At 32.4% G+C, this 57,671-nt stretch carries 50 protein-coding genes, 2 tRNA genes and 1 rRNA gene (1 of these 53 running past the window's edge); 25 read left to right on the plus strand and 28 right to left on the minus strand.

All coding sequences use genetic code 11. The features are described 5' to 3' along the window. Nucleotides 1-42: 42 nt before the first annotated feature. From rrf to AC5ZCW_RS00025, 5 genes are all read left to right on the plus strand, one after another. Nucleotides 43-152: ribosomal RNA gene (gene rrf / locus AC5ZCW_RS00005) — 5S ribosomal RNA — on the plus strand. Nucleotides 153-224: 72 nt separating this feature from the next. Then, nucleotides 225-297 (plus strand) — tRNA-Phe (locus AC5ZCW_RS00010). Between the two features lie 6 nt (nucleotides 298-303). Beyond that, nucleotides 304-389, plus strand: a tRNA-Leu gene (locus tag AC5ZCW_RS00015). 106 nt (nucleotides 390-495) lie between these two features. Then, entirely contained in the window at nucleotides 496-948 is a 453-nt protein-coding gene (locus tag AC5ZCW_RS00020; RefSeq protein ID WP_496117039.1) for a DUF1569 domain-containing protein, read from the plus strand. Nucleotides 949-960: 12 nt separating this feature from the next. Beyond that, nucleotides 961-1,404 (plus strand): nuclear transport factor 2 family protein, encoded by a 444-nt coding sequence (locus AC5ZCW_RS00025; RefSeq protein ID WP_496117041.1) that lies wholly within the window; start codon nucleotides 961-963, stop codon nucleotides 1,402-1,404. A 1-nt stretch (nucleotide 1,405) separates the two neighbouring features. On the opposite strand, the gene AC5ZCW_RS00030 is transcribed toward AC5ZCW_RS00025, so the two are convergent. Beyond that, the gene (locus AC5ZCW_RS00030; protein WP_496117043.1) at nucleotides 1,406-2,050 is read right to left on the minus strand and encodes an endonuclease III domain-containing protein; all 645 of its coding nucleotides are present in this window, start codon (nucleotides 2,048-2,050) and stop codon (nucleotides 1,406-1,408) included. A 49-nt stretch (nucleotides 2,051-2,099) separates the two neighbouring features. After that, nucleotides 2,100-2,966 carry an alpha/beta hydrolase gene (locus tag AC5ZCW_RS00035; protein WP_496117045.1) on the minus strand — a complete coding sequence of 289 codons (867 nt, stop codon included), beginning with the start codon at nucleotides 2,964-2,966 and terminating at the stop codon, nucleotides 2,100-2,102. Between the two features lie 115 nt (nucleotides 2,967-3,081). Between AC5ZCW_RS00035 and AC5ZCW_RS00040 the strand changes: the two genes are divergently transcribed. The 6 genes from AC5ZCW_RS00040 (at nucleotide 3,082) to AC5ZCW_RS00065 (ending at nucleotide 12,727) form a co-directional block, all read left to right on the plus strand. After that, the gene (locus AC5ZCW_RS00040; protein ID WP_496117047.1) at nucleotides 3,082-4,509 is read left to right on the plus strand and encodes a glycogen synthase; all 1,428 of its coding nucleotides are present in this window, start codon (nucleotides 3,082-3,084) and stop codon (nucleotides 4,507-4,509) included. Continuing rightward, entirely contained in the window at nucleotides 4,499-5,779 is a 1,281-nt protein-coding gene (locus AC5ZCW_RS00045) for a glucose-1-phosphate adenylyltransferase (RefSeq protein WP_343544001.1), read from the plus strand. Before AC5ZCW_RS00040 ends, AC5ZCW_RS00045 begins: the two co-directional genes overlap by 11 nt. 92 nt (nucleotides 5,780-5,871) lie before the next feature. Then, nucleotides 5,872-7,776, plus strand: coding sequence for a 1,4-alpha-glucan branching protein GlgB (gene glgB / locus AC5ZCW_RS00050; protein WP_496117049.1), 1,905 nt, complete (start codon nucleotides 5,872-5,874; stop codon nucleotides 7,774-7,776). A gap of 202 nt (nucleotides 7,777-7,978) precedes the next feature. Further along, a complete protein-coding gene (locus AC5ZCW_RS00055) occupies nucleotides 7,979-10,378 on the plus strand; it encodes a glycoside hydrolase family 31 protein (RefSeq protein WP_496117051.1) in 2,400 nt (799 codons plus the stop codon). Between the two features lie 84 nt (nucleotides 10,379-10,462). Then, nucleotides 10,463-11,272 (plus strand): M48 family metallopeptidase, encoded by an 810-nt coding sequence (locus AC5ZCW_RS00060; protein WP_496117053.1) that lies wholly within the window; start codon nucleotides 10,463-10,465, stop codon nucleotides 11,270-11,272. Nucleotides 11,273-11,422: 150 nt separating this feature from the next. Then, on the plus strand, nucleotides 11,423-12,727 hold the full coding sequence (locus tag AC5ZCW_RS00065) for an MFS transporter (RefSeq protein WP_496117055.1): 1,305 nt from the start codon (nucleotides 11,423-11,425) through the stop codon (nucleotides 12,725-12,727). Nucleotides 12,728-12,819: 92 nt separating this feature from the next. Here AC5ZCW_RS00065 and AC5ZCW_RS00070 read toward each other — a convergent pair whose 3' ends face one another. From AC5ZCW_RS00070 to AC5ZCW_RS00085, 4 genes are read right to left on the minus strand one after another with little or no spacing between them, the layout of a single operon-like run. Further along, on the minus strand, nucleotides 12,820-13,539 hold the full coding sequence (locus AC5ZCW_RS00070) for a head GIN domain-containing protein (RefSeq protein ID WP_496117057.1): 720 nt from the start codon (nucleotides 13,537-13,539) through the stop codon (nucleotides 12,820-12,822). A gap of 20 nt (nucleotides 13,540-13,559) precedes the next feature. Further along, on the minus strand, nucleotides 13,560-14,618 hold the full coding sequence (locus tag AC5ZCW_RS00075) for a hypothetical protein (protein ID WP_496117059.1): 1,059 nt from the start codon (nucleotides 14,616-14,618) through the stop codon (nucleotides 13,560-13,562). Next, nucleotides 14,602-15,135, minus strand: a complete 534-nt coding sequence (locus tag AC5ZCW_RS00080) for an anti-sigma factor (protein WP_496117061.1) — start codon at nucleotides 15,133-15,135, stop codon at nucleotides 14,602-14,604. The genes AC5ZCW_RS00075 and AC5ZCW_RS00080 overlap by 17 nt, the downstream gene beginning before the upstream one ends. A 14-nt stretch (nucleotides 15,136-15,149) precedes the next feature. Then, nucleotides 15,150-15,704, minus strand: a complete 555-nt coding sequence (locus AC5ZCW_RS00085) for an RNA polymerase sigma factor (protein ID WP_281632712.1) — start codon at nucleotides 15,702-15,704, stop codon at nucleotides 15,150-15,152. Nucleotides 15,705-15,979: 275 nt separating this feature from the next. On the opposite strand from AC5ZCW_RS00085, the gene lon reads away from it, so the two are divergent. The 7 genes from lon to AC5ZCW_RS00120 all read left to right on the plus strand — a co-directional run bounded on the left by lon (nucleotide 15,980) and on the right by AC5ZCW_RS00120 (nucleotide 27,272). Further along, nucleotides 15,980-18,433, plus strand: coding sequence for an endopeptidase La (gene lon / locus AC5ZCW_RS00090; protein WP_496117063.1), 2,454 nt, complete (start codon nucleotides 15,980-15,982; stop codon nucleotides 18,431-18,433). A 143-nt stretch (nucleotides 18,434-18,576) separates the two neighbouring features. Then, nucleotides 18,577-19,596 carry a type IX secretion system protein PorQ gene (gene porQ / locus AC5ZCW_RS00095; protein ID WP_496117065.1) on the plus strand — a complete coding sequence of 340 codons (1,020 nt, stop codon included), beginning with the start codon at nucleotides 18,577-18,579 and terminating at the stop codon, nucleotides 19,594-19,596. Nucleotides 19,597-19,702: 106 nt separating this feature from the next. Next, the gene (locus AC5ZCW_RS00100) at nucleotides 19,703-20,308 is read left to right on the plus strand and encodes a murein L,D-transpeptidase catalytic domain-containing protein (RefSeq protein ID WP_496117067.1); all 606 of its coding nucleotides are present in this window, start codon (nucleotides 19,703-19,705) and stop codon (nucleotides 20,306-20,308) included. 43 nt (nucleotides 20,309-20,351) lie between these two features. Next, nucleotides 20,352-21,044: a (d)CMP kinase gene (gene cmk, locus AC5ZCW_RS00105; RefSeq protein WP_496117069.1), complete on the plus strand. Its 693-nt coding sequence runs from the start codon at nucleotides 20,352-20,354 to the stop codon at nucleotides 21,042-21,044. 70 nt (nucleotides 21,045-21,114) lie between these two features. Then, complete coding sequence (locus AC5ZCW_RS00110) at nucleotides 21,115-22,491, plus strand: nucleoside permease (protein WP_496117071.1); 1,377 nt, start codon at nucleotides 21,115-21,117, stop codon at nucleotides 22,489-22,491. Between the two features lie 432 nt (nucleotides 22,492-22,923). After that, entirely contained in the window at nucleotides 22,924-24,699 is a 1,776-nt protein-coding gene (rpsA, locus tag AC5ZCW_RS00115; RefSeq protein WP_111376332.1) for a 30S ribosomal protein S1, read from the plus strand. Nucleotides 24,700-24,821: 122 nt separating this feature from the next. Further along, a complete protein-coding gene (locus AC5ZCW_RS00120; protein WP_496117074.1) occupies nucleotides 24,822-27,272 on the plus strand; it encodes a DUF7619 domain-containing protein in 2,451 nt (816 codons plus the stop codon). 98 nt (nucleotides 27,273-27,370) lie between these two features. Here AC5ZCW_RS00120 and AC5ZCW_RS00125 read toward each other — a convergent pair whose 3' ends face one another. The 3 genes from AC5ZCW_RS00125 to AC5ZCW_RS00135 are packed head-to-tail and all read right to left on the minus strand — an operon-like array spanning nucleotide 27,371 to nucleotide 28,975. Further along, on the minus strand, nucleotides 27,371-27,898 hold the full coding sequence (locus tag AC5ZCW_RS00125) for an ExbD/TolR family protein (protein ID WP_496117076.1): 528 nt from the start codon (nucleotides 27,896-27,898) through the stop codon (nucleotides 27,371-27,373). Nucleotides 27,899-27,910: 12 nt separating this feature from the next. Continuing rightward, nucleotides 27,911-28,438, minus strand: a complete 528-nt coding sequence (locus AC5ZCW_RS00130; RefSeq protein ID WP_496117078.1) for an ExbD/TolR family protein — start codon at nucleotides 28,436-28,438, stop codon at nucleotides 27,911-27,913. Between the two features lie 12 nt (nucleotides 28,439-28,450). Further along, complete coding sequence (locus AC5ZCW_RS00135; RefSeq protein WP_496117080.1) at nucleotides 28,451-28,975, minus strand: ExbD/TolR family protein; 525 nt, start codon at nucleotides 28,973-28,975, stop codon at nucleotides 28,451-28,453. Between the two features lie 212 nt (nucleotides 28,976-29,187). On the opposite strand from AC5ZCW_RS00135, the gene AC5ZCW_RS00140 reads away from it, so the two are divergent. Beyond that, complete coding sequence (locus AC5ZCW_RS00140) at nucleotides 29,188-29,742, plus strand: fasciclin domain-containing protein (RefSeq protein WP_496117082.1); 555 nt, start codon at nucleotides 29,188-29,190, stop codon at nucleotides 29,740-29,742. 92 nt (nucleotides 29,743-29,834) lie between these two features. Here AC5ZCW_RS00140 and AC5ZCW_RS00145 read toward each other — a convergent pair whose 3' ends face one another. The 7 genes from AC5ZCW_RS00145 to AC5ZCW_RS00175 all read right to left on the minus strand — a co-directional run bounded on the left by AC5ZCW_RS00145 (nucleotide 29,835) and on the right by AC5ZCW_RS00175 (nucleotide 36,757). Then, on the minus strand, nucleotides 29,835-30,680 hold the full coding sequence (locus tag AC5ZCW_RS00145) for an EamA family transporter (RefSeq protein WP_496117084.1): 846 nt from the start codon (nucleotides 30,678-30,680) through the stop codon (nucleotides 29,835-29,837). 62 nt (nucleotides 30,681-30,742) lie between these two features. Continuing rightward, complete coding sequence (locus AC5ZCW_RS00150) at nucleotides 30,743-30,886, minus strand: SsrA-binding protein (RefSeq protein WP_111368963.1); 144 nt, start codon at nucleotides 30,884-30,886, stop codon at nucleotides 30,743-30,745. A gap of 230 nt (nucleotides 30,887-31,116) precedes the next feature. Further along, the gene (locus AC5ZCW_RS00155) at nucleotides 31,117-32,988 is read right to left on the minus strand and encodes a M56 family metallopeptidase (protein WP_496117086.1); all 1,872 of its coding nucleotides are present in this window, start codon (nucleotides 32,986-32,988) and stop codon (nucleotides 31,117-31,119) included. 10 nt (nucleotides 32,989-32,998) lie between these two features. Further along, nucleotides 32,999-33,367: a BlaI/MecI/CopY family transcriptional regulator gene (locus AC5ZCW_RS00160; protein WP_281632698.1), complete on the minus strand. Its 369-nt coding sequence runs from the start codon at nucleotides 33,365-33,367 to the stop codon at nucleotides 32,999-33,001. Between the two features lie 28 nt (nucleotides 33,368-33,395). Continuing rightward, nucleotides 33,396-34,997, minus strand: coding sequence for a M56 family metallopeptidase (locus AC5ZCW_RS00165; protein ID WP_496117088.1), 1,602 nt, complete (start codon nucleotides 34,995-34,997; stop codon nucleotides 33,396-33,398). A gap of 7 nt (nucleotides 34,998-35,004) precedes the next feature. After that, complete coding sequence (locus tag AC5ZCW_RS00170) at nucleotides 35,005-35,373, minus strand: BlaI/MecI/CopY family transcriptional regulator (protein WP_496117090.1); 369 nt, start codon at nucleotides 35,371-35,373, stop codon at nucleotides 35,005-35,007. 166 nt (nucleotides 35,374-35,539) lie between these two features. Next, on the minus strand, nucleotides 35,540-36,757 hold the full coding sequence (locus AC5ZCW_RS00175; protein WP_496117092.1) for an MDR family MFS transporter: 1,218 nt from the start codon (nucleotides 36,755-36,757) through the stop codon (nucleotides 35,540-35,542). Between the two features lie 99 nt (nucleotides 36,758-36,856). Here AC5ZCW_RS00175 and AC5ZCW_RS00180 point away from each other — a divergent pair, with 99 nt between their 5' ends. From AC5ZCW_RS00180 to AC5ZCW_RS00200, 5 genes are all read left to right on the plus strand, one after another. Further along, nucleotides 36,857-37,456, plus strand: coding sequence for a DUF1684 domain-containing protein (locus tag AC5ZCW_RS00180; protein WP_496117094.1), 600 nt, complete (start codon nucleotides 36,857-36,859; stop codon nucleotides 37,454-37,456). Continuing rightward, complete coding sequence (locus AC5ZCW_RS00185) at nucleotides 37,456-38,103, plus strand: TatD family hydrolase (RefSeq protein WP_496117096.1); 648 nt, start codon at nucleotides 37,456-37,458, stop codon at nucleotides 38,101-38,103. The genes AC5ZCW_RS00180 and AC5ZCW_RS00185 overlap by 1 nt, the downstream gene beginning before the upstream one ends. A 57-nt stretch (nucleotides 38,104-38,160) precedes the next feature. Further along, a complete protein-coding gene (locus AC5ZCW_RS00190; protein WP_111368980.1) occupies nucleotides 38,161-38,874 on the plus strand; it encodes a tRNA threonylcarbamoyladenosine dehydratase in 714 nt (237 codons plus the stop codon). A 190-nt stretch (nucleotides 38,875-39,064) separates the two neighbouring features. Continuing rightward, nucleotides 39,065-39,727 (plus strand): HAD family hydrolase, encoded by a 663-nt coding sequence (locus AC5ZCW_RS00195; RefSeq protein WP_496117098.1) that lies wholly within the window; start codon nucleotides 39,065-39,067, stop codon nucleotides 39,725-39,727. 69 nt (nucleotides 39,728-39,796) lie between these two features. After that, the gene (locus AC5ZCW_RS00200; protein ID WP_343544028.1) at nucleotides 39,797-40,639 is read left to right on the plus strand and encodes a DUF2911 domain-containing protein; all 843 of its coding nucleotides are present in this window, start codon (nucleotides 39,797-39,799) and stop codon (nucleotides 40,637-40,639) included. A 209-nt stretch (nucleotides 40,640-40,848) separates the two neighbouring features. Here AC5ZCW_RS00200 and AC5ZCW_RS00205 read toward each other — a convergent pair whose 3' ends face one another. From AC5ZCW_RS00205 to AC5ZCW_RS00260, 12 genes are all read right to left on the minus strand, one after another. Continuing rightward, a complete protein-coding gene (locus AC5ZCW_RS00205) occupies nucleotides 40,849-41,475 on the minus strand; it encodes an MCP four helix bundle domain-containing protein (RefSeq protein WP_496117100.1) in 627 nt (208 codons plus the stop codon). Between the two features lie 106 nt (nucleotides 41,476-41,581). Then, nucleotides 41,582-43,306, minus strand: coding sequence for a sodium:solute symporter family protein (locus AC5ZCW_RS00210; RefSeq protein WP_496117102.1), 1,725 nt, complete (start codon nucleotides 43,304-43,306; stop codon nucleotides 41,582-41,584). A 113-nt stretch (nucleotides 43,307-43,419) separates the two neighbouring features. Then, complete coding sequence (locus tag AC5ZCW_RS00215; protein WP_496117104.1) at nucleotides 43,420-45,951, minus strand: PIG-L family deacetylase; 2,532 nt, start codon at nucleotides 45,949-45,951, stop codon at nucleotides 43,420-43,422. Nucleotides 45,952-46,121: 170 nt separating this feature from the next. Further along, on the minus strand, nucleotides 46,122-47,747 hold the full coding sequence (locus tag AC5ZCW_RS00220; protein WP_496117106.1) for an LVIVD repeat-containing protein: 1,626 nt from the start codon (nucleotides 47,745-47,747) through the stop codon (nucleotides 46,122-46,124). Nucleotides 47,748-47,955: 208 nt separating this feature from the next. After that, nucleotides 47,956-48,459, minus strand: a complete 504-nt coding sequence (locus tag AC5ZCW_RS00225; RefSeq protein WP_343544031.1) for a hypothetical protein — start codon at nucleotides 48,457-48,459, stop codon at nucleotides 47,956-47,958. A gap of 189 nt (nucleotides 48,460-48,648) precedes the next feature. Next, nucleotides 48,649-50,481 (minus strand): hypothetical protein, encoded by a 1,833-nt coding sequence (locus tag AC5ZCW_RS00230; protein ID WP_496117108.1) that lies wholly within the window; start codon nucleotides 50,479-50,481, stop codon nucleotides 48,649-48,651. Between the two features lie 78 nt (nucleotides 50,482-50,559). After that, the gene (locus tag AC5ZCW_RS00235) at nucleotides 50,560-51,660 is read right to left on the minus strand and encodes an AI-2E family transporter (RefSeq protein WP_496117110.1); all 1,101 of its coding nucleotides are present in this window, start codon (nucleotides 51,658-51,660) and stop codon (nucleotides 50,560-50,562) included. Between the two features lie 103 nt (nucleotides 51,661-51,763). Continuing rightward, a complete protein-coding gene (locus AC5ZCW_RS00240; protein ID WP_343544034.1) occupies nucleotides 51,764-52,294 on the minus strand; it encodes a mechanosensitive ion channel domain-containing protein in 531 nt (176 codons plus the stop codon). A gap of 10 nt (nucleotides 52,295-52,304) precedes the next feature. Continuing rightward, entirely contained in the window at nucleotides 52,305-52,889 is a 585-nt protein-coding gene (locus AC5ZCW_RS00245) for a Maf-like protein (protein ID WP_496117112.1), read from the minus strand. Further along, the gene (locus tag AC5ZCW_RS00250; protein WP_281632680.1) at nucleotides 52,882-53,808 is read right to left on the minus strand and encodes a geranylgeranylglycerol-phosphate geranylgeranyltransferase; all 927 of its coding nucleotides are present in this window, start codon (nucleotides 53,806-53,808) and stop codon (nucleotides 52,882-52,884) included. Before AC5ZCW_RS00250 ends, AC5ZCW_RS00245 begins: the two co-directional genes overlap by 8 nt. Before the next feature lie 109 nt (nucleotides 53,809-53,917). After that, entirely contained in the window at nucleotides 53,918-54,445 is a 528-nt protein-coding gene (locus AC5ZCW_RS00255; RefSeq protein WP_496117114.1) for a KdsC family phosphatase, read from the minus strand. Further along, nucleotides 54,429-55,190 (minus strand): Rossmann-like and DUF2520 domain-containing protein, encoded by a 762-nt coding sequence (locus AC5ZCW_RS00260; RefSeq protein WP_496117116.1) that lies wholly within the window; start codon nucleotides 55,188-55,190, stop codon nucleotides 54,429-54,431. The genes AC5ZCW_RS00255 and AC5ZCW_RS00260 overlap by 17 nt, the downstream gene beginning before the upstream one ends. Before the next feature lie 287 nt (nucleotides 55,191-55,477). Here AC5ZCW_RS00260 and AC5ZCW_RS00265 point away from each other — a divergent pair, with 287 nt between their 5' ends. After that, nucleotides 55,478-57,671, plus strand: the 5' portion of a protein-coding gene (locus AC5ZCW_RS00265) for a cytochrome c biogenesis protein (RefSeq protein WP_496117118.1). 1,022 nt of this gene lie beyond the right edge of the window; only the first 2,194 of its 3,216 coding nucleotides appear in the window; it begins with the start codon at nucleotides 55,478-55,480; the stop codon falls past the right edge of the window.

The following is a 57,671-nucleotide window of genomic DNA, read 5'->3' on the forward strand; positions in this document are numbered from 1 at the left end:
TAATTAATAATTAAAAGATTGCCCAAAGCAATTGTAACTTCTTAAGGTGGTTATTGCGGCGGGGCTCACCTCTTCCCATCCCGAACAGAGAAGTTAAGCCCGCCTGCGCAGATGGTACTGCATTATTGTGGGAGAGTATGTCGTCGCCTTTCTTTTGAAAAACCCTGTTTACATTAACGGGGTTTTTTATTCTAACATTTGCTTATAGAAATATAAGTAAATAAGGTACCTTAGCTCAGATGGTAGAGCAATGGACTGAAAATCCATGTGTCCCTGGTTCGATCCCTGGAGGTACCACATATTGCTCGGATGGTGAAATTGGTAGACACGCTGGACTTAAAATCCAGTGAACAGCAATGTTCGTGCGGGTTCAAGTCCCGCTCTGAGTACTAAAACTTCAATTAGCTTTTGCTAATTGAAGTTTTTTTTTGGATTAAATTGAGATCAGACTCTAAATTTTATATTTTTACTTTATTATTATAATATTTATAAACTATGCAAAATGTTTTTCTTAAAGAAGATTGTGATCAATTTATAAATAGATTGAATCAGCTTAAATCTGATTCTAGGCCACTTTGGGGTAAAATGTCTGTTGATCAGATGTTGGCTCATTGTAATGTTACATATGAAATGGTTTATGATAATATTCACCCAAAGCCGAATGTTTTAATGAAGCTTCTTCTAAAACTATTGGCTAAAAGCAAAGTAGTAAGCGAATCGCCTTATCCAAGAAACCTTAGTACGGCTCCACAATTTATTATTAAAGGAGATCGTGATTTTGAACGGGAAAAAAGCAGATTAATTTCATATATTCTAAAAACTGAAGAATTAGGGGAAAAAGAGTTTGAAGGAAAAGAATCCCTTTCATTTGGTAAATTATCATCTAAAGAGTGGAATAATATGTTTGCAAAACATTTGGAACATCATTTTTCTCAATTTGATGTTTAATATTTTAGAACTATGAGAACTATGAAAATTTACGCTATTTTCTTACTTTTTCTTTTCGGATTGTCTTGTAATGCTCAAAAACAAGAAGTTCAAAAATGTATTGAGGCTTTTTTTGAAGGATTTCACCAGAGAGATTCAGTAAAGATAAAATTAGTTTGTGCAGATAAAATGATATTACAGTCGATTAGCGAAAATGCTGTTAACGGAAATAAACTTACTAATGAAAGCGCAAAAGAATTTTACAAATCAATTGTAACAATTCCAGAAAAATTAAAGTTCCAGGAAAAAATATTGAGTTATTCTATCCAAATTGATGGAGCTATGGCGCATGTTTGGACTCCATATGAATTTTATGTAAATGATAAACTTAGTCACACTGGAGTGAATGCTTTTACATTGTTTAAAGAAAAAGATTCTTGGAAGATTATTTATTTAATTGATACTAGAAGAAAATAATTTAGACTACTTCTGTTTGGTAATAGAGACAGATATCTGCTAAAAGACATTCAATACATTTTGGTTTTGGTCGGCAAGTTTCTCTTCCTAGAAAAGAAATTGCCATTCCTATTTCTGACCATATATTTTTTGGTAAAACCTGCATTAAATCTTTTTCCACTTTATTTCCGTCTTTGCTTTCTTTTATTATTCCAATTCTTGGGGCAACGCGTATAACGTGCAAATCTGCAATAATTCCTTCAGCTGGTTTATTTGTTTCTCTTAGTATAACATTAGCAGATTTTCTTCCTACACCTTTCAACGCTGTTAATCCAGACATCGTTAACGGAATATTTGCGTCTTCTTTAATAGTTTTTGCAATATCTAGAAGCCATTGTGCTTTTGTGGTATAATTTCGAACTTTAGTAATGTGAGATGTGAAAGTTTCTATATCGGTTTGTGATATACTTTTTAATGTTGGATATTTCTCAAATAAATTTGGTGCTATTTTATTTATATTAGCATCAGAATCTTGTGCAGAGAGAATAACCATAACAAGCAATTGATAGGTGTTTTTGTATTCTAACGGATGCTTCTTGCCTTTATATTTTTCTAAAATTGGATTCAATTTAGCTTCCCAATCTTCATCTTCACTAAATAAATTCATCTCGCTTTAAATTTAAAATATTGATAATTAGTCTTTTATAGGAATAAAATTAAGCATTTTTAATAAAATCTAAGATCTTTTTAATGACATTCTGATTTCCTAAAATTTTTCTATGCCCAAGTTCCTCAGTTAAAAATAAAGAACCGTTTTCAAGATTTTCATGGATATGTATTCCTGCTTTGACAGGAACTTCAGGATCATCTTTATCGTGCATAACTAAAACAGGAATTTTGACTTTTTGCGCAGCTTTATAAGCTGAAAAATCGTCCATTTTAACTTTATAAATATCTTCGAAATAATTTCTTAGATGATAGCTAATTTCTTTTTTTAACCCAAGCTTAAAAGTAAATTCATCCAAAATATCCTGAACAATATCACCACTTCCAATAACAATTGCTTTTTTAACTTGAAGTCCATCTTTAATTGAATTCAAAACCGACATTCCTCCCAAAGAATGTCCTATAGCAATTTCAAAGGGACCAAATTGTTTTTCGATTTCTAGAATAGATGCTATAAATTCAGACATTATAGTTGTTGAACCTTCTGATTTTCCATGTGCAGGAGCATCAAAACTAACAGTTGAATAGCCATATTTTAAAAGTTCATCAGCAATTTTAAAAAGCTGAGTTCCTCTTCCTGACCAGCCATGGACTAGTAATATCTTAGGTTGACCTTCTCCGTACAAATAAGTCACTACACTCTTACCGATGGCAGGAACATAAATTAACTTTTGCTCGCTTTTGGTATCCATTTCCAATTCACGTTTTGGAACTTTATGCTTTATAGGCGTTGTGAAGATTTTTGCTGCAAATTTTGTAACCAATTTTGTGGATATAAATGCGCAAATTTTCGCAGAAACTATGATAATCGTGGGAATTTTTAATGATTTAGTAGGATTGTTTGCCTTTTTTGCCATTTCAATAAAACTTATTTAAAAGAGGGATTTTGCTTGTTTTTTTGCTAAATTTAAAAAACATAAAAGTAGTATATAAATGATTGCTTCTTATTATAATCGTAAATTAATTTCTTAAATGGAAATATTTCATATTAGTGCAGAATGCTACCCTGTGGCAAAGGTAGGTGGTTTGGGTGATGTTGTAGGTGCGTTACCAAAATATCAGCAATCTGCTGGACATGATGTTAGGGTTGTAATTCCTTGTTACAATACTAAGTTTAAGCACGAGAATAATTTTGAATGTGTTCATTGGGGCACAGTTAAATTAGGAAACTTTAATTTTCCTTTTAGCGTTCTAAAGGAAACAACAAATAAATTAGGCTATGAATTGTATCTAATAGAAATTAATGAATTATTTGATCGACCAAATGTTTATGGTTATGAAGATGATATAGAAAGATTTTTGTCTTTTCAAATTGCTACATTAGATTGGATTATAGCTCGTAACAAAGTTCCGGATATTATTAATTGTCATGACCATCATACAGGTGTTATTCCGTTTTTATTGCAATTCGCTTACAAGTATGAAGTTTTAAAAAATGTAAAGACGGTTATAACAATTCATAATGGACTTTATCAAGGATGGTTTGGTTTTGATAAACTCTATTATCTGCCTGAATTTGATTTGAAACATATAGGATTTTTAGAATGGAGTAATTCTATAAATTCTCTTGCGGTAGCGATAAAATGTGCGGATGCAGTGACTACAGTTTCTCCAAGCTACTTAAATGAAATAAATATTTCTGCAAATGGATTAGAACCGCTGTTTAATTCTGTTCGAAATAAATCAAGAGGAATTTTAAATGGAATTGATATTGAAGTTTGGAATCCGTTGAAGGATCAAATGATAGCAGAAAATTATTCGATTGAAGATTTTGAACTAGGTAAGCGAAAAAATAAAGAAAAGCTGTGTGAAGAGTTTGATTTAGATTCTTCGAAACCATTATTTAGTTTTATTGGGCGATTGTTTGAAGAAAAAGGAGGCGATCTTCTTCCGCATGCTTCGGCTTTGGCTTTATCGGAACATTTCGAAGAAATTAATATTTTGATTTTAGGTTCAGGAAATTCTGAAATAGAAGCGCAATTGACTCAGCTTCGAAATGATTACAAAGGAAATTACAATGTATTTATTGGTTATAATGAAGAATTAGCACATCTGATTTACGCAGGTTCAGATTATATTTTAATGCCTTCAAGAGTTGAACCTTGTGGTTTGAATCAGATGTACGCGATGCGTTATGGAACAATTCCGATAGTGAGAAGAACAGGTGGATTGCGAGATACGGTTATTGATTTTGGAGACGAAGGAAACGGAGTTTGTCATGATCAAGCTTCTGTGGCTGATATATGCTATTCAATAAACCGTGCGGTTAGGTTGTATGAGGATAAAATAAATTTCAATAAAGTTTTAAAAAGAGGAATGACAGCAGATCATTCCTGGGAAAGTGTTTGCCAAGAATATATCGAAATATACAACTTAATAATTCAGCAAAATGAAATTTAAAAAGAAAAATGTAGTTGCCATTATTTTAGGAGGTGGACAAGGTTCACGTTTATTTCCATTAACAGAAACTAGATCAAAACCGGCGGTTCCGATTGGAGGAAAATATCGTTTAGTTGATATTCCAATTTCGAATTGTATCAATTCTGATATTTTTAAAATATTTGTTTTGACACAATTTAATTCTGCGTCTTTGAATGCTCATATCAAAAACACTTTCAATTTTAGCATTTTTAGCCAGTCTTTTGTTGATATTTTGGCAGCTGAACAAACCCCAGACAATCCAACTTGGTTTCAGGGAACAGCTGATGCCGTAAGACAATGTATGTCACATTTTTTGAAGCACGATTTTGATCACGCTTTAATTCTGTCAGGAGATCAATTATATCAAATGGATTTTAACGAAATGCTAGAAGCGCACATTGCAGCCGATGCAGAAATTTCTATAGCAACTTTACCTGTAAATGCTAAAGATGCTCCAGAATTTGGAATCCTTAAAACGGATCACGAAAATAATATTCATGCTTTTATAGAAAAACCGAATGCTTCATTGTTGCCAGAATGGGAATCTGAGGTAAGCGAACAAATGCAGGAAAAGGGAAAAAAATACCTGGCTTCAATGGGAATTTATATTTTCAATAAATCATTATTGGAAGAATTAATGGCAGATCAGGAAACTAAAGATTTCGGTAAAGAAATTATTCCACAATCTGTTGGAAAACATAAAATCTTAAGTTATCAATATGAAGGATATTGGACAGATATCGGAAATATTGAATCTTTTTTTGAGGCAAATATTGGTTTAACTGCAGATATTCCAGAATTTAACTTGTTTGATAACGAAAATAAAATTTTCACTCGACCAAGATTACTCCCACCTTCTAAATTTAGAAATTCGATTATCAATCAATCCTTAATTTCTGAAGGCTGTATTATTAATGCCAAAGAAATTAAAAGTTCTGTAATTGGAATTCGTTCTAGAATTGGTGAAGGTACCGTCTTAGAAAATTGCTACGTTATGGGGAACGATTTTTATCAGGATCTTGACGAGTTAAATCATGAAAGCAGTATTAATAAAATTCATGTTGGAATAGGTGAAAACTGCTTTATTAAAAATGCTTTAGTTGACAAAAATGTTCGTATTGGAAATAATGTACACATTAGTGGCGGTAAACATTTAGACAATTTTACGAATGAATTATACAGTATAAAAGATGGAATTGTTGTTGTCAAAAAAGGAGTAACATTATCTGATAATTTTAGAATTGAATAAATGTTATAAGTTTTAAAAAATCAAATTCCAAATACCAAATCCCATCTCGAGGCTTCGGGAGTATTTTTAAATAATTGCCTTAAAAACCAAACATGACAAAAGTAATCGCACATTCTCTATTTACCGACTTTGATATTGATTTATTTAAGGCTGGAAAACACTTTAAATTATATGAAAAATTAGGAGCTCATTTAATTGAAGTAAACGGAGTTAAAGGTGTTTATTTTGCAGTTTGGGCTCCAACGGCTCAATCTGTTTCTGTTGTTGGAGATTTTAATTATTGGACAGAAGGAGAACATCTCTTAAATGTCCGTTGGGATTCTTCTGGAATTTGGGAAGGTTTTATTCCTGATATTTCCAAAGGCGCATTGTATAAATATAAAATTCAGTCAAATATAAATGGTGTAACTACTGAAAAAGCAGATCCATTTGCGCTTTATTGTGAAAAACCGCCTCATACTGCTTCTGTAATTTGGGATCTGGATTATACATGGAAAGACCAAAATTGGATGCAAAATCGTCAGGATTATAATGCATTGGATAAACCATATTCGGTTTACGAAGTGCATTTAGGATCTTGGAAAAGAGCAGATCATAATCGCTTTTTGACTTATCTGGAACTTGCCGAAGATTTAGTTAAGTATGTAAAAGAGACAGGTTTTACACATGTTGAATTTATGCCTATTATGGAATATCCTTATGATCCTTCTTGGGGTTATCAATTAACAGGATATTTTGCGCCGACTTCACGCTTTGGTAAACCGCAAGATTTTATGGTTTTGGTGGATAAATTACATCAGGAGGGAATTGGAGTTATCCTTGATTGGGTGCCGTCACATTTTCCTGATGATGGACATGGCTTAGGTTATTTTGATGGATCGCATTTGTACGAACATCCAGATCGCAGAAAAGGGTATCATCCAGATTGGAAGAGTTTGGTTTTTAATTATGGAAGAAATGAAGTTCGTGCTTTTCTAATAAGCAATGCTGTTTTTTGGCTTCAAAATTATCATATCGATGGACTCAGAGTTGATGCTGTAGCTTCTATGCTTTATTTGGATTATTCTCGAAAAGAGGGCGAGTGGGAAGCTAATATTTTTGGCGGAAGAGAAAATTTGGATTCTATTAGCTTTCTTAAAGAGTTTAATGAAGTAATCTATTCTAATTTTAATGGAATTCAGACTATTGCGGAAGAAAGTACTTCTTTTCCGATGGTTTCAAGACCAACTTCTGTTGGCGGTTTAGGTTTTGGAATGAAATGGATGATGGGATGGATGCATGACACTTTAAAATACTTTCAAAAAGAAACGGTTTATAGAAAATACCATCAAAATGAATTGACTTTTTCGATGACATACGCGTTTACTGAAAATTTCATGCTTCCGTTTTCACATGACGAAGTGGTTTATGGCAAAAAATCTCTTATTTATAAAATGCCTGGTGACGAATGGCAACGTTTTGCAAACTTGAGATTATTGTATGGATATATGTTTACGCACTCCGGAACAAAATTACTGTTTATGGGAGCCGAATTTGGGCAGACTAGTGAATGGAACTTTGAACAAAGTTTGGACTGGCATTTGTTGCAATATGATTTCCATTCTGGAATAAAAAGGTTGATTACAGATTTGAATCAATTGTATAAATCGCAACCCGCATTGTACGAAAAACAATTTAGAGGAGATGGTTTTGAATGGATTAATTATTCCGATCATCAAAATGCTATTTTATCCTATATCCGAAAAGGGAATAATCCGGATGAGAATCTAATTGTTGTCTGTAATTTTACTGAAGTGCTAAGAGAAAACTATAGAATTGGTATTCCTAAAAAAGGCAAGTTGCAAGAAATCTTTAACAGTGATGCCACTATATATGGTGGAAGTGGTGTTGGAAATTCTAAATCATTGAAAGCTGAATCTATTTCTTATGATGGAAGAGATTTTTCTGCAGAATTAATATTACCGCCTTTAAGTGTCACAGTATATTCTTTAATTTAATAAATTCTAGAGTCATTTTTCTCTAATGAGATTTTGTCATTTTATCGTTTCAAAATTATCATATTGTTGATTTTTTGTTTTGTAATTTGAAAGGCAATCAGAAAAAACGTTTTCGTTAATAAACCTTTTATTCATAGGGTGTTACCAACTTTTTTTGTATGTTTGATAGTAAAGAAAAGTTATAAATTAATTCATTGGAGATATGATTACAAACACATCATTAGAATACAAAGGCGATTTATATCCATCAAAAATTGTCTCTTATGAACATGAAGGAGATTCAATTTTCTTTAATACGGATAACAAAGTAATTTTAAAAGTCACAATTCTTCGTGATAGTTTAATCCGATTTCGTTTTACGACAAAAGGTTATTTTAGTAACGATTTCTCGTATGCAATTGATAAAACACAGCTTCATGGCTATAATTTTTTGGAACTTACTGAAGAAGAAACATATTTCCAGATTAGAACTAGTAAAGTAAAATGTAAAATCCAAAAATCAGATCTTCGTCTTTCTATTTATGATTTAAACGATTTTCTAATTCTAGAAGACGAACTTGGTTTTCATTGGGAAGAAAGCTATGAATATGGCGGAAATATCGTAAAAATGAGTAAATTCTCTAAAGACGGAGAATGTTATTATGGTCTTGGAGATAAAGCGACTCAAATGAATCTTAAAGGCAAAAGAGTAGAAAATTTTGCTACAGACCAATATGCTTACCAGAAAGATCAGGATCCGCTTTACAAAGTTGTTCCATTCTATATTGGTCTTCATAATAAACAATCCTATGGTGTTTTCTTTGATAACACTTTTAGAACTTTCTTCGACTTTTGTCAAGAAAGAAGAAACGTTACGAGTTTTTGGGCAGAAGGTGGAGAGATGAATTATTATTTCATTTACGGGCCTCAAATGCAGGATGTTGTAACCACTTATACAGATTTAACAGGAAAACCAGAATTACCGCCACTTTGGGTTTTAGGATATCACCAGTGTAAATGGAGCTATTATCCTGAAAGTAAAGTGAAAGAAATAACCTCAAAATTTAGAGAACTTCAAATTCCATGTGATGCTATTTATCTGGACATTGATTATATGGAAGGGTTTCGATGTTTTACTTGGAATAAAAACTATTTTCCTGACCCGAAAAAAATGGTCGCTGAATTGGCCGAGGACGGTTTCAAAACAGTCGTAATTATTGATCCGGGAATTAAAATTGATAAAGATTATTGGGTTTATAAAGAAGCTTTAGAAAAAGATTATTTCTGTAAAAGGGCAGATGGACCTTATATGAAAGGAAAAGTTTGGCCAGGAGAATGTAATTTTCCTGATTATACAAATCCCGTAGTTAGAGAATGGTGGGCAGGGTTATTTAAAGAATTAGTTGCTGATATAGGAGTAAAAGGTGTTTGGAATGATATGAATGAACCTGCCGTAATGGAGGTTCCAAATAAAACATTTCCAATGGATGTTCGTCACTTTTATGATGGAAATCCGTGCAGTCATAGAAAAGCGCATAATATTTACGGAACACAAATGGCAAGGGCAACTTATCATGGAGTAAAACGATTTGCTTATCCAAAACGTCCGTTTGTAATTACAAGATCAGCTTATTCGGGTGCACAGCGTTATACATCTTCTTGGACAGGAGATAACGTTGCAACGTGGGAACATTTGTGGCTTGCTAATATTCAGGTGCAGAGAATGTCAATTTCAGGAATGGGATTCACAGGTTCTGATATCGGTGGTTTCGCAGAACAGCCAACAGGTGAATTATATGCACGCTGGATTCAATTAGGTGTTTTTCATCCATTTTGTAGAACGCATTCTTCTGGAGATCACGGAAATCAAGAACCTTGGGCATTTGACGAAGAAGTCATTAACATTACAAGAAAATTTGTGAGCCTTCGTTATCAATTATTACCTTATTTATATACAATGTTTTGGCAATATATAGAAGAAGGAATTCCGATGCTGAAACCATTGGTTTACTTTGATCAGGATGATACGCAAACGCATTATCGCAATGATGAATTTATCTTTGGAAATCAGATTTTAGTCTGTCCGATACTTGAACCTAATGCTGTAGGTAGACGTATGTATATTCCTAGAGGAGAATGGTATAGCTATTGGACAAATGAGCTTTTTGTTGGCGGAAGAGAAATTTGGATTGATACTAAATTTGATGAAATTCCGGTTTTCGTAAAAGCGGGAGCAATTATTCCAAAATATCCAGTTCAACAGTATGTGGGTCAATTAGATTTTGATGAACTAACACTTGATGTTTACTATAAAAATGGCAAAGAGCAGTCGGCAGTTTATGAAGATGCTCAAGATGGCTACGATTATAAAAAAGGACGTTATAGCTATTTATCTTTAAGAAATATTGGAAAAGAAAAAGAACTGATTATCCAGCTTCATAAAGAAGGGAAATATGACACTCCTTACAGTAAGTACAAAATTAATCTTATCGGTTTGCCGTTTAAAGTTTCTGAAATAGAAATAGACAACGAAAAAGTAGAATTTGATAAAATTAGTTTCCAACAAAATAATTTCTTACTAATTGATAAAGAGTTTAATGAGCTGCATATTATTGGCGAGTAATCAAATTTTGATATTTTTTTGAATTATTCTGTAAAACATTATATCTTTTTTAATCGTATTTTTGTTATAAAAATAGCGTGAATTATGAAAAAATATGTGTTTTTAGGTTTTTTTGGAGCATTTATGATAGCTTGTGCAACCAATCCAATTACTGGTAAACAAAATTTGAATTTTGTTTCGAATAGCGAATTATTTCCATCTTCGTTTCAGCAATATAGCCAGTTCTTAACAGAGAACAAAGTTATTACAGGAACAGCAGATGCAAAACTGGTAGAAACTGTAGGGTTTAAGATAAAGGCAGCTGCCGAAAAATATTTGAATTATTTAGGTCAGACGCAATACTTGAAAGATTATCGCTGGGAGTATAAATTGGTTGATAATAAAGAGGTAAATGCTTGGTGCCTTCCTGGAGGAAAAATTGTTGTTTATTCAGGAATTCTTCCCGTTACTCAAAATGAATCAGGTTTGGCAACCGTAATGGGGCACGAAGTTTCGCATGCTTTGGCAAATCACGGAGCGCAAAGAATGTCTGCAGCACAATTACAACAAATTGGTGGAGCAGCTTTAGGAGCAGCAACAAGCGGAAAATCTGAAGCGACACAGCAAATATTTGCACAGGCGTACGGAATTGGTTCTGAAGTTGGAGTAATGCTTCCATTTAGCAGAAGCAACGAAAGTGAAGCTGATAAAATTGGTTTAACTTTAATGGCAATTGCTGGTTACAATCCAGATGATGCTGTTGCTTTCTGGAGCAGAATGGCTGCTAAATCTGGAGGATCAGGTACACCAGAATTCATGAGCACACACCCGTCTGATGCTACAAGGATTGCTAATATTAAAGCATTAATTCCGGAGGCAAAAGCTATTGCTCTAAAGGTTGGAACGATAAAATAATATATAAAAAATATATTGTAAAGCTATTCTTAGGAGTAGCTTTTTTTATTTTAATACACTTCATGATTTAATAATGTATCATTTGAATAAATTCTATTTGTTTATCGCAAAAAATGGATAAATTCGTAGCCTATTAACAAAACCATTTCTATGAAAAACCTACAAAAAGGAGATAAGAAGCTTTTAAACGCTTGGGCATTTTATGACTGGGCAAATTCAGTTTATACTTTGACAATTGCATCGGCCGTATTTCCAATTTTTTACGAAGCTTTATTCAGTGATCGCGACCATTACATTGATGTTTTCGGAATGCATCTTAAAAACTCTGCTTTAATTAGTTTTATTACTGCAGCTGCGTTTTTGGTAGTTTCGTTCATTTCACCATTATTGTCTGGAATTGCCGATTATGTTGGAAATAAAAAATCCTTTATGAAATTTTTCTGCTATATGGGAGCCTTGTCCTGTATGGGGTTGTATTGGTTTGATCTTGAAAATATTTATGTCGGATTAGCATTTTATTTTCTAGGATTGTTAGGATACTGGGGAAGTTTGGTTTTTTATAATTCATACTTGCCAGATATTGCTTTTGAGGAACAACAGGACAGAATTAGCGCAAAAGGATATTCTTTAGGATATATAGGGAGTGTTCTTTTGTTGGGTATCAATTTATGGATGATAATGGGAGCTGAAAATGATACTGCAAGAATGGACGCTATGCGTTATTCTTTTGTGATGGTAGGAGTTTGGTGGATTTTATTTAGCCAATATACTTATTATTATTTGCCAAAAGGAAGTAAAGAAACAGGACAGAAACTAACAAAAGCTGTTGTGTTTAATGGTTTTAAAGAATTAAAAAAGGTTTGGGCATTATTACAAGAAAATATTCCTTTAAAGCGTTATTTAGGAGGTTTCTTTGTTTCTAGTATGGCAGTTCAAACTGTAATGCTTGTAGCAACCTATTTTGGAGCACAGGAAATTCAATGGTCTTCAAAAGAAGAAAGTACAATAGGTTTAATAATTTGTATTTTATTAATTCAAATAGTAGCTGTTTTTGGTGCTCTGCTTACTTCAAGAGCTTCAGCGAAATGGGGTAATGTTCCCACTTTGATTTTTATTAATGGTATTTGGGCTGTATTTTGTGCTTTGGCTTATTTCATAACATTACCAACACATTTTTATGTGATGGCTACTGTGGCAGGATTTGTAATGGGAGGAATTCAGGCATTATCACGTTCTACGTATTCAAAACTATTACCAGAAACAGAAGACACGGCATCATTCTTTAGTTTTTATGATGTAGCTGAAAAAATCGGAATCGTAATAGGGATGTGCGTTTATGGAATTATAGACCAGATTACCGGAAGCCCACGTGCAGCGATTGTTATTTTGGCAATTTTCTTTATTACGTCTATTTTCCTTTTAAGAAGAGTGCATACAAAAGACGTTTCAAATTAATGAAACGCCTTTTGTAATAACAAATATCACGAATTGCAATTGATTGTTTGATTGATGATTATTTTTGTAATTCGTGATATTTTTTTAGAAAATTAACCTTTTGTAATAGTTCCAGATCCAGAAACTTTTACATCTCTTTTCTCAGGATTTCCTATATATTTTATATTTCCAGAACCAGCAACTCTTGCAGTTATACTTTCAGCACAAGTTACTTTGCTGTTTCCTGAACCAGAAACATTTGCTTCTACAACTTTAGATTTTAAGTTCGAAGCGTCAATGTCACCAGAACCAGAAAGTTTGGTTGTAAGTTTATCGGCAGTTCCTTTTAAATTAATATTTCCAGACCCGCTTACATGTAATTCTAAGTTATTTGTGTCAACTGGCAAATTGAAATTTCCTGAACCAGATAATTTTACTGCAAGGTTATCATTTTTAATTACGTCTTTTGACTGAATATCGCCTGAACCAGATAAACTTAATTCAGATATTTTATCAAATGGGACTGTAACTTGAATTTTACCATTACTTGTACGGATTTGAGTACCTTTTTCAACATAAACTTTTAGAGAGTTGTCTTCAACTTCAACCTTGATAACAGCTAATAAGTTTTCTTCTCCCTTTAGAGTGATTTTTCCTTCTTTTCCAGATACCAAGTCCACATCAAAAGATCCTGCTATTTTAATGCCGTCATAATCTCCAGTAGTTCTGGTTTCTGTAACTACTTTTCCGTTTCCTTGAAGTTTGTTTTGTGCATCGACAATACCATTAAAAGAAAGTACTGCAAATGCTAATAGTAAGAATGATTTTTTCATTGTTTTTGATTTTTAGATGATTAATTTTTTGTTAGCGAAATATTTCCGTAGTTGGATGTGATGTTGATTTTGTTTTGGCCTTTCTTCTTGTAGAAACCAGCAATTCTTTTGCTATTGCTTTTGATTTCAGTAACAGAAAGTTCTAAAGAATTATCATGTTTGATGTTTGTATATCTTCCTGATATATCAAAATCAAAAGCATAATTTGGCACATAACCGATTGTAATATCTGTATATCCAGAGTTTATTGCAATATTTCCGGCCTTTTCTGATACTGTTCCAATATTGATTTTACTGTAATTGGTATCGTAACTAAAGTTGCTTGAAACTTCTCCGATAATAAATGTAAGATAATTTCCTGAACCGCTTAAAGAATTGATTTTTTGAAATTTAAATGTGCCATAACTACAATCAGCTTTAATGTTTTGACCGTCATTTAGATTGATATCTGTATAGTTTGCATTAATATTTAGGTTTCCAGAATCATTAATTTTAAGATTTGAATATCTAGCATCAATATTTCCTGCTTTTATATAATCTATACTTGAATTTTGGCAATATTGAATGGAAATTTGATTGCTAGACCCGTTTAGTTTTCCTAAAGTAACTTTTCCGTATTTGCAATCTATATCAGTCGAAGATTCGGCACTTGGAATCGAAATATTACCATATTTATTAGCCAGTTTTATCGTTCCGTTTTTAGGAATTTTAACAACATAGTTAATCTCAAAACTATTATTGCTTCCTTTGCTTTTTAGGCTAGAACTTCCTAACGATGTTACAGCTGTAACCATGCTTTTAAGGGCTGTAATATTTACATCTATACTGTTCAAGCGTTCGTTTACCCAATTTTCATTTGGGCCATTAACTTTTATAGTAATGTCAAGATCAATTTTATCTTCGTCCCAAGTTGTTACAGTAATGCTTCCGTATTTGTTATCGATATCGATTCCTGCATTTGAATTTACGATATACGTTTTTTTAATGTTTTTTTGTTTAGTTATAAAAGTGTCATCATTTGAAAACCCGAGAAAAGGAATCAAAAGAAGCAAGATTAGTAAGTTATAGTGTTTTTTCATTAGAGGTGTTTTTTAGTTTTTCGTTGTCTTCAATTCTTTTTAGAACGGTTTGTAAAAAAGAAATACGCGTTTGGAGATTGCTAATCATGGCATAAATAATTTGTTTATTTTCTCCATTTTTTTGCAGTTCATTTATGATTTTCTGATAATCAGCGTCAAAAGTTTTCATCTGTTTCATTGCATCATCAATAATCTGCTGATTTTCTGGCGAGTTTTTCTCTTTCAGTTTAACCAGTTCGTTGTCAATTAGAATGTTGAAAATAGAATCGGTGCGTTTAGTTTCTTTAGAAGCAAATTTGAATTCTTTTGGTTTTTCATTTTTATAAAAAAGAGATACTCCAAGCATCAATACAATCGAGGCGGCAATAGCAGTCACAAACCAATATCTTTTCTTAGGTTCCTTTTTGTTTAGTTTTTTAAGAAAATCCATTTGATGGTCAGTATTTAATTCCTGAACATCCCATTGGTTTTCAAATCTGTTGAATAATTCGTCTAAATTGTCTTTTTCATTTTTCATAATTCCAATTCATTTTATATTTCTTCCAATTTTTTTCTCAAACTATCTTTGGCTCTACTTAAGGTTGTTCTGCAATTTGCGTATGTGATGTTTAAAATTTCGCAGATTTCTTCCTGATCATAACCTTCTATATAAAAAAGTGTCAGCACCATTCTGTAATTATCTTTCATCTGTAGAATGGTATCCAAAACCTGTTTTACTTTTAGAGAGTTTAAGTCAATATTTTCAGAAACAATTCCATCATTTTCTTCGATTTTATAAAGCTGTTTGCTTAAGTCTTCTACTTGAAAAGAGTTGTTTTTTTTGTAAAAATCGATGCTATAATTGATGATTATTTTTTTTAACCATGCTCCAAAAGCCACTTCTTGTTTATAGTCATTGATTTTTGTAAAAGCTTTTAAGAAACCTTCTTGCATGACGTCTTGTGCAAAATGTTCGTCTTTTACAATACGAAAAGCCACATTATACATCGCCTTACAATAGCGATTGTATATTTCAAATTGCGCTTTCTGATTATTGTTTTTACAAAGCGCAATCAGTTCTTCGATATTTTGGTTGTTTGTATTCAAGTAGTGGCTTTTGGTTTTTAGTAATGACTTTACTTTTTTTTATTTGTTACACTTTTATAAAATTAATTTTATTTTTTTTTAATTTCATTAGACAGAAAGTGAAAATATAATTTTTTAGAACTGACTTCTTTTGCTTTTGGCATAATGATTGTCTATTTTTATGCCCTATCTTGTAATTGAAAAACGAAACCTGTTTTCAGTAAAACCTTCAATAAGCAATACTCCTTTTACAGATAGCATAACAATTTTAATGACAAAACGACTTATATTTTATTATGTCAAACCATAAAATACTTACTATTGACAATCTGTCACTTCAAGAATTTGACTCAGAGGCAGAATTAATTCCATTATTGACGCCAGAAGACGAGGAGGAAATGAATAATGAGGAACTGCCTATTTCGCTTCCAATTTTACCTTTACGAAATACTGTATTGTTTCCAGGAGTTGTAATTCCGATTTCTGCAGGAAGAGACAAGTCGATTAAACTAATTAATGATGCTAACGCTGGAGGAAAAATTATTGGTGTAGTATCTCAAATTAATGAAGAAGATGAAGATCCGTCAAAAGATGATATTCACAAAGTAGGGACTGTAGCACGTATTTTACGTGTTTTAAAAATGCCTGATGGAAATGTAACAGTTATTCTTCAAGGAAAAAAGCGCTTCGAGATTGACGAAGTTGTTTTAGAAGATCCGTACATGACAGCAACAATTAAAGAAGTTGCAGAAGAACGCCCAGACGAAAATGATACTGAGTTTACAGCTATTTTAGATTCAGTAAAAGAATTGGCGATTCAAATTATCAAAGAAAGTCCAAACATTCCTTCGGAAGCTACATTTGCGATTAAAAACATTGAAAGCCAATCATTTTTAATCAATTTTGTGTCTTCTAACATGAATTTATCAGTAAAAGAAAAACAAGGTCTTTTATCGATAAACGGATTAAAAGAGCGCGCTTTAGAAACTTTACGTTATATGAATGTTGAACTTCAAAAATTAGAATTGAAGAATGACATTCAATCAAAAGTCCGTTTTGATTTAGACCAGCAGCAAAGAGAATATTTCCTTCATCAGCAAATGAAAACCATTCAAGAAGAATTAGGTGGTGTTTCTCAGGAAGAGGAAATGGACGAAATGGGGCAGAAGGCGAAAACTAAAAAATGGGACGAAAAAACGCAGAAACATTTTGAAAAAGAATTGTCTAAAATGCGTCGCATGAACCCACAATCGCCTGATTTTGGTATTCAGCGTAATTATTTGGAGCTGTTTTTAGAGTTGCCTTGGGGTGAATATTCTAAAGATAAGTTCGATTTAAAACACGCGCAAAAAGTTTTAGATAAAGATCATTTCGGACTTGATGAAGTAAAGAAAAGAATGATTGAGCATTTGGCAGTTTTAAAATTGCGAAATGACATGAAATCGCCAATTATATGTTTAACTGGGCCTCCAGGAGTTGGTAAAACTTCTATTGGTCGTTCTGTGGCGGAAGCTTTAGGACGCGAATATGTTCGTATTTCTTTAGGAGGTTTACGTGATGAAGCTGAAATCCGCGGACATAGAAAAACCTATATTGGAGCAATGCCTGGACGTATTATTCAGAGTTTGAAAAAGGCAGGAACTTCAAATCCTGTATTTATTTTAGATGAGATTGATAAACTGTCAAATGGTAATAGCGGCGATCCGTCCTCAGCTTTATTAGAAGTTTTAGATCCAGAACAGAACAGTTCTTTTTATGATAATTTCCTTGAAATGGGATATGATTTATCTAAAGTGATGTTTATTGCGACTTCAAATAATATGGCCGCAATTCAACCAGCTTTGCGTGACAGAATGGAAGTAATTAAAATGTCAGGCTACACTATTGAAGAAAAGGTTGAAATTGCAAAAAGACATTTATTTCCAAAACAATTAGAAGCTCACGGTTTAACAGCAAAAGATTTGACTATTGGCAAAAAGCAATTAGAAAAAATCATTGAAGGTTACACAAGAGAATCTGGTGTTCGTAATTTAGAGACTAAAATTGCTCAGGTAATTCGTAATGCAGCAAAATCTGTTGCAATGGAAGAGGAGTACAACAAAAAAGTTACAGATGAAGATATTGTAGCGATTTTAGGAGTACCAAGATTAGAGCGTGATAAATACGAAAATAATGATGTTGCTGGCGTTGTAACTGGTTTAGCTTGGACAAGTGTTGGAGGAGATATTTTATTTATCGAATCTTTAATTTCTGAAGGTAAAGGAGCTTTAACTATTACAGGAAACCTTGGAACTGTAATGAAAGAATCTGCTACAATTGCTTTAGAATATATTAAAGCAAATGCTAAGAAATTAGGTATTAGTACAGAATTGTTTCAGAAATATAATATCCATTTACATGTTCCAGAAGGGGCAACTCCAAAGGATGGGCCAAGTGCCGGTATTGCAATGCTTACTTCTTTAGTTTCGCTTTTATCTCAGAAAAAAGTAAAGAAAAGCTTGGCAATGACAGGAGAAATCACTCTACGCGGAAAAGTACTTCCGGTTGGTGGTATTAAAGAAAAAATCTTAGCAGCCAAAAGAGCCGGAATTAAAGAAATCATTCTTTGCCACGAAAACAAAAGTGATATTGATGAAATTAAAGCAGAGTACTTAGAAGGTCTTTCTTTTCATTATGTAAAAGAAATGAGTGAAGTTTTAGCAATAGCTTTGACAGATCAAAAAGTTAAAAATGCGAAAGATTTGAAATAAAAATTTTAAATCATACTATATAAAATCCAAATTCCAATTTTAATGATTGGGATTTGGATTTTTTTTATTTCACATTATTTTAAGAGTGATATAATTTTATATTTGCAGTTGCGTTATGCCCATATTACGTACGCCCAAAACAAATGCTCACAAAAGTTGTTTTATTCTTTACTGTCTTAATTTGTTCGTTTTCTTTCGGACAGGTCGGTGGGCGTTACACTTATCAATTTTTAAATCTTACTACGTCGCCAAGGCAAGCGGCATTAGGAGGAGATATAATTACGATATATGACGATGATATAAATCAGGCCATGTCAAACCCCGCGTTAATAAACGCAGATATGGATAATCATTTAGCACTAAATTACGGAAGTTATTATGGTGAGGCCTCTTATGGTACTGCGTCGTATGCTTATACTTATGATCGCCATGTTCAGACTTTTTATGCCGGCGTTACTTATGTGAATTACGGTACATTTGAAGGTTATGACGAAAATGGTCAGGCTACTTCTAATTTTACAGGAAGCGAAGGCGCATTATCACTTGGGTATGCCTACAATGTTCCTTATACCGATTTTTACATTGGCGCAAGTGCCAAATTGATTACTTCGTCACTAGAAAGCTATAATTCGATAGGTGGTGCTGTTGACTTGGGTTTCTTGTATGTAAATGAAATGAATGATCTGAATTTTGCTCTTGTGTTTAGAAATATGGGAACGCAGTTTACGACTTATTCAGGAATCAAAGAAAATCTTCCTTTTGAAATCGTAGCCGGTATTTCACAAGAATTAGAGCATGTGCCCATTCGCTGGCATCTTTCGCTAGAAAATTTACAGCAATGGAATATTTCTTTTTCTAATCCCAATCGTGGAGAAACTAATATAGATGGAACAACAAGTCCAGAAAAGGTTTCTTTTGTAAACAATGCTTTAAGACACGTTGCATTTGGAGTGGAGCTTTTTCCTAAAAAAGCATTCAATTTTCGTATCGGGTATAACTTTAGAAGGGGAGAAGAATTAAGGGTAGAAGAACAACGTAATTTTTCTGGAGTTTCGTTGGGATTTGGTTTAAGAATGAATAAACTAAAATTTAACTATTCGTATTCTAGATATACTCTCGCGGCAAATACAAGTCTTTTTGGTTTAACCTTAAATTTTCAATAATTGCATAAAACTATTCTTTTTGGTTTTATGTATTGTAATTAGTTTTTTTTACAGAATCAAAAACTTTTTTTAATTAAGAGGAAAATAACTATATAGTAATCATTCAATGAAAAAAGTAATTATCATATCCCTTCTTGTTTTTACGATTCTATTTGTTTATTTTATAGTTTCTGATAAAAATAAAGTTGATTTATCGTCTTCTGAGTATAAAAGAATTGAAGCTCATGTTGCTGATATTAAAGAGCTAATTCGTAAGAATCCAAAATGCAATGATAAAATTGTTTTCTTGATAGATATGAAGATTCCTTCAGGGAAGAATCGTTTTTTTGTTTATAATTTAAATACAAATAAAATTATAGACAAAGGTTTGGTTGCGCATGGATCTGGTTCTGAAACAGGGAAAGAAGGAAAACTTCTCTTTAGCAATGTTCCAAATTCATTAAGCACTTCATTAGGAAGGTATTCTATCGGAAATCATTATTATGGAAAGTTTGGAAAGGCTTATAGATTGTATGGGTTAGACGAGACAAATAATAATGCTTTCAAACGGGATATTGTTTTTCATTATTATTATGATGTTCCGTATGAAGAGAAAGATGGCTACATTTGCAATAGTTATGGCTGCCCTATGGTTAATAAAAAATACTTTGAAAGAATAGCAAGATTAATTGATGGTTCTAAATCAGATATTTTAATGAGTATTTATTATTAAAAACATAAAGGTTTTAAAAGAATAAAAATTTAAAAATAAGAAATTGAAAAAAATTACCATTGCAATCGACGGATTTTCATCTACAGGAAAAAGCACTTTAGCAAAACAATTAGCAAAAGAACTGGAATATGTGTATGTAGATACAGGGGCAATGTACCGTGCGGTTGCCTTTTTTGCTATGCAGCATAATCTTATAGGAGCCGATTTCTTTAAAAAAGAAGCTTTGGTTGAAGCCTTGTCTGATATTACATTAGAATTTAAGTTTAATGCTGATTTGGGCTTTGCAGAAATGTATTTGAATGGTGAAAATGTCGAAAAGCAAATTAGAACTATCGAAGTTTCTAATTTTGTTAGCACTGTAGCGGCAGTTTCAGAAGTTCGTGCCAAGTTGGTAGAACAGCAGCAGGCAATGGGAACTAATAAATCTATTGTTATGGATGGTCGTGATATTGGCACCGTGGTTTTTCCTAATGCTGAACTTAAAATCTTTATGACTGCCAGCGCAGAAACACGTGCACAAAGACGTTTTGATGAATTACAGCAAAAAGGTGATAACGTTTCTTATGAAGAAGTCTTAAAAAATGTTGTAGATAGAGATTATATAGATACTCACCGTGCAGATTCTCCTTTAATAATTGCTGATGATGCAATTGAAATTGATAATTCTTACTTAAATAAAGAGGAACAATTTGCCGCTGTTTTAGAATTGGTAAATGATGTTGTTAAAACAATATAATTTTTTGTAGATATTATTTTTAATGGTAGTTTTACCGCTTCATTTTTTACTTTAAAGACAATTTCACTATATGGGAATTAAAAACAGGTTAATCTTTATGAGCTTTCTTCAATTTTTTGTTTGGGGAGCTTGGCTGATAACAATTGGAAATTATTGGTTTGGAACCAAAAATTGGGAAGGAACACAATTTGGTTTAGTATTTGGAACCATGGGAATTGCTTCTTTATTTATGCCTACATTAACCGGAATTATTGCCGACAGATGGGTAAACGCTGAAAAATTGTATGGAATCCTTCATATTTTATATGCAGCTGTTTTATTTGGAATTGCACAAGTTACAACGCCAGATACTTTTATTATTGTAATGCTTTTGGCAATGTGCTGTTATATGCCAACAATCGCATTAAGTAACTCAATATCTTATACTTCACTTAAATTAAATAACAAGAACATTGTAAAAGATTTTCCGCCAATACGTGTTTGGGGAACAATCGGTTTTATTGTAGCGATGTGGATTACAAATTTGAGTGGAAGTAAAGCTACAGAATATCAATTTTATATTGCTGGAGTTGGAGCTTTAATCTTAGGCTTTTACGCTTTTACATTGCCAAAATGTGAGCCTCAGCGTTTGATTAAAGAAAATGCAACATGGATTGAAACTTTCGGACTAGAATCTTTCAAATTGTTTGCCAACTACAAAATGGCTTTGTTTTTTGTTTTTTCTATGTTTTTAGGAGGAGCGCTTCAATTGACAAATGCTTATGGAGATGTATTTTTAGATGAATTTAAACATTTTCCAAAATACGCGGATTCTTTTGTAATTAGATATTCGACTATTATTATGTCGATTTCGCAGGTTTCTGAGACTTTGTTTATTCTAGCGATTCCGTTTTTCTTAAGACGTTTCGGAATCAAACAAGTGATGCTTATTAGTATGTTGGCGTGGGTTTTACGTTTCGGATTGTTTGCTTTTGGAGATCCTGTAAATGGTTTATGGATGATTATCCTTTCTTGTATCGTTTACGGAATGGCATTTGATTTCTTTAATATTTCGGGTTCTTTATTCGTAGAAAGCAATACCGATTCTAAAATTCGTTCTTCTGCGCAAGGTTTATTTATGATGATGACCAATGGAGTAGGAGCGGTTTTAGGAAGTTTGACTTCTGGTTGGGCAATTGATCGTTTTTTTACAAAATCATTTGCTAATACAGCAGAATTAGCTGGATTTTTACAAACAGATGCTTCAAACGAAAAGATGGTAGAATTTGTAAAAAGTCAAGGAAATTCAATTTCTGCAGACGGAATTTTTGCAAATCCAGTTTTAATGAAAGACTGGCATACGATCTGGTTGTCGTTTGCGGCTTATGCATTGGTTATTGCAATAGCATTTGCCATTTTGTTTAAACACAAACATGATCCGAAAGAAATTGAAAATTTGAGTCATTAAGATTGAAAAATAATCTTTGATAATTTTTTCGAATTTTGACAAAGATAGTTACACATAGTAAACCCGACAGGTTTTTAAAGCCTGTCGGGTTTCGCTTTTCAAGGTTCTAATGAAAACGAGACTTCCTAATCTAGCCCCGATAGAAGTGGAAATCCTTTTATAGCGGTCCCGATAGCTATCGGGAGGCATAAAAGATTGTAGCGGATAGCGGGACTAAACGTGATGAAAAAGCTAAATTGTTCTGCTTCTTAAACAATTGGCTGATAATCATATCGGTTTTGTTTTGTTAATTCAGAAAAATGTATTAATTTTGCAGTCCTTTTGGCAGAGAAGAGTTTCCATTAGGAATCAACCATTTATGTAAAACAACTTCTGTATTTTCTATCGCATAGAGAAACTCGAGAAAAACAGAATACAAATTTTTTTATCAGCATGTCTGAACAAACAAAATCACAAGAAGAGTTTTTAGCAAATTTTAACTGGCACAACTTCCAAGAAGGAATCGATGCAGTAGATGAAAAAAACTTACAAGAGTTTGAAGAACTAGTATCAAAAACTTTCATCGCTACAGATCAAGAAGAAGTAGTTGAAGGAGTTGTAGTTAGAATTACAGATAGAGACGTTATCGTTGATATCAATGCTAAATCTGAAGGTGTTATTTCTTTAAACGAATTTCGTTACAACCCAAACTTAAAAGTAGGTGACAAAGTAGAAGTATTAATCGACATCCGTGAGGATAAAACAGGTCAATTAGTATTATCTCACAGAAAAGCACGTACTATCAAATCTTGGGATAGAGTTATTGCAGCTAATGAAACTGGAGAAATCGTTAACGGTTTTGTTAAATGTAGAACTAAAGGAGGTATGATTGTTGACGTATTCGGTATCGAAGCGTTCTTACCTGGATCTCAAATTGACGTTAAGCCAATTAGAGACTATGATGTATATGTAAACAAAATGATGGAATTCAAAGTGGTAAAAATCAACCACGAATTCAAAAATGTTGTTGTATCTCATAAAGCACTTATCGAGGCTGATATTGAAGTACAGAAAAAAGAAATCATCGGTCAATTACAAAAAGGACAAGTATTAGAAGGTGTTGTTAAAAACATTACTTCTTATGGTGTGTTCATTGACTTAGGTGGTGTTGACGGATTAATTCACATTACTGACCTTTCTTGGAGCAGAATCAACCACCCAAGTGAAGTTCTTGAATTAGACCAAAAATTAAACGTTGTAATCCTTGATTTCGATGATGAGAAAACAAGAATTCAATTAGGATTGAAACAATTAAACGCTCACCCATGGGATGCTTTAGATGCTAACTTAACTGTTGGTGATAAAGTTAAAGGTAAAGTAGTTGTAATCGCTGATTACGGTGCTTTCATCGAAGTTGCTGAAGGTGTTGAAGGTTTAATCCACGTTTCTGAAATGTCATGGTCAACTCACTTACGTTCTGCTCAGGACTTCGTGAAAGTTGGAGATGTTGTTGAAGCAGTTATCTTAACTCTTGACAGAGAAGATCGTAAGATGTCATTAGGTATCAAACAATTGACTCAAGATCCATGGACTGACATTACTTCTAAATACCCAGTAGGTTCTAAACATACAGGTATCGTTAGAAACTTCACAAACTTTGGTATTTTCGTAGAATTAGAAGAAGGAATTGATGGATTAATCTACATTTCTGATCTTTCTTGGACTAAGAAAATTAAACACCCATCTGAGTTTGTAAATGTTGGAGAAAAACTTGATGTTGTAGTATTAGAATTAGATGTTGAAGGACGTAAATTATCTTTAGGTCACAAACAAACTACTGCTAATCCTTGGGATCAATACGAAGATTCTTTCGCTGTAGGAACTATCCACAACGGTGAGATTTCTGAAATCGTTGACAAAGGAGCTACTGTAGAATTCGGAGATGATATCGTTGCTTTCATTCCTACTCGTCACCTTGAAAAAGAAGACGGAAAGAAATTGAAAAAAGGTGATACTGCTGATTTCAAAGTAATCGAGTTCAACAAAGAATTCAAAAGAGTAGTTGCTTCTCACACTGCTATCTTCCGTGAAGAAGAAGAGAAAAACGTGAAAGCTGCTGCTGAAACTACTACATCTGCATCTACAAACGCACCAGCTGCGACTTTAGGTGACAACAATGATGTATTAGCTGCTTTAAAAGCTAAAATGGAAAAAACTGAGAAAAAATAATTCTTAGTTTCCTCTAAATAGAAAGTCCCACAGTAATGTGGGACTTTTTTTGTATAAAAGTTTTTGATTTACGACATCTTAGTAAAAAAAATTGTGTTATTCCTTCAAAAAGTTATTTTTGTATGAAAATATCACATATGAAGAAACTTTACTTTTTGCTTATAGCTTTATGCTTTTTTAATCATTTACAATCTCAAATAATTAATTTTCCTGATCCTAAATTTAAATCGTGGTTATTACTTACAAGTTATGGAGCTACTATAGCAAGTGATGATAATGGTAATTATATTAAAATTGATGCGAATAATGATGGAGAAATTGAAATGAGTGAAATTTCAAATATTACTTCTTTGTATTTAGCATCTACTGATTTTTTATCTATTGAAGGTATTTCAAATTTCAAATCATTGAAAAATTTGACAATAAAAGAAAGTAAAATGACCAGTATAAATCTAAGAGATCTTCCAAATCTTATTAAATTTACCTGCGACAAGAACAAAGAACTACTTTCACTGGAAATACATGGATTATCTAATCTTGAAAATTTAGCTTTCACAAATAATCTGAACCTTTCATCCTTTAATTATAGTGGATTATCTAAACTAAAAGAAATAAATGGTGCATATAATAAATTTACTTCATATGATTTTACAAATTTAACAGAACTTGAAAGAATTATTTGTACTAATAATGAATTAAAATCACTTAAAGTTTCTAATTTATCAAAATTAAAACATCTATATTTTGATGATAATCAGATAGAAAATATAGATCTTTCTGGACTTAAAAATCTTGAAATTCTTACTTTTGACAGAAATTTGATCAGAACGCTTAATCTACAAGATTTATCAAATCTGGACGGACTTTTCTGTCTCGAGAATAAAATTGAAAGCTTAGACTTAAGCAAACTAAAAAAGTTGTCTACTTTAAATTGTAGAAATAATCAGTTGCTTACATTAGATATTTCTTCAAATACTAAACTTAATATAGTTGATTGTACATATAACAAGTTGACTTCATTGTTTTTCAAGAATGGACTGGAAATGGGCTGGAATGTTAATTTAGATCACAATCCAAACTTAAAATACGTTTGTATTGAAGAAGGAAAGAGAAATTTTGATGTTTTTACGGGTAACGCTATAGATCGCGCAGTAGATATTGGAGATAAAAGTAAGATTGTAATCAATTCTTATTGTTCATTTTCGCGTGGTGGTGATAATTATGAAATGAAAGGTAATGCAAAATTTGATAGTGATAACAATGGATGCGATTTGTCTGATTTTGATTATCCTAACTTTCAGTTAAAAGTTGTATCTACAAAAAATGTTACAGAAAAATTCATTTCAAATCTTTTTGGAAATTATTCTATTTCTCTATCTCCAGGTGATTATTCTGTAGTCCCTGTAATTGAAAATCCAAGTTACTTTTTAGTTTCTCCTAGCCAGTTTAATGTTAGTTTTCCTAATCAAACAACTCCATTTATACAAAACTTTTGCCTTACACCTGTGGGTAATCATTCTGACTTAGAAATTACATTGTTGCCAATTTCAAATGCTGTACCTGGTTTTGACTCCACTTATAAAATTGTATTTAAAAATAAAGGTAATAAAGTAAAATCAGGATCTGTTAGTTTTAATTTTAATAGTAAAATCTTAAATTATGTATTTTCTAATACAACTACAAGTAATCAGAATGGTGATCAGATTACTTGGAATTTTATTAATTTAAGGCCTTTTGAAAGCAAAGAAATTACTTTAACGCTAAAATTAAACAAACCAACAGAAATCCCAGCCGTTAATAATGGAGATGTTTTAAAATTTACGGCCATAATTTCATCACCAGATATAGATGAAACGCCTTTTGATAATACTTTTACGTTAAATCAGACTGTGGTTGGTTCTTATGATCCAAACGATAAAACTTGTTTAGAAGGCTCTGTAATTACATCAAGTTTAATAGGCGAGTATATTCATTATATGATTCGTTTTGAAAATACAGGTACGTATTCAGCACAAAACATCGTAGTGAAGGATATGATTGATTTGAGCAAATTTGATATTTCTACTTTAATTCCAACAAGCTCAAGTCATCCTTTTGTTGCTAAAATTTCAGAAGGAAATAAAGTGGAGTTTGTATTTGAAAATATTAATCTTCCTTTTGATGATGCTAATAACGATGGATATATCTCTTTTAAAATAAAAACAAAGCCGACATTGAAAGTTGGAGATTCGTTTATTAATGATGCGAATATTTATTTCGATTATAATTTTCCAATTTTAACCAACAAAGCAACTTCTACATTTAAAAATACTTTGACGACCCAAGATTTTGATTTTTCTAAATACTTTGTTTTGTATCCAAATCCGAGTAATCAGATTTTAAATATTTCAAAAACTGAAAATATAGATATACAGTCATTTGAAATTTATGATGTTTTAGGACAACTAGTAATTGCAATTCCAAACGCAAAAACAATTTCTAATATTGATATTTCAAAGCTTAGAGTTGGTAATTACTTTATAAGAGTAAAATCAGATAAAGGAAGCTCAAGTATGAAGTTTATTAAGAATTAAAAAAAGTCCCATATTTCTGTGGGACTTTTTTTTGTTTCAAGTTGTTTTTCGGTTGTCAATTCAAATAGAGTCGCGAACCTTTTTGAAAATGATTTCTTTTATTTTGATGCTAATAATTTAGCTTCTTCTGGTGTAAAGTCATTTACAATTACATATGCACTTATATCTGCAATTGCCATTTCATCTAAAATGTCAACTAAATTCTTAAAATTGCTTTTTTGGCTAGGTTTAATAATAACTACCATTCCTTGTCCTGGTCTTCCTAATTGAGCAGAATAATTAAGCATTTTTTTATTTTGTTTTAATAGCTCTTGTCTTATTCCGCTCTTTCCATATCCAAATTTTTTTGGAGCAATTTTAGGGACTTCTAGCAATCCCATATAAGATACTAATTTATCATCATCCCCTAGTAAAATTGTATAGGATCGGTTTTCTCCGCAGCCACCTGTCCACACACATGTATATGCATCATAATCTGGTAGACTTAAATACATAGCTTTGTTTTTTCGCAACTCTATTGTGACCATAAAAAATATAATCAGTAAAAAAGAGACGCTAACCATTGCAGTTAAATCAACTCTTGAACTTAACTTTCTGCTTCTGACTTTTTGAGGTAGGTTTTTCATAAGACTTAGTTATTAATTTGAGGCTAGTAATTTTGATTCTTCTGGCGTAAACTGAGGGACAATTGCATAAGAAGTTATATTAGCCATTTTTATCTCATCTAATATATCTACAAGATTTCCATAATTAGATTTTTCTGTTGGTTTTATAATGACTGTAACTCCTCTTCCTGGTTTGCCAAGTCTTGCTGAATATTCTAAAACCATTTTATTTTTCTCAATTAGTTCTTTTCGTATTCCATTTTTCTCATAGTTAACTTCTTTTGGGGCTTGTATAGGAAATGCTAGTGATCCATGGTAAGTTATTATTTTGTCGTTTTTATCAAGCAATAAAGTTAAAACAATATTTTCGTCAGATTTATTACATTCAGGCTCAGGACCGCAACCTCCTCTTCCAGAATATAGTTCCATAAGTTTTGGCTTAGATAATTCCCCAACAACCATAAAAAATATAATCAGCAAAAAAGAAACGCTGACCATTGCCGTTAAATCAACTCTTGAATTTAACTTTCTGCTTCTGACTTTTTTAGGTAGGTTTTTCATAAGACTTAGTTATTAATTTGAAGCTAATAATTTTGATTCTGCTGCACTAAATTCATCAACTATTGAATACGTTTCAATATTAGCAACTTTCATTAGATCGAGTATATTTACTAAATTACCATAGTTTGATTTTTTACTCGGCTTTATTATTACAATTACTCCATTCATTGGTTTTCCTACTGAAACCATATAAATATGAACTTCTTTCTTTTTACGAAACAGTTCTTGGTGGATTTCATTTTTTCCAGATTTAAATTCCTTTGGCGCCTCCATTGGAAATTCTAACATTCCAGAATAAGTTATTATTTTATCGTTTTTGTCTAATAATATGGTATAGACCCGATCAGCTTTGATGCATGCATGGCTCCATCTACATGTATCTTTTTCAGGCAAAGCGAGATCCATTCCTTTAGATTTTGATAATTCACCAACAAGCATAAAAAATATAATCAGCAAAAAAGAGACACTAACCATTGCTGTTAAATCTACCCTTGAATTTAGCTTTTTACTTCGAACTTTTTTTGGAAGATTATTCATGATGATGTTGTTTTGATTTTAAATTTAATAATAAAATCTAAATAATATTAGTGTATTCTTGTAATTTTCTGAAAAAATCTTGATCTGTAAAGGCTTGTTTTCAGGAATGTTTTAGAGGTAATTTACCATTTTTCGGTTAAAAGTGTTTTTTCAAAGAAAACCAAAACAACTTTATCCCCGTAAATGACCTTATAACTTAAAAATCATTTAACATGAAAACTAGAAAATTTTTAGCTCTTGCAGTTTTAGCTTTAGGATTTGCATTTACATCAAATGCGCAAAAATCGGTGATGGTTGGTGGTGCGGCGATGTATCCAAATAAAAACATAATTGAAAATGCCGTTAATTCAAAAGATCACACGACTTTGGTTGCTGCAGTAAAAGCGGCCGATTTAGTTACGACTTTAGAAGGAAAAGGTCCTTTTACCGTTTTTGCTCCAACAAATCAAGCTTTTAATAAATTGCCAAAAGGAACCGTTGAAACACTACTTAAACCAGAGAATAAAAAAATGCTTCAAAACATCTTGACTTATCATGTTGTTTCTGGAAAGTGGAATGCTTCAGATATTGCAAAAGCAATAAAAGAAGGTAAAGGAAAAGCAACTATCAAAGCAGTAAATGGAGGAACATTCACAGCTTGGATGAAAGGAAAAGACTTATATATTACTGACGAGAATGGTAATAAAGCAAAAGTTACCATTGCAGATGTGAATCAGTCAAATGGTGTTATTCATGTTGTAGATGCTGTTTTGCTTCCTAAAAAATAAATAAGTCCAAATCTCAAAAACTAAAATTCCAAATCCCAATGTAAAACGTGGAATTTGGAATTTGGAATTTTAGTTTTGAGATTTTTTTTAAACTATTTTTTTGCGGTTAAAGTGCTTCCTGCAGAAGCGATAACAACACAGACTACAGCTAGAATTTCGTAGAAATTTAAACTCTCTTTAAGAAAAATAAAAGCGCAGATAGAAGCTGCCGCTGGTTCTAAGCTCATTAAAATACTAAAAGTTCGAGGTGGAAGTTTACCCAATGCTTTCATTTCTAAAGTAAACGGAATTGCACTTGATAAAAGGGCAAGAGCAATGCCCATTCCGAAAAGTTTTGGTGTTAGATTATTTAATCCGTTTTCTAGTAAACCAAAAGGCAAAACTAAAAGTGCGGCAAACAACATTCCTATAGTTACAGCGTCTCCATCATTCATAATTTTAGAGACTTTGCCTCCTAAAACAATATACGCACTCCAGAAAGCTCCTGCTAAAAGAGCACATAAAATTCCAATAGGATCTAAACGGTTATTTGTCCATGGAGCAATTAACAAAATACCGATTGCAGCAAGTAATACCCAGCAATAATCAACCAAACGTTTAGAACCTGCTATCGCAAGTATTAATGGCCCAACAAATTCTAGGGTTACTGCTAATCCAATTGGAATTCTTTCTATGGCCAAATAATAGATCAAATTCATAGCTCCTAATGATAAACCATAAGGAATTACAAGTTTCCATTGTTTTGCTGTTATAGTTCTTAAATTAGTTCGATAAGCAAATAATAAAATTATTGCCGAAATGCCAATACGCATGGATGCTGTGCCTGCTGCTCCGATTGTTGGGAAAAGTGTCTTTGCAATCGCGGCTCCGAATTGTACACTGATAATTGCTAATAATACTGCTGGAACAGGAGATAAGCTTATGTCTCTGTTTTTCATAAAAAGTATGGCAGAATCCTAAAAAGATATGCCTCTGCCGGATAAATAAAATGTATTCTAAATTAATTGCCTAAAGCTTTTTTTGTAACATAGGCTCGATAACCAATAATTGCCATTTGCCATTTCTTAGCTTTCGAAATATCTAGACCTTGTTTGGTAAAGCTTGGCAAAAGTAGTTTATTTAGTTTGGCTAATAATTTATACATAGTGGATTTGTTTCTGCAAAGATACAAAAAAGACCTTGTTGCTGAAACAAAGTCTTTTGGGAGTAAAATATAAAGTATTTAAATTTTGAGAATCAGGTTTTCGTTAGCATCTGTTTCCTTGGTACATAGCTTTTTTGGGAGCTTCTATCCATCTTGCTTTATTGATGACAAATTTAAAAAGAAAAACCAGTGTTTGAGCACTGGTTTTTTTATGTTTTAAAATGATACGGTTATGCTTTTTTATTTTGTTTTTCCATTTCTTTCATATCTTTTTCATGCTGTTTCATGTCTTTCTCGTGTTGTTTCATGTCTTTTGCATGTTGTTTCATGTCCTTCGCATGTTGTTGCATATCAAGCTCATACTGTTTCATGTCTTGTTCGTATTGCTTCATATTACTTTCGTAGTCCTTAGAATCATCTCCAAAGCTAAATTTAAAATCATAGTTGAATTTTTCCATTTTAGCATTGAATTTTTCCATTGCAATCTCATACTTCGCCATTTCTTTCTCATAAATAGCTTCACGCTTAGACATAATTTCGCTAACAGCATCTCCGTAAGCAGTCATAGCATCAATGTTTGGCTGAAATTTTTCCATTTTCTTTTCAAATTCCTCCATTTCTTTTTCAAACTTCTGCATTGCTACTTTATCCTTTGGATTTTTTGGAGCAGCAGGAGGCTTAGGCATTTTTGACATATCTACTGTCGGTGCTACTGGCAGTGGTCCAGTAGGAAATACTGGTGGTGTTGGAGGTACTGGAGCAACAACATCAGATTCTCCGTGATTTCTAACAATAACCCTTTCGTTTCTAATTATTAATGGTGCTTTAAAATTTCTGTCACTATTAATGTTGATAGATTTTGCTCCATTTTCATCGGTTCCAATGGCTAATTCACAATCTTTGATAGCTTCGTCTCCGTCGATTTTTATAGTCTGTTTTTTGCCAGAGTCTGATTTTACATTGATCTGAATCGCGGTTAATTCTTCTTTGGTATTTCTTTTTACATCAGAAATTACAACATCAAGATTATGGTTGGTTTTTAATTTCCCAGGAAGTTCGTTTAGTTCCTTGTCAGTAGTGTTTTTTGTTATTTTGATGGTTTCCTCAGAATCTTTGATGGTATCTCTTTGCGTAACTGCAGCTTCATTTTGTTTTTTTTCTTGCGCAATAGTCCTTATTTGGAATAAAAGAACAAATGCACCAAGAGCAGGAATTACTGCCGAATATTTCCAGTAATTTCTTTTGTTTGATTGATTTTTGTTTAACATGACAATTCGTTTTTTGATTAATGATTGATAAAAATGATTGGTGATTGCAACGCAAGTTTCATGCGTTGTGATTTTTAAAAGTGTGTACTGATAGGCTTTCTTGTCTGCAATTTTCTTAGAAGCCTCACTGTCGGCGATAAATTCGAGGTTTTGCAAAATAGCTTTTTTATAAAGCCACACAATTGGGTTAAACCAAAATAGGATACAAAAGATTCTCGAAATCAAAACATCGACAGTGTGCTTTTGATTACTATGCACTTTTTCATGTTCTAAAATATTCTCTAATTCTGCTGCTGTATATAGTGATGAGTTATATACAATGTAGTCAAAGTAGGAGAAAGGAGCAATGTTTTCTTTGATGTCAATAAATTTGAAATCATCTTGCTGTTCAATTTTCTTTCCTTTTAAAACAGTATTTAAGCTGTAAAAATCAAGAGCAAATTTGATCATAAAAGCCAGAAAGCCAATTCCGTAAACAGCAGTTAAAACCAAACTCCAATTAATTTCAAAATTTTCTTTCTCAACAACGGCTAGGGTTGTCGGTCTATATTGAGGCTTATAAGCAACTATATCATGATTTGAAGTCGGAATGCTTTCTATAACATTTGCCGTAGTTGTAATTACCGGAGCAGGAGAGGGCACAGGAGGTGCTTCAATCCATATTACTTTAGTATAAACTACAAAAGGCAGTATAACAGAAGTAATTAATCCGGCAATTAAAAACCATCGGCTGCTGTTGAAAAAAGTCTCTTTACGAAGTAAAAAAATGTAAGCAAAATAAAACATTGCTAATAACCCGCTTGATTTTAAGATAAAAATGAAAAGTGCTTCCATAGTATTCTGATTATTTACCTTCTTTTGGATTTTCGATCATATCTAAGATTTCGCGTAGTTCATCCGCTGAAATTTTCTCTTCTTTAGCAAAAAAAGAAACCATGCTTTTGTATGAACTATTAAAATAATTATCTATTGCAGTACTCATGAAGCCATTTCGATAATCTTCAATGCTTACCGCTGGATAATATTGATGTGTATTTCCAAAAGCATTGTGCGCAACATAACCTTTCTCTTCCAGATTACGAACAATGGTAGACAAAGTGTTGTAATGCGGCTGATCTTCTAAAATCTCTGCTTGAATTTCTTTTACAAAAGCCTTTTTCAGCTTCCATAAAATATGCATGATTTCTTCTTCTTTATTGGTTAGTTTTTGCATTTCTTTTCTGTTTAAAATTAGAAATGTATTATTTCTTGGTTACAATTTCGATTACTCCATTTGAAGCTTTCTCGCCATATTGGCCAGTTGCGTTCACTCCAGTTAATACATTTACAGATGCAATATCCGTTGGTTTAATACTATTATAATCAAAACCAGAAGGCATTTCTTCACCGTCTACAATTACGAGAGGGCTAGATGCTTTAGCATTCGTTTTCGTGCCATTTGAAACAGCAACCGTTGTACCTCCAGTTGTAATAACTTTAGTGTTATTGTCTTTATTTATAACTACAGTAGTGCTAATATTTGCATTAGTATCACTGTCAGTTTTTGTACTAGTAATAGAATTAGTGTTAACATTGGTTTCTGTATTAGTAATTGTATTTTTAACTTCTGAATTGTTTGGCTTTTCATTTAAAGCAACTTTTTGACTTACAGCGCTTTTTTCATCATCGGTTTTTATGCCAGCTCTAATAGCGCCATTTTTCCCTGTAACAACAATTATCCCGAAATCTTTAATGGCTACTTTTCCACCTGTTTGAATAGATTGAGATTTTTGGTTTTGATAGCTTACTTCAACTTTAAGAGACGTTAATTGATTTTCTGAGTTTCTTTTGATTCTTGAAGCTTCAAATTCGACGTTATGCAATGATTTTAATTTCTCTTTGATTCTTTTTAATTCCAAATCTGTGGTATTCTTTTGTATTTTGTAAATATCAACAGATTCAATTTCGTTTGAGACTGCTTTTACAGTCTGATGTCTTTCTTTTGCAACTACTTCAACTTGAAATAATAATACAAATGCAGCAAGAGCTGGGATTACAACATAATACTTCCAAGAATTTCTCTTTTTTGATTGGTTTTTGTTTAACATGACGATTCGTTTTTTGATTAATGATTGATAAAAATGATTAGTGATTGCAACACAATTTTCGTGTGTTGTTATTTTTAAAAGCGTGTATTGATAGGCTTTTTTGTCTTGCAGTTTCTTAGCGGCTTCATTATCGGCAATAAATTCTAAATTTTGCATTATTGCTTTTTTGTAAAACCAGATAATCGGATTGAACCAGAAAATAATACTGAATGCTCGTGAAACCAATACATCTATGGTATGATTCTGATCACTATGTACTTTTTCGTGTTCAATAATGTTTTCTAATTCTGAAGGCGTATACAGTGATGAATTGTAAACGATATATTCAAAATAGGAGAAAGGCGCGATATTCTCGTTTGTATCTATGAATTTAAAATCGGCTTGCTGTTGGATCTTTTTTCCTTTAATTACTGTATTTAGACTATAAAAATCGATTGCTAATTTTATAAGGAAAATTAAAAAACCAATAGAATAAAGACCTAAAATCAGATATGTCCAGTTAAAGTCTGCTGATTCTTCTTGTGAAATGTTTTGTATATTGTTTTGAAAATTAATATTGATATCGGGAGCAGCTTCAATCCATACTTCTTTTGTATAAGTCAAGAAAGGCAAAATTGCCGACACGATTAATCCAGACAAAAGAAACCATCTGTTACTGTTAAAGAATGTTTCTTTGCGCAATAAGAAAAAGTAAGCGCAATAGAACAAAAGCATTAAACTGCTTGATTTGATGATATAGATAAAAAGTGCTTCCATAACCCGATTATTTATTTTCTTCTTTATTTTCGATCATTGATAAAATTTCACGCAATTCATCTGCTGAAATTTTTTCTTCTTTAGCAAAAAAGGAAACCATACTCTTATATGAACTATTAAAGTAATTATCGATTGCGGTTTTCATAAATCCTTTTCTGTAATCTTCAATTGGTACAATCGGAAAGTATTGATGTGTATTTCCAAAAGCATTGTGTCCAACGTATCCTTTTTCTTCCAAATTACGCACTATAGTCGATAAGGTGTTGTAATGTGGCTGATCTTCTGTGATTTCAGCTTGAATTTCTTTCACGAAAGCTTTCTTTAGCTTCCATAAAATCATCATAATTTCTTCTTCTTTGTTTGTTAACTTCTGCATCTTCTCTAATTTTAATTCAAACGTACAACTATTTTTTTAGTTACGCAACTATAAAAATAGTTATTTAACTAAAAATTAAGTTTGAATTCGTTTTAAAGCATGAAAAAGCTATTCAAATTTAATTGTAATAAATTGAATAATAATGTATTAAGAAGTTAAAATTTGTTTAGAAAGTTTTCTCTGTTAGAAGAGCGTTTTTGATCCAAATGCAGCATCCTGTTGCAAGCACACCAATGCAGGCCATAAAAAGCCAGTTGGTTTGGTAACCAAATCGGGTAATAATTTCAAAGCCGAGTTTAGAACTCACAATATGGGCAAGGCTAAAACTCATGGTATAAAGTGCCATGTAGCGTCCTTCTTGTCCACGTGGTGCTCGACTGAGGGCAAATGCGTTGGAAAACGGAAAAGTAAGAACTTCACCAATAGAAATGCAGACCATGCTTACAACCAATATTCCTGCCCAAAAATTAATGAGGAGCAAAAAGAAACTAGATGCCATTACAAAAGATCCGACTATTATAATTCTAATTTTAGGAAAAGCTTTTCGTTCCAAAAATCCAACTGTAGGCATTTCTAGAGAGAAGATTAAGAGACCATTTAAAGTCATTAAAAGACCTGTTTGAAATTCGCTTAAGCCAAATTTTTCGTTATGATATAAAGGAAGGGTGGTAAAAAGCTGAAAGAAAATCATAGCCGTAATAAAACTTACGAATAAGAAAACCCAGAAAATTCTATCATGAAAAACCGATTTTACATCGGTAGCACTTTCTGTTTTATCGTCGTGTGTGGCTTTTTTCTTTTCTTTTACCAATAAAGCGAAAATAGAGATTGAAATAATACAAGAAGCACCGTCAACCCAGAAAAGGCCAGAATATCCCATTCCCATAATAATTAAACCTCCAAGGGCTGGTCCAGCAGCAAAACCTAAATTTACAGCAAGACGAACCAACGTAAGGGCTCGTGTTCTGTTTTCTGGTTTAGCATAAGCTCCTAGAGATACAAACATAGCCGGTCTAAACATGTCGGCAATTGTCATAAGAACAAACATGGCAACACAAAGTGCCCAAAAAGTAGTAATGTACTGTACAAAGAAAAGCGAAACTCCACTCGTAAATAAACTGAAAATCATTATTTTATAAAATCCAATTTTATCAGATAATTTTCCTCCCAGCCAAGAACCCAACATTGAACCCAAACCAAAAGCAACCATAATCCATCCCACCTGATTGTACGAAAAGTGAAGATCTTCCTTTAGATATTTAGATAAGAAAGGAAGAACCATTGTCCCAGCGCGGTTGATAAAAGTAATAATGGCAAGAATCCAAACTTCTCTAGTGAAACCTCTAAAGTTGTTAATGTAGTGAGTTAAGGCGTTTTTAAGCATTTTGTGTGATAGATTATCGTCACAAAGTTAGGAAACTTTGTCTCGTTAAGTGGTTGTTGTTTTGTTACTTTTGAACTATTTTTGCAGAAAATTTCTAAGATGAAAACTATAAACGCCCTAGCCTTATTGTTGGTATTTAATTTTGCTTTTGCACAAAAAAAGTTTAGTAAGACTGATGTTCAGAAGTTTCAAAAGAAAATTAACTCCGAATATGCTGATCCTAAGACAAGTCCGCTGATGGCTGAAGATTTAAAAACTTTTAAAAGCTTAGAGTTTTTTCCTATTTCTGAAACTTATTTTGTGAATGCAACTTTGGTAAAAGCTAAAGGAGGCAAAGCTTTCGAAATGAAAACTTCAGGAACTCGTACACCAAAATATATAAAATATGGAACTTTAAATTTCAAAATAAACGGAAAAGCTTTTCAGCTTGCTGTTTATCAGAGTTTAGATCTTATAGTTCAGGAAAAATATAAAAACCATCTTTTCCTTCCTTTTTCAGATTTGACAACTGGTAAAGAGAGTTATATTGGTGGCCGTTATATTGATTTAGAAATTCCAAAAGGAAATACGATAGCAGTCGATTTCAATCAAGCATACAACCCGTATTGCGCTTATAGCTATAAGTATTCTTGTCCGCTTGTGCCACAGGAAAACGATTTAAAAATCGAAATTAAAGCTGGTGTAAAGACTTTTCATTAATGGAATATTTTAATTTTCATACACATCAATTTACCAATCAATCAGATGTTTTAGAATTGGTTAATCAGTATCCAAAAGATTTTGATGCATCGATTCCATTTTATTCCATCGGAATTCATCCATGGTATATTGATGAAAGTCGTATTGATGAAGATTTGAAAATTATTGAAGAGAAAATGCAAACCAAAAACTGTCTAGCAATAGGAGAATGTGGTTTGGACAAAAGAATTGGAGTTCCGTTTGATCTGCAAATTTCAGTTTTTGAGAAGCAATTAGAATTAGCAGAAAAATATAAGAAACCTGTAGTTATTCATTGCGTTGCCTCTTTCCAAGAAGTCATGGAAATAAAGAAAAAAATGAAGATAAATGTTCCAATGATTATTCATGGTTTTTCAAAAAATAAGCAGTTGGCGGAACAGTTAATTGCGACTGGATTTTATCTTTCATTTGGAAAATACTTACTGAAAAATCCAGATTTAAAATCGGTTTTTCAAAATGTTCCAAACGATCTTTTTTTCTTAGAGACGGATACTATTGAAGAATCGATTAAGCAAGTATACGAATTGGCTTCTGAGTATAAAGGTTTAAATTTAATAGAATTAGAAGAGGTTATTTTAAGTAATTATCGAACTGTGTTTGGATTGTAAAATGTAATTTATCAAGAAGAGTTTAAAACTTGAAACAAAAAATAATAATAAGAATATATGGCAGAATGGACAGAAAGAGCTGAGCTTTTATTTACAAAAGAAGGATTAGAAAATTTACAAAAGTCTAATGTTTTAGTCGTTGGACTAGGAGGAGTTGGATCTTTTGCAGCTGAATTTTTAGCGAGAGCTGGAGTAGGAAACATGACAATTGTAGACGGAGATGTTGTAGATATTACTAACATTAACCGTCAATTGCCAGCTTTGCATTCAACGGTTGGTCAGCCAAAAATCAAAATTGTAGGTGATCGTTTAATGGATATTAATCCAGAATTAAATCTAACTCGTGTTCAGGAATTTCTTTCTCCAGAACGTGCTTTCGAGATTGTTTCTCCAGAATTTGACTATGTTTTGGATTGCATTGATAGTATTACTCCAAAATTAAATCTGATTATTGCCGCGAAACGCAAAAGAGTAAAAATTATTAGCAGTATGGGAGCTGGCGGAAAAATGTTGGCTTCAAAAGTAAAAGTAGCAGATATTTCAAAAACAATTAATTGCTATTTCTCTAAAACAATTCGCAAGCGTTTAAAAGAAGTAAAAATCAACAAACTGAAAGTGGTATTTTCTTCTGAGATTCAAGACGAAAAAAGCTTAAAATTAACAGATGGTAAAAACTTCAAAAAGTCATTCTACGGAACAAACAGCTACATGCCAGGATTATTTGGTTTGCATGCTGCCGAAACGGTGATTAGATATTTACTTAAAAAATAAAGGTTCTAAGATACTAAGATTCTAAGGTGCTAAGGTTTTTATAGCTGAAGCATTGAATCTTATTTTCTTGAACTTAAAAAAAGAGAATTCAAAAGAACTTTGTCAAAGTTTAAAACTTTGACAAAGTTAAACAGACAAAAGAGAAACCTTAGAGCCTTTGACTCTTAGAACCTTAGCACCTTAAAAAAAAATGATTAAAACAGTAATTTTTGATATGGATGGGGTAATCGTAGACACGGAACCCGTTCATCGTTATGCCTATTATTTACAATTTTCTGAATTGAATATTGAAGTTCCTGAAGAAATGTATACCACATTTACAGGATTTTCGACTCGAAATACATTTCAGACTTTAAAGAGTTATTTTCCGACGGTAGAACAGGAAGTTGAAGATTTGATTCAGAGAAAAAGAACAATTTTTAATGATGCTTTTGACACTAAGGAAGATTTATACCTTTTAGATGGTGTAGAAGATTTAATTAAAGATTTGTACAGCAACGGAATACAGTTAATTTTAGCTTCTTCGGCTTCAAAAGTCACTATCGATCGCGTTTTTACTAGATTTAACCTTCATCAGTATTTTACCGATATTGTAAGCGGAGAAGATTTTCCGCAGTCAAAGCCTAATCCAGCGATATTTATTCATGCAGCTTCTTTGTCAATCGCACCAAAAGAAGAATGCATAATTATTGAAGATAGTACAAATGGAGTTAAAGCAGCAAAAGGAGCTGGGATTTATTGTGTAGGATATAAGAGCGAGCATTCTCATCTTCAAGATTTGTCTGAAGCTGATTTAGTTATAGAACATTTTAACGAGCTAAATGCTGAAAAAATATCACAGCTAAAGGGTTGAATTATAGAAAATTTAACATTTGTTCCCTGATTGAATTTGTAAATTTGAATAAAAATAAAACTTAAAATAATGAAGAAACTACTTATTGCTTTAGCCCTGATCTTAGGACCATTAGCATCAGAAGCACAAGTAAAAACGCCACAAGCAAGTCCAAAAGGATATATTAAACAAACTGTTGGTTTAACCGACGTTGAAGTTACCTATTCAAGACCAGGAGCAAGAGGAAGAGCTGTGTTCGGAAATTTAGTTCCGTTTGGAAAATTATGGAGAACTGGAGCTAATGAAAATACTATCATTAACTTTAGTGATGATGTAATCATTGACGGAAAGACGCTAAAGAAAGGAAAATATGCAATTTATACAGTGCCTAGAATCGAAAGCTGGGATATCATTTTTTATCTTTCTACCGACAACTGGGGATTACCAGAAAATTGGAGCGATTCTTACGTAGCTTTAAAAACGACAGTAAAAGAAGAAGCGTTGCCAACTCCTGTTGAGACATTCACAATTGGTATTAATGGTTTAGATCCAAATTTTGGTTATTTAGATATTGCTTGGGAAAATTCTCATGTAGCTTTAAAATTTGAAGTTCCAACTGCTAAAATTGCTGTAGCAAGTATCGATAAAGCATTGGCTGGTCCAACATGGAATGACTATTTCGCAGCTTCTCAATATTTATTCCAATCAAACGGAAATATAGAAACTGCAAGAAATTATGTAGACAAAGCTCTTGATATGAGCTCAGACAAACCGTATTATGTATCAAGATTAAAAGCATTAATTCAAGCAAAACAAGGTGACAAAAAAGGAGCGATCGAAACAGCAAAAGCTTCTTTGGCATCTGCCGAAGCTGCAAACAATGCAGATTACGTAAAATTGAATAAAGATAGTATCGCTGAGTGGAGCAGATAATAATTCTTTGAATTATCAAATTCCAATTTTATAAAAATTTTAAAATTCCAAAGCTTTCGGGTTTTGGAATTTTTTTTGTTCTTTTTTAACCGCAAAGAGCGCAAGATTTTTTTGACTTGTTATGTTTTAACGCAAAGTTCGCAAAGCTGTATTAAATAAACTTTGTGAACTTTGCGTAATCTCTTGCGTCCTTTGCGGTTAAATGAGTTTTAATTCAAACTTGGAGGTTCAGGAATTTTTACTGTTTTTTTGATTTTCTTTATTAAAAGATAAAAAGTTATTCCGCCCAAAATAATAAGTAAGGCAATCTGAAGCTGGCCAAGTATATTGTTTCTGCTATACATAGCGTTCGCAATGGCAAGTTTAGCTTTTCCTTCTTCAATCTGAATGTTAGAAAGAGATTCAAGTGTTTTTAAAGCTTCAGCACTAGAATTGGCTATTTTGTCCCAATTTTTGTTTTCAACCTGTTTGTTTATTTCTTTACAGGAAAGTAAAAATGCATCAAAGTATTGTTTCTCCTTATTTGTTAAAACTGTTTTAGCATACAAATCATCAATATTATGAATAATGTTTAGCGTATGAATAATTTCATCTTTTTTAATAACATCGCTTAAATTTAGTTTTTCAGCTTCTGCCTTTATAAAATGAAGTTCTTTTGAATATTGAAAAATATAATGCGCCACAACCAATCTATCTTTATAGATCGCATTGATGTTATCATTTACGTTTTTGGAATTTCGGAGTGTATTAAAGTTGCCAAGTAAAATAATCAGCATCACGATTAGCAGAATAAAAGCAGCTTTGGTTTTGCTGCTGTATTTTTTGTGGTCTTTCATAATGATGATTAATTTGAAGTTAAAAAAGTAAAAATCTTATTTTAGTAATTAGAATTTACTAAAATAAGATTTTTGCTTAGAATAATTTCAGACTCAGAGAATATTCTTAGTCTAAAACTAACTCATTATCATCTGGTTTTCCTCTAAAAAATAAAAACTGCAATAAAAGCGCTAATACAATTGTCAAGATTGCACCAATAAAATTCAGCCATAGATAACCTAGTTTTTCTTGACTGTAAATCATAAAATAATAGATTACAAAAATGGTAAGCTGACTTATAATCGCACTAATAAACATTGGTTTTGCTTGAACTTTCTTAGTATAGAAAGCTACAAGAAATATTCCTAAAACAGTTCCGTAGAAGATAGAACCAATAATATTTACGAGCTGAATTAAATTTTCAAATAATGTTCCAACACAAGCAAAAAGTATGGCTACAATTCCCCAGAAAAGAGTAAAAAACTTAGTAACATGCAGATAATGTTTCTCTGATTTTTCTTCTTTTTGATTTCGTTTGTAAATATCAATTGCAGTTGTAGAAGCCAAGGCAGTTAATCCGGAAGCAGTAGAAGACATGGCTGCTGATAGGATTACGGCCAATAGCAATCCGATTAGACCTTTAGGCAAATAATGCAGAATGAAATGAAAGAATACATAATCTTTATCATTTGTTTCCGAATTACTATCGGCTCTCGAAATAATTTCTTTTGCTTTATCTCGAAGATCTTTTTCTTTATTTGATAATGCTACTAATTCTTTACGTAAAATGGGATTGTCATAATCCTGATTTAACTGGTCGATGTATAATAAATTGATAACCTTTTTATCTTCTGAAAGTTTTACCAATTTTTCTTCTAAAACATGGTATTCCTGCTTGTAAGGAGACTTTTCAATGGCTATTTTATTGTTGGGATTGAAATTTAGCGGAACAGGATTGAATTGAAAAAAAACAAAAACCATAACTCCTGTTAAAAGAATAAAGAACTGCATCGGTACTTTCAATAATCCATTCATGATTAATCCCATTTGACTTTCACGAACTGATTTTCCAGACAAATAACGTCCCACTTGAGATTGATCTGTACCAAAATAGGCTAGGGCCAAAAAGAAACCTCCAGTAATACCACTCCAAAAAGTATATTTTTCTTCGGGGTCAAAAGAAAAATCTACAATATTCATTTTATCATTTGCTCCAGCGATATGCAAAGCACTATTGAAAGTCATATCGTTTGGAAGATAGTGCAGAATTAGGAAAAAAGTAATGAACATTCCAGACATAATGACAAACATCTGTTGTTTCTGAGTTACGTTTACTGCTTTTGTACCACCAGAAAAAGTATAGATAATTACCATAACTCCAATAATGATGTTCATAATAGTTAAATTCCATCCTAGAAGTGCAGACAAAATAATAGCTGGAGCGTAAATGGTTAAACCAGTTCCTAAACCTCTTTGAACTAGAAATAAAATTGCAGCAAGCGAACGCGTTTTAACATCAAATCGTCGCTCTAAAAATTCGTATGCCGTAAAAACTTTACTTTTATGATATAGCGGAATAAAAGTCAAACAAATGACAATCATGGCAATTGGTAGACCAAAATAAAACTGAACAAAACCCATTCCGTCATGATAGGCTTGTCCAGGTGTAGATAAAAACGTAATTGCACTGGCTTGTGTTGCCATTACAGAAAGTCCAACAGTATACCAAGGTGTTTCGTTGTTTCCTAAAATGAAATCTTCTACGTTTTTACTTCCTCGGGTTTTCCAAGATCCGTATCCAACAATAAATAATAAAGTGACAATAAGTACGATCCAGTCAAATAGCTGCATAGGTTATGAGTATAATTGCATGATTAAGAAAAAGATAGCAATATAGATTGCATTAGCTACTAAAACGTAAGTATAGCTTTTTTTCCATTTTTTTGTTTTTTTGGCTTCCATATTTATTGCTTTATATCTTGTTTAGGAGCTTCAATTGGCTGTTTTAGAGAAATAATATTCGATAATAATCGATACGCTCCAGAAACACCTTCTGGCAATTCTCTAAAGAAACTCAAACCGGTGTAAATGTAGTATCCTTTCCCATACGGAGCAACTAATAAAGCGCCATCTTTAGCAGATTCTCCCTTGTCGTGAGACGAAATAATAGGAGTGAAGGCAGGATCATATTCGTTTGGATAATATAAACCTTGCTCTTGTGTCCATCCTTGAAAATCTTTTTCAGAGATTTTATTAGGAGTATTTAAAACAGGATGATTTGGCGCTAAGAAAGTAATCTTGGCATTTTCTTCTGTTACACGATCATTAGATAATTTTAACGGATATGGTGCAATTTTATCAGTAACTAGTTTTCCGTTTGTATTATATTGCACAATCATATTTTTACCGCTTTTTACAAAATTGAAAAGTATATTTTGCTTGTTTGCCAAAGCATTTACGGTATTATAAGCACGAATTCCAGTAATAACGGTGCTGAACGAATCTAGTTTTTGAGGCGTAATTTCTTCTGGTTTTAAAATAGAAACTTTGTATCCCATTTGCGTTAAACTTTCTGGAACTTCGTCTCCAGCACCCATAATATAGGCAATCGCATCTCCAGAAGTTTTCAAATCAATTCTAATACATTTTGATTCTGCAGGTTTTAAAACCATTTGTTTGGTAATATGAGGAAACTCAATAATTGTTTGGTCTTTGTCAAATCGTTTTCCGTCTACAATTGCAACACTTTTTGCAGTAACTTCTTCTGGATTTACAGGAGGCGTTACTTCAAAATAAAAGATTTGTTCAGTGCCCTTTGTGTCTAAAGCAAAAGGAATTTCTTTTGGTGAAACAGTCCAGCTTTTTGGTAATTCTAATTGCAGATTTCCTTTAACATTGTCTTTTCCAGCGCGAACTTTCACCGGAATCATTTTACTTTTGGTATCTCTAAAAATCAAAACTCTTTCTAAGATTGAAGTGGTAACTTCTGGAACAATATCAAGAAAGTTATACATTTCGCCTTTTACGCCGTCATTGTATTTATAGACAACGGTGCGCTCAAACGGAATTTCGATATCGTTGATTTTTACATTAAAAATCACTTTCGTATCTCTTATAATATCGGGAATGCCAATATTTTCTTGATTAGAAACGGTATACATTCCAACAGTAGCCTTCTCTTTTAGCCAATATGGCTGTGTGTATTCAATGTTGCTAGGAAGCTGTAATTGCAGATTAATTTTGTTATAGTTATTGTTTTTTAAAACAATGTTTTGAGTTGTAGTTTTAAGATCTGGAAGTGTAGTTACACTCATTAATTCCATTTCTACAGAACATCTGTTAATAGCTTCTAAACTTAATTTAATTGTACTTCCCGGAGTTGCTTCTTGTTCATTGGCAACAGCTTCAAGATACAAACCAGAACAAGATGCGATGATGTTTTTTATAGATGCTGATTTAATCTCTTTCCAGTGTGCATCATCTAGAGCTTGAATCATTGAATAAGCTTTTACTAAATCTGGAATACTTGCAGAAGGATGACTGAAATCGTATTTTGAGATAATCGAAGAAATTAAATCGCCAACTGGTTTTCCGTTTTTAACGCGGTTCCAGCTTGTATCGATTCCGTCAAATAAATTGTCACGTTCTTTTGGAGTTTCACCATTGATTAATTCTAAATATTCGGTTTCTTCACCACGAACACCTGTACTTCCGAAACCTTGTGATTGATGACGGCTTCGGCTTAAAGCTGCAATTTCTTGATTCGATTTTCCAATTCCTGTGTAGTAAACACCAGTTTCCAGCTTTGTAAATTTAGATTTATTGGCTGCGTCAAATTTTTCTTGGCTTCCATAAAACCACCAAGACGGATTAAAAAACTGACGTTTTACCTGCCAAGGCGAAACGAATTTTAATTGTTCTGGATAAACTTTCGGGTCATTTGTTAATTTGAAACTTTCAACACTTAACATTGCAGAAGAAGTATGATGTCCATGTGTTGTACCTGGAGATCGGTGATCAAAACGATTGATGATAATATCTGGTTGGAATTTTCTGATTGTCCAAACTACATCGGCAAGGACTTTATCTTTGTCCCAAATATCTAGAGTTTCGTCTGGATTCTTAGAAAAACCAAAGTCGTTTGCTCTTGAGAAAAACTGTTCTCCGCCATCTATTTTTCGTGCTTCGATTAATTCCTGGGTTCTTATAACACCAAGTAATTCTCGTAATTGTGGACCAATTAAGTTTTGCCCTCCATCTCCACGAGTCAATGACAAGTAGCCTGTTCTAGCATTCATATCATTGGCTAAATAAGAAATCATTCTGGTATTTTCATCATCAGGATGTGCGGCAATATACAAGACAGAACCTAAAAAGTTTAACTTTTTGATTTGATTGTAAATTTCAACTGAATTTGGTTTTTGTGGCTGCTGTGCAAATGAAACCTGAAAACCGATAAAAAATAAAAGAAAGATTTGAATCTGTATTTTTCGCATGGTAAATGTTAGGTGTTTTTTGAAATCATTTCAAAAATAGTAATTATTTTATGTAAGATTATTTAAATGAATTGTTAACGCTCAATAATTATACCTTTCTTTAAAACGATCAAACAAAAAAAGCTGTTAGAATTAAATCTAACAGCTTTTATATAAATGTTTTGAATGATTTATTTTAATTTATTCTCGGTGTCTTTATAAGTACCTGTAATCGTTACATTACTTCCTTTGGTAACTTTTCCGTAAATAGTGATAGAAGAATTGCTTCCAATAAAATTAATTTTTGCACCACTATTTAATCTTAAATCCCCCCAAATTACAACAGAACCTTCAACTTGTAAAAGTGCATTACTATTAATAACTAACTCTGTTGGATTAGATTGCTGATATTTACCTTGAGACAAACTTCCAGTCATGTTGAAAGTACCGCCACTGTTTAAAGTCAGATTATTTTGAACCGTAATTGAACCACAATGTGTTAAAACAGCACCAGAATTAATAATTGCCGAATTAATAGCAGTTGCTCCTTGGTATGATTTTATGTCGTTAGAATTTAAAATTAAATCTTTACCTTGATTGTATACAATGTAAGAGGTGCAATTTGCAAAAGTTCCATTTGGTTTTTCCATTTTAATAATTTTCAAACCACCTGTTCCGCTTGCAACATAGATATAATTTCCGCTTGATTTTACATAGTTTGATGAACCTGCAATTCCTACAGAACCTAATAAATTAAGTTGTGTTGAAGATTGGTAAACATTTAAGCCAAGAGCTCCGTTTGCTACAAAAGCATAACCATCATTAAAAGATACAGCATTTGTTACATTATCTTCTCCAGCTGTTGCAATTGCAATGCTTTGCAATTTAGAACCGCTGTTGATATCGTATACGCCAAGACCGTTTGGACCTTCAGAAACAAAAAGTTTTGTACCGTCGATATCCATTGTTCGTTTCGCACCACTTACATCAGTTGAAGTTGTAAAGCTTTTTTGTAAAGCAAGAGTAGATTGATTGTAAATATTAACGCCTTTCGTTCCGCTTAAAGTGACTACTTTGTCGCTTGTTAAGGCAATAGAGCGTAAATCGGCTACAGTAGCTTTTCCAGTAATTTCTTTAGTAGAGTTGCTTAGTTTGAATAAACTTCCGTTATCTCCAGTTACAGCAAAATAATTAGAGGTATTAGCGGCAACATCTGTTGTAACTCTATTTTCTAAATAATTTGTTTTGAATTTATCAGTAAGCATTCCAGAACTTAACTCCATGTTAAGAACAATAGCTGGATTTGTAGTAAGAAGCGGATCTTTGTCTACATCTTTTGCTGCCCCAATAATTAAATTTGATCCAGAGAAAGTTAGAGATGTAATGTCTGTATTAGGAATTAAAGCCGATGTAACTAATTTTGGTTTATAAGGATCTGAAACATCAATTACGTCAATTGCTCCAGAATAAGCATCGCCTCTCATAATATAAGAAACATAAGCATAATTTCCGTTTACCGTAACATGGCTGGCTTGTAGTGTTCTTCCGTTAGCATCAACTGGCGGTTTAACTTCGGCAATTTGAACTAGAGGAAAAGAAGTGTTGGCTGTCTCTGCAGATTTCCCTGTCAACGAACCATTTTCGATCGAAATTACTCCTGAATTAGTCAAGTCTAACCTTTGATTTAAAGTAGATTGATCAGAAGTAATAGTAATGTTATTTGACGACTGTCCGTCATTTTTGTTGTCATTATTATCGTCACATCCTATTAATAGTGACATTGCTAAAAATGAAAGCAAATAAACATTCTTTCTCATAAAATTTTAATTTGGGTTTTGAAAATTCGGTGCAAATATATATCATAATCACATTAAACAAAGGTTAATTTTGTTAAAACTCCCTGTTTTACAATGATTTATATACAAATTACAAATTTTTAACAAAACTTCAAAGTTAAATTATCAAAAAAAAAGAGAGCATCAATTAATTGATACTCTCTTGAGCTGATTACTAATAATTTAGCAATTATCTTCTTCCATGTCCGTGATCGTGGTGATCATCATGATCGTGGCGATCGTGTTTGTCATGGTGTTTATCATGTTTGTCATAATGTTTGTAGTCTCTACGATCGTTATATCCATATACTGGTCTCGGTCTGTATGGTCTTTGTGCAACTCCATGGTATCCTTTATAGTATTTTACTCTATGACGATCAAAGTATGTATAAGGAGTTCTTCCGTGATAGTCTGTCAAAACTACTTTATAACCACCATATAGATCATAGTTTCTATATTGTCTTGGTAAGTAAGTTGTTCTTACCCATCTTCCACCTCCGAAATAGATAAATTGAGAAGCACGAACATCGTAATAAGCTTCAATATCTGGAAGATAATAATATTCCATATCTGTATATCCTGCAGGTCCCCAAGCTGGTGGGTTTCCTATATTCACGTTTATCGATACTTGGGCTTGCGTGGCGTTTGCAACCATTAGAAATAATCCGGCGATTGCTAATTTTATCGTTTTCATCTTTTTTGTTTTTTTTAAATGTTAATCTTGAATAGGGATATTCATATACTGTGCCAAAAAAATAAAAGAGATGTATTTTGTCGAATAAAAATGCATTTCATCGAGTAAAATAAAAGTGTATATTGCTTAAGTATTTGATTTATAGTGTTTTTTTTATGCTTGAAAGTTTCGTAAAAAAAAATAAAAAAATTACTTGTAATTGACTACCCTTGGTTTTGCCAACTCAAAAGTTTGGAGTCCGTAATCGGTAGTTTCAAAAGTATTAGTTTTGAAAACATTGTCTCCCTGCTGCGGAATACTTGGATAATAGGACAACGAAAGCTGGAATGAACTGAAAACCAAATAGTCATTGCTAATTAATAATCCCACAGTAAGTTTAGAATAGGGTTTACTCTTAGTCATCGCCATTTCCGGACTTCCTAATACTGCAATGGAATAATTGAAAAATGGATTTAAACGAAACCCAAGTAATGCATGTGGAGAATACGTTTGTGTTTGTAAGGATAAAACAGCCTTGCTGGTTCCGTACAAATAACTATTAAATCCAGGAATTCCATTATCTTCATTTATGTTTAATTGATCTCCAATTATATCATCTCGATTTATTCCAATTACAAGTTTTGGATTTACGAATTGTCTAATTTTCCAATTTCCGATACTGTATAACTTTGTAAAATAGTTAGACTCAAACAAAAATGAGGTTTGATAGGTTTTGGATTGATGAAAGAAAGTGCCAGCTTCAAAATTCATACTTAAAAAGCCTAAACGATAATAATTTCCAAAAGAGAATTGAGCCCCGACATAAGGCCGCCAAAAAGTGTTTTTATATTGATATCCAAAAGTAACACCATATATTCGCCCAATTGGGACGTCTTCTGTCTGCCCGTTCCTAAAAATATAGCTGTCTTTGATAAATTTTCTTGTGTTTAGACCAATTCCGCTGAGAATGAGCTTTTCAGAAGAATAAAAATGATTCGGATCATAAAGTTCAGAAGGCGATTCGCTATAATTTACATTCAAAAAACGTGCTGTTGTAATCAAATTAGTTATGGCATGATTGCTATCTTCATACATTTTAAAAGCATGTCCCGCCCAAACATCTTGCGAAGTATATTTTTTTGGCTGATAAGCAAATGTCGAATCTGGAGCTTGAAGCGTGTCTTTTCTAAAGCTTTCGTCAATATAAAATCCGCCCGCCCATTTAGTCAAAGGAGAGTAGAAGTCTCGTTCAATATCTATACTTTTAATATAGTTATTATCCAAATCCATATTGTAATGAAAGACTGTACCGATATAAGTATTTTTAATATTTGGAACTGTATAAGTTGCTTCATTACCATTTCGGCCATCGTCAAAGCGATTAGTGAAACGATATTCCAATTGTTGTCCAGTTCCAAAAAAGTCTTTTTCCTTAAAACCAATTGACATTTGATTGCTAGAAATCGAAAATCTTGGAATAGTGCTCCATGAATCTAAAACACGAATCGTAACGTCTACAGAATCTGAAGCTTGCCCAACTGACTGATTCGAAATTCTAACCGCTGTAACATAACGTTGAGCACGAATTAAACGCTCAGACTCTAGAACTTTATAAGTATTGTAAGGAGTATTTTTCTTAAAGAGCAATAAATTATAAATAGCTATTTTCTTTGTTTTTAAGTGAAGTCTATTACCCATTCTTTCTCCCCAATTTTTAGGAATTTGAGTAGTATCGGCAACAGAATATCCAAAAGGATCTAAAGTGATAATATTGATTTTTCGAATAATCTTTCCATCATAATTTGTAGAATCAATGGGAACAAGCAATTCGTCTTTTTTCTTCGATTTTTTAGACCTAAAGAATAATTTATGCATAGCCTGCGTAAATTTATTTTTCTTAGAATAATTTCTGATTTTAGTGTAAATCTCCGTTGTGTCTTTCTCTTTTTTAGGTTCTTTTTTATTTTGATCTACCTGCGCATATCCGCTTTGCAAACAGAAGCAAAGTAAAATAAAAAACAGTATTTTTTTAGTTAGAGACATTCGGTAGTTTTCTTCTAATAATTTTAAACTTTATGAATTTAAGGAATAAATAAATGCTATGCTAGCATAACGCTTTTTTTAATTTTCTGTTGTAATTTTTCTCTTTCTCCAGACAAATTTTCTCGGAACATGGTTTCCCATCAAGTAACCCCAAGCTGAAAGCGAGTCAATTCGATCAAAAATAATTTTCAAAATAGCCAAAAGAGGGATGGCTAAAAACATTCCAGCAATTCCGGCAGCAGCTCCTCCAACAATAATTCCCATGATCGACACAAAGGCATTAATTTCTACTTTAGAATTAATAATTAATGGCACAAGCAGATTATTATCGATAAACTGAACAATTATATTCACAATAAGAATTCCGAGAATTACTGAAATTTCTCCAGACCCTGTCAGTGAAGCTAAAACGGTAATAACGCCGGCAATAAAAATTCCAATATAAGGAATCAGGTTCAAAATTCCTGTAATTAATCCGAGCAGGATAAAATACTTTACACCAATAATCCATAAACCTAGACTAGTCAATACCGAAACAACAATCATTTCCATAATTAAGCTTACAATATAATTGTTGATGGAAACTTTTATCTGTGACAAAATATCCTGCAGTACAGCGTGGTTTTCCTGTTTTATTAATTTGGCAAAAAACAATTTGAAATGCTCTTTATAAATCAAAAACAAAAAGGTATAAATAATCATAATGGTACTGTCTAAAAGAACATCACTTATCGAAATTATAAAAGATCCTAATTGAGCCTGACCTGTTTTTACAGAATCTTTTGTAACAGAATCCAGATATTTTTTCTGTTCTCCAATACTTACCTGAAAATTTTCTCTTATAAATTTATGAATTTCGATTATAAACGAGTTTGCATTTTTCTTTATTGTTTCAAAATCATTTGCCATGTAAGTGACTTGGTACGAGATAAAAACCAAAATTCCGACCACAATAGAAATAAAAATTGCAAGACAGACTATAGCGGCGAGATGTCTCGGAAATTTAAGTTTGGTCTTTAGAAAAGTAAAAATCGGAAGCAGTAGAACAGCAAATAAAAATGCCATTAAAATGGGGGTAAGAATATCTTTTCCGATGCAAAAAATGAATGCAAAACAAATTAAAGTAACAAGAATAAAAGATAGTTTTGCATAAAATGGTAATGTTATAGGCCGAGTCATTTTGTATTTTATTTAGCTGAATTTATAAAACAAATATTACACTTTATTTGTTTTTTTCTGTTCTAGCTTTTTTGCTGCCCGTTATAAAATTCCCATTAGAATTTTAGTCGAAAAACTCGCGCTCCTCGTACTTTGCAGGAATGATGGAAATTCCTTTTTGAAGTAATAGATTGTTTGGAAAAACTATTTTTTCTCCTTCTTTTGTTTTTAAACTGACATGAAAGGTATTAATGTCTTCGATTTCAGCTTCAATAGGAAAATCTTTATCATGAATTTTAATGGTGTCTCCAATCCTAAAAGGAAAAGAGAAAAACAGAACCATTCCTGAAGTAATATTGCTCAAAATAGACCATTGTGCAAACATGGCAACTCCAATTACAGTTGCAATAGAAGAAATAGTAATAAATATATCTTCTGTTTGAACTCCCCAGATTATGATCAAAATGGTTACAAGAAGTATATTCATTAAAATATTAATATACTTGATCACTAGATTGGTACGATGTTCAAATAATTGGCTTGTAGCCGCAAAACGCCTTATTAGTTTAGCAATTATTATACGTAATACAATTAAAACCCCAATAAGAATGATTGTTGCGATTATTTCTCGGCTATACTCTTTAAAAGAAAACATAAATAAATTTTTACACTAAAGTAGTCAAAAATTCGTAAACTTTGGCTGTCGGAAGCCCCATTACATTGGTATAAGAGCCTTCTACTTTTGCAACTGCCATAAAACCAAACCATTCCTGAATTCCGTATGCACCAGCTTTATCATAAGGTTTGTAGTTTTCAATATAATATAGAATAGCTTCGTCTGATAAATCATTAAAAGTTACTTTGGTAATATCATGTAGAAGAGTAGAGGAGTCAGCTGTTTTAAAACAAACAGAAGTAATTACTTCATGCGTTGCATTAGACATTGATTTTATCATTGCAAAAGCCTCTTCAGCATTTTTTGGCTTTCCTAAAGCTTTATTTTGGTACCAAACAATGGTGTCGCTTGTAACCAAGATTTCATTTTCTTTCAATTCTCCTTCAAAAGCATTTGCCTTTAATTCAGCAAGATAATCGGTAATTTCTGCGGCTTTTAGTTCTGGCGGATAAATTTCTTCAACGTCTTTTAAACGAATTTCAAAATGAAGATCTAAATCCTTAAAAAATTGCTGTCTGCGAGGCGAACCCGAAGCTAAAATGATTTTATATTTTTTTAATTTTTCTTTAAGCATTGTATTTGATATTTAAGGCAATAACCAAGATTGATAAAATTCCGAAGAACAAAATAAGTTTCAGGATAGTGCTTAAATGATGAAAATCTTTTTGAGATTTTGCACTAAATATTTTGACAATAAAATAAAGCAAAGGCGCTAAAACAGTTGCAAAAGCATAAAATACAGCTATATATAGCTTGTTTTGCATGAAGTAAGTATTGCAGTAAAGTCCTGATAAAATAAAAGAAATTATAGCAAAACCTAATGCTATTTTTGCAGCTCTGTTAACCCCAATTGCAACTGGTAATGTATTCAGTCCCATATTATAATCGCCATTTACATCTTCAATGTCTTTTACAATTTCACGAATAAAATTAATCATAAAAGCAAAAAGGGCATAATCTGTTAAAATAGAAAAAAGACTAGCCATTTGTGCCTGATTTTCGCTCGTCGTAGCCGGAAAAAGATCAAAAACTCCTATAATCAAAACGCTTACAGCCAAAAGCAATGCTACAACAAAATTGCCTAAAATCATGATTTGTTTTAGAGTTGTCGCATAAAAATATAAAAGCGATGCGATTAAAATAAAAAGCGATGCAAAAGTCGGTCTCATGATAATATTTGACAGAATAAAACCAATTGCTACCCCAGATATATTTAAACCTATATAAATATTATAAGCTGCAGTTTCTGTAATTCCTTTGCCTACAACAACGTCATTTGGTTTGTTGATGGTATCTGTTCCTACGTCATAAATATTATTAATAACATAACCTGCCGCGGCAAGCAATACAGTGCTTAAAACTAGTAATCCGTATTGCCAGTCAGCTAATGCCAAAGGAACTTGCTGCTGTTTTAGAAAAGCATAGCGAAAAAGCAGCTGCATGAAAGCAAGCATTAAAAGGTTTTTATAACGAATGAGTTTGAGGAATTTCATTTTTTCTAAGGTTCTGAGATACTAAGGTACTAAGGGGCTAAGTTTTTGTTGAACTGAATATTATGAGAAAAAAACATTCACAATTCACAATTAATAATTTACAATTAAATTAATCGTGTTGTCCGTTAAAGTATTCCATCCATTTCCCTTGCACTTTCATCACTTGCTCTATAACGTCTCTTGCGGCGCCACGTCCGCCTTTTACGTGCGAAATGTATCGACAGATATTTTTAATTTCTGGACTCGCATCTTGAGGGCAGGTAGGAAGTCCGACCAGTTTCATGACATGAAAATCAGGAATATCGTCTCCCATGTATAATACATTTTCAGGCTTAATATTGTTGCTTTCGCAGTAAGCATTAAAAGTTTTTACTTTATCAGGAGCTGCTAAATGAATGTCAGAGATACCTAGATTGCGAAGGCGAATGCGTACACCTTCATTGCTTCCGCCAGAAATAATGCACACATGATAACCGCTTTCGATAGCTGCTTTCATCGCAAAACCATCACGAATATTCATTGTTCTTAACATTTCGCCTTCATTGGTTACAAAAACAGAACTGTCTGTAAGTACGCCGTCTACATCAAAAACAAAGGTTGTGATGTCATTCATTATTTCTTTATAACTTTTTGCCATTATGCTGTATAGATTGTGTTAGGATTTTATAGATATTTTTTTTGTTTTCGTCTTGTAAAAAAGCCAGATGCGTGTTAATTGTATTTGAATCATGGCGAATTGCCGGTCCAGTTTGGGCATCAATTGGATCGAGTGTGTTGATTTTATCAGCAGTTTCCTGAATTAGAGGCCTTAAAACTGCAAAAGGGACTTGATTTTCTTCACAGACTTCTTGTCCGATTTGGTACAAGTGGTTTGTAAAATTGCTCACAAAAACGGCTGCTACATGAAGCGCTTTACGCTGTTCCGAACTAATAGAATAAACTGCTGTAGAAATGCTTTTTGCAACGGTTTCCAAAAGCTTAAAATCGGCTGTGTTTTCTGCTTCTAGACAAAAAGGGATAATAGAATAATTTAATTCTTTATTTTTAGAAAATGTCTGAAGTGGATAAAAAACACCGCGTCGGTTTTTCGGATTTAAGAGTTCAATTGAGGATGTTCCTGAGGTATGAACCACCAGCTGATTATTAAATGGCAGTTGTTCTGAAACTTCTGTTATAGCATTGTCTGAAACTGAAATTATATGTAAATCAGCTGATTGTAATTGACTGTAATCCGTAACTATTTTTTCAGAATCAATTAAGTGAAGTAAACTCTCTTTCTTTCTTGAAAAAACCTGTTTAATTTCAACAATTTTGCTGGCAGAAAAAGCCTTTATCAAATGCTGTGCAACATTGCCGGAACCGATTATTGTTATCTGAATCATGAAAGCAAAATTAGTATTATTTTTTTAATGCAGGAGACTATTGAATATTGATAATGCTTTTTTGAGGTTTTTATTGTCTTGTGGTTTTTGTTAGAATTCTAACACTTTTTAGCTAAAAACAATTATTCAAAAAAAGCATATCTGTTTTGTAGGTTTAAACTTTCTATATTATCAATTCGTTTAAAAAATAGTCCTTATTTTTGGTTTTTATTAACAAAAGGCAAAGCCTGCTAATCAACATTTTTAAGTACTTTTGTCGCACTTTTATACAATGTAATTCCTAAGAAATGGATAAAAAAATATTCTCTTTTTTGTTTTCTACACGTTTAATGGCCGTTCTTTTTTTAACATTCGCAATTGCAATGGGTGTTGGAACTTTTATCGAAAGTAAATACAATACCGATACAGCCAGAATACTAATTTACAATACTTGGTGGTTTGAAGCGATTATGGCCATCTTTGTGATCAATTTCTTCGGAAACATCAAACAATATCAATTGCATAAAAAAGAAAAATGGGCAAGCCTTTTATTGCACCTTTCTTTTATTTTTATTCTTTTAGGAGCTTTTATTACTAGATATATTAGTTACGAAGGAATGATGCCAATTCGCGAAGGCGCGGCAGAAAACCAAGTGTATTCAGATAAAACTTTTCTAACCATTTTTGCTGATGGTGAATATAAAGGAGAAATGAAAAGAAGGGTTTTTGAAAAAAGTCTTTTGCTTTCTCCTGTTACCAATAATGATTTTAGTATTTCAGGAAAATTCGACGAAACTCCTTTTGAAGTTACCTATTCAAACTATATCATGGGAGCTAAAGAAGTGGTTAAGCCAGATCCAAACGGAACTTTATACCTTAAACTAGTTGAAGCCGGAGCGGGTGGAAGAGAAGAACATTACTTGAAAGAAGGTGAAGTTCAGAACATTCACAATGTTTTATTTGCTTTAAATAAGCAGACAGACGGTGCAATTAACATCAATACAACTGGAAAAGAATATACAATCCAAACTCCTTTTGAAGGTGAGTTTATGCGAATGGCAGATCAATTTAAAGGAAAAGTTACAAAAGATAATGTACAGCCTTTAATGATGCGTTCTTTATACAGCATTGGAGATATTAGAATTGTATTTCCAGAGCCTCCAATGAAAGGGAAAGTAGATTACGAATCGAATAATGATTTTAAAGCAAAATCTCATTCTGACGCTTTAGTAGTTAAAGTAAAAGCTGAAGGACAAGAAAAAGAAGTAATGGTTTTTGGTTCTAAAGGTCAAGTGGGAGAAGCTAAAACGGTTAAAATCGGTAATATTGAATATTCTATTTTCTTTGGAAGTAAAGCATATATTTTACCATTTAAAATTCGTTTAAATGATTTTATTGCCGACAAATATCCTGGAACAGAAAAAAGCTATTCTGCTTTTAAAAGTAAAGTTACCGTTCAGGATTCTACAGAAACTTTTGATGCAGATATTTTCATGAATCACGTTTTGGATTATAAAGGATATCGTTTCTTCCAGTCTTCATTTGATCCAGATGAAAAGGGAACAGTTTTATCTGTAAACCATGATTTCTGGGGAACTAACATTACTTATTTGGGATACTTTTTATTATATATCGGTTTAATGGCAATTATGTTTACAAAGAACTCTCGTTTTGGCGATTTGAAACGTAAGCTTGAAGCTGTTAAAAAGAAAAAAGAAAAACTAATTACGATTTTAGTTTTAATGTTGAGTTTGAGCGGTTTTGCACAGCAGTCACCGCATGTTCACTCACATGATCATGATCACGAGCATTCCGCAGATCCTAATGATCACGCGAATCACGTTACTGCGCCACCAAGCAAAAAGCAATTAGATTCTTTATTGAATATCTATAAAGCTCCGGAAGCGCACGCAGCAAAATTTGGACGTTTGATTATTCAGGACGCTGGAGGTAGAATGAAGCCGATTAATACGTTTTCATCTGAATTACTTCGTAAAGTAAGCCATGATGACAAATACAACGAAATGAATTCTGATCAGGTATTTTTGTCTATGACGCAATATGCTCAGGTTTGGATTCAGGTTCCTATTATTTACATCAACACAAAAAATGACAGTATACGTAAAATTATTGGTATTGATTCTAAAGATAAGTATGCTCCGTTTGTAAAATTCTTTGATGAGCAGGGAAATTATAAACTATCACCATATTTAGATGCGGCTTATAAAGCAGCAAATCCAAATAGTTTTGAGAAAGATTTTATTGAAACCGATAAAAAGGTAAATTTAATGGAGTCTGCTTTAAGCGGAAGTATTCTAAAGATTTTCCCTATTCCAAATGATCCAAACCACAAATGGGTTTCTTATTTAGAGCGTGAAGGAGCTGGATTTAAAGGAATGGATTCCACTTACGTGAAACAAATTCTGCCTTTATATTTTAGTGCTCTGAATAACGGTTCTATTTCGAAAAACTTTGATACAGCTGATAATTTAGTAGAAAGCA

The sequence above is a fragment of the Flavobacterium sp. PLA-DH12 genome (assembly GCF_059511845.1).

Excerpts from the sequence above, each read along its gene's own strand:
- AC5ZCW_RS00020 (WP_496117039.1), top strand. The coding sequence starts at position 496 with ATGCAAAATGTTTTTCTTAAAGAAGATTGTGATCAATTTATAAATAGA.
- AC5ZCW_RS00025 (WP_496117041.1), top strand. The coding sequence starts at position 961 with ATGAGAACTATGAAAATTTACGCTATTTTCTTACTTTTTCTTTTCGGA.
- AC5ZCW_RS00030 (WP_496117043.1), bottom strand. The coding sequence starts at position 2,050 with ATGAATTTATTTAGTGAAGATGAAGATTGGGAAGCTAAATTGAATCCA.
- AC5ZCW_RS00035 (WP_496117045.1), bottom strand. The coding sequence starts at position 2,966 with ATGGCAAAAAAGGCAAACAATCCTACTAAATCATTAAAAATTCCCACG.
- AC5ZCW_RS00040 (WP_496117047.1), top strand. The coding sequence starts at position 3,082 with ATGGAAATATTTCATATTAGTGCAGAATGCTACCCTGTGGCAAAGGTA.
- AC5ZCW_RS00045 (WP_343544001.1), top strand. The coding sequence starts at position 4,499 with ATGAAATTTAAAAAGAAAAATGTAGTTGCCATTATTTTAGGAGGTGGA.
- glgB (WP_496117049.1), top strand. The coding sequence starts at position 5,872 with ATGACAAAAGTAATCGCACATTCTCTATTTACCGACTTTGATATTGAT.
- AC5ZCW_RS00055 (WP_496117051.1), top strand. The coding sequence starts at position 7,979 with ATGATTACAAACACATCATTAGAATACAAAGGCGATTTATATCCATCA.
- AC5ZCW_RS00060 (WP_496117053.1), top strand. The coding sequence starts at position 10,463 with ATGAAAAAATATGTGTTTTTAGGTTTTTTTGGAGCATTTATGATAGCT.
- AC5ZCW_RS00065 (WP_496117055.1), top strand. The coding sequence starts at position 11,423 with ATGAAAAACCTACAAAAAGGAGATAAGAAGCTTTTAAACGCTTGGGCA.
- AC5ZCW_RS00070 (WP_496117057.1), bottom strand. The coding sequence starts at position 13,539 with ATGAAAAAATCATTCTTACTATTAGCATTTGCAGTACTTTCTTTTAAT.
- AC5ZCW_RS00075 (WP_496117059.1), bottom strand. The coding sequence starts at position 14,618 with ATGAAAAAACACTATAACTTACTAATCTTGCTTCTTTTGATTCCTTTT.
- AC5ZCW_RS00080 (WP_496117061.1), bottom strand. The coding sequence starts at position 15,135 with ATGAAAAATGAAAAAGACAATTTAGACGAATTATTCAACAGATTTGAA.
- lon (WP_496117063.1), top strand. The coding sequence starts at position 15,980 with ATGTCAAACCATAAAATACTTACTATTGACAATCTGTCACTTCAAGAA.
- porQ (WP_496117065.1), top strand. The coding sequence starts at position 18,577 with ATGCTCACAAAAGTTGTTTTATTCTTTACTGTCTTAATTTGTTCGTTT.
- AC5ZCW_RS00100 (WP_496117067.1), top strand. The coding sequence starts at position 19,703 with ATGAAAAAAGTAATTATCATATCCCTTCTTGTTTTTACGATTCTATTT.
- AC5ZCW_RS00110 (WP_496117071.1), top strand. The coding sequence starts at position 21,115 with ATGGGAATTAAAAACAGGTTAATCTTTATGAGCTTTCTTCAATTTTTT.
- rpsA (WP_111376332.1), top strand. The coding sequence starts at position 22,924 with ATGTCTGAACAAACAAAATCACAAGAAGAGTTTTTAGCAAATTTTAAC.
- AC5ZCW_RS00120 (WP_496117074.1), top strand. The coding sequence starts at position 24,822 with ATGAAAATATCACATATGAAGAAACTTTACTTTTTGCTTATAGCTTTA.
- AC5ZCW_RS00125 (WP_496117076.1), bottom strand. The coding sequence starts at position 27,898 with ATGAAAAACCTACCTCAAAAAGTCAGAAGCAGAAAGTTAAGTTCAAGA.
- AC5ZCW_RS00130 (WP_496117078.1), bottom strand. The coding sequence starts at position 28,438 with ATGAAAAACCTACCTAAAAAAGTCAGAAGCAGAAAGTTAAATTCAAGA.
- AC5ZCW_RS00135 (WP_496117080.1), bottom strand. The coding sequence starts at position 28,975 with ATGAATAATCTTCCAAAAAAAGTTCGAAGTAAAAAGCTAAATTCAAGG.
- AC5ZCW_RS00140 (WP_496117082.1), top strand. The coding sequence starts at position 29,188 with ATGAAAACTAGAAAATTTTTAGCTCTTGCAGTTTTAGCTTTAGGATTT.
- AC5ZCW_RS00145 (WP_496117084.1), bottom strand. The coding sequence starts at position 30,680 with ATGAAAAACAGAGACATAAGCTTATCTCCTGTTCCAGCAGTATTATTA.
- AC5ZCW_RS00150 (WP_111368963.1), bottom strand. The coding sequence starts at position 30,886 with ATGTATAAATTATTAGCCAAACTAAATAAACTACTTTTGCCAAGCTTT.
- AC5ZCW_RS00155 (WP_496117086.1), bottom strand. The coding sequence starts at position 32,988 with ATGGAAGCACTTTTCATTTTTATCTTAAAATCAAGCGGGTTATTAGCA.
- AC5ZCW_RS00160 (WP_281632698.1), bottom strand. The coding sequence starts at position 33,367 with ATGCAAAAACTAACCAATAAAGAAGAAGAAATCATGCATATTTTATGG.
- AC5ZCW_RS00165 (WP_496117088.1), bottom strand. The coding sequence starts at position 34,997 with ATGGAAGCACTTTTTATCTATATCATCAAATCAAGCAGTTTAATGCTT.
- AC5ZCW_RS00170 (WP_496117090.1), bottom strand. The coding sequence starts at position 35,373 with ATGCAGAAGTTAACAAACAAAGAAGAAGAAATTATGATGATTTTATGG.
- AC5ZCW_RS00175 (WP_496117092.1), bottom strand. The coding sequence starts at position 36,757 with ATGCTTAAAAACGCCTTAACTCACTACATTAACAACTTTAGAGGTTTC.
- AC5ZCW_RS00180 (WP_496117094.1), top strand. The coding sequence starts at position 36,857 with ATGAAAACTATAAACGCCCTAGCCTTATTGTTGGTATTTAATTTTGCT.
- AC5ZCW_RS00185 (WP_496117096.1), top strand. The coding sequence starts at position 37,456 with ATGGAATATTTTAATTTTCATACACATCAATTTACCAATCAATCAGAT.
- AC5ZCW_RS00190 (WP_111368980.1), top strand. The coding sequence starts at position 38,161 with ATGGCAGAATGGACAGAAAGAGCTGAGCTTTTATTTACAAAAGAAGGA.
- AC5ZCW_RS00195 (WP_496117098.1), top strand. The coding sequence starts at position 39,065 with ATGATTAAAACAGTAATTTTTGATATGGATGGGGTAATCGTAGACACG.
- AC5ZCW_RS00200 (WP_343544028.1), top strand. The coding sequence starts at position 39,797 with ATGAAGAAACTACTTATTGCTTTAGCCCTGATCTTAGGACCATTAGCA.
- AC5ZCW_RS00205 (WP_496117100.1), bottom strand. The coding sequence starts at position 41,475 with ATGAAAGACCACAAAAAATACAGCAGCAAAACCAAAGCTGCTTTTATT.
- AC5ZCW_RS00210 (WP_496117102.1), bottom strand. The coding sequence starts at position 43,306 with ATGCAGCTATTTGACTGGATCGTACTTATTGTCACTTTATTATTTATT.
- AC5ZCW_RS00215 (WP_496117104.1), bottom strand. The coding sequence starts at position 45,951 with ATGCGAAAAATACAGATTCAAATCTTTCTTTTATTTTTTATCGGTTTT.
- AC5ZCW_RS00220 (WP_496117106.1), bottom strand. The coding sequence starts at position 47,747 with ATGAGAAAGAATGTTTATTTGCTTTCATTTTTAGCAATGTCACTATTA.
- AC5ZCW_RS00225 (WP_343544031.1), bottom strand. The coding sequence starts at position 48,459 with ATGAAAACGATAAAATTAGCAATCGCCGGATTATTTCTAATGGTTGCA.
- AC5ZCW_RS00230 (WP_496117108.1), bottom strand. The coding sequence starts at position 50,481 with ATGTCTCTAACTAAAAAAATACTGTTTTTTATTTTACTTTGCTTCTGT.
- AC5ZCW_RS00235 (WP_496117110.1), bottom strand. The coding sequence starts at position 51,660 with ATGACTCGGCCTATAACATTACCATTTTATGCAAAACTATCTTTTATT.
- AC5ZCW_RS00240 (WP_343544034.1), bottom strand. The coding sequence starts at position 52,294 with ATGTTTTCTTTTAAAGAGTATAGCCGAGAAATAATCGCAACAATCATT.
- AC5ZCW_RS00245 (WP_496117112.1), bottom strand. The coding sequence starts at position 52,889 with ATGCTTAAAGAAAAATTAAAAAAATATAAAATCATTTTAGCTTCGGGT.
- AC5ZCW_RS00250 (WP_281632680.1), bottom strand. The coding sequence starts at position 53,808 with ATGAAATTCCTCAAACTCATTCGTTATAAAAACCTTTTAATGCTTGCT.
- AC5ZCW_RS00255 (WP_496117114.1), bottom strand. The coding sequence starts at position 54,445 with ATGGCAAAAAGTTATAAAGAAATAATGAATGACATCACAACCTTTGTT.
- AC5ZCW_RS00260 (WP_496117116.1), bottom strand. The coding sequence starts at position 55,190 with ATGATTCAGATAACAATAATCGGTTCCGGCAATGTTGCACAGCATTTG.